The 57,671-nt window shown below is 38.5% G+C and carries 53 protein-coding genes and 1 riboswitch (1 of these 54 running past the window's edge); of the genes, 31 read left to right on the top strand and 22 right to left on the bottom strand.

Annotation, left to right across the window (positions count from 1 at the left end):
• The 3 genes in view from AW17_RS04495 to AW17_RS04485 are tightly spaced (at most 43 nt apart) and all read left to right on the top strand, a layout consistent with a single transcriptional unit that may run on beyond the window.
• Positions 1 to 295, top strand: the end of a protein-coding gene (locus tag AW17_RS04495; RefSeq protein ID WP_029274926.1) for a CPBP family intramembrane glutamic endopeptidase. The gene continues 632 nt to the left of window position 1, outside the view; 295 of the gene's 927 nt are visible here — the last part of the coding sequence; its start codon lies off the left edge, out of view; its stop codon occupies positions 293 to 295.
• Positions 276 to 482, top strand: coding sequence for a putative signal transducing protein (locus AW17_RS04490; protein ID WP_029274925.1), 207 nt, complete (start codon positions 276 to 278; stop codon positions 480 to 482). Before AW17_RS04495 ends, AW17_RS04490 begins: the two co-directional genes overlap by 20 nt.
• A gap of 43 nt (positions 483 to 525) precedes the next feature.
• On the top strand, positions 526 to 1,335 hold the full coding sequence (locus AW17_RS04485; protein ID WP_029274924.1) for a phosphatidate cytidylyltransferase: 810 nt from the start codon (positions 526 to 528) through the stop codon (positions 1,333 to 1,335).
• A gap of 98 nt (positions 1,336 to 1,433) precedes the next feature.
• On the opposite strand, the gene AW17_RS04480 is transcribed toward AW17_RS04485, so the two are convergent.
• The 3 genes from AW17_RS04480 to metE all read right to left on the bottom strand — a co-directional run bounded on the left by AW17_RS04480 (position 1,434) and on the right by metE (position 5,021).
• Positions 1,434 to 2,099, bottom strand: coding sequence for a class I SAM-dependent methyltransferase (locus AW17_RS04480; protein ID WP_029274923.1), 666 nt, complete (start codon positions 2,097 to 2,099; stop codon positions 1,434 to 1,436).
• Positions 2,100 to 2,160: 61 nt separating this feature from the next.
• Positions 2,161 to 2,550, bottom strand: a complete 390-nt coding sequence (locus tag AW17_RS04475; protein ID WP_029274922.1) for an acyl-CoA thioesterase — start codon at positions 2,548 to 2,550, stop codon at positions 2,161 to 2,163.
• A 137-nt stretch (positions 2,551 to 2,687) separates the two neighbouring features.
• Positions 2,688 to 5,021, bottom strand: coding sequence for a 5-methyltetrahydropteroyltriglutamate--homocysteine S-methyltransferase (gene metE, locus AW17_RS04470; RefSeq protein ID WP_029274921.1), 2,334 nt, complete (start codon positions 5,019 to 5,021; stop codon positions 2,688 to 2,690).
• 198 nt (positions 5,022 to 5,219) lie between these two features.
• Positions 5,220 to 5,427, bottom strand: a riboswitch (cobalamin riboswitch).
• A gap of 125 nt (positions 5,428 to 5,552) precedes the next feature.
• Between metE and AW17_RS04465 the strand changes: the two genes are divergently transcribed.
• Positions 5,553 to 8,249: a M14 family metallopeptidase gene (locus AW17_RS04465; protein ID WP_029274920.1), complete on the top strand. Its 2,697-nt coding sequence runs from the start codon at positions 5,553 to 5,555 to the stop codon at positions 8,247 to 8,249.
• Between the two features lie 243 nt (positions 8,250 to 8,492).
• Positions 8,493 to 9,209 (top strand): DsbA family oxidoreductase, encoded by a 717-nt coding sequence (locus tag AW17_RS04460; RefSeq protein ID WP_029274919.1) that lies wholly within the window; start codon positions 8,493 to 8,495, stop codon positions 9,207 to 9,209.
• Between the two features lie 780 nt (positions 9,210 to 9,989).
• On the opposite strand, the gene AW17_RS04450 is transcribed toward AW17_RS04460, so the two are convergent.
• From AW17_RS04450 to mfd, 3 genes are all read right to left on the bottom strand, one after another.
• Entirely contained in the window at positions 9,990 to 10,211 is a 222-nt protein-coding gene (locus tag AW17_RS04450) for a DUF3820 family protein (protein WP_029274918.1), read from the bottom strand.
• The gene (locus AW17_RS04445) at positions 10,212 to 11,348 is read right to left on the bottom strand and encodes an ATP-binding protein (RefSeq protein WP_029274917.1); all 1,137 of its coding nucleotides are present in this window, start codon (positions 11,346 to 11,348) and stop codon (positions 10,212 to 10,214) included.
• A 91-nt stretch (positions 11,349 to 11,439) separates the two neighbouring features.
• Positions 11,440 to 14,778: a transcription-repair coupling factor gene (mfd, locus tag AW17_RS04440; RefSeq protein WP_029274916.1), complete on the bottom strand. Its 3,339-nt coding sequence runs from the start codon at positions 14,776 to 14,778 to the stop codon at positions 11,440 to 11,442.
• Positions 14,779 to 15,008: 230 nt separating this feature from the next.
• Here mfd and AW17_RS04435 point away from each other — a divergent pair, with 230 nt between their 5' ends.
• From AW17_RS04435 to AW17_RS04415, 5 genes are all read left to right on the top strand, one after another.
• Entirely contained in the window at positions 15,009 to 15,311 is a 303-nt protein-coding gene (locus tag AW17_RS04435; protein ID WP_029274915.1) for a DUF2752 domain-containing protein, read from the top strand.
• Positions 15,312 to 15,316: 5 nt separating this feature from the next.
• Complete coding sequence (locus AW17_RS04430) at positions 15,317 to 15,685, top strand: TM2 domain-containing protein (protein WP_029274914.1); 369 nt, start codon at positions 15,317 to 15,319, stop codon at positions 15,683 to 15,685.
• 202 nt (positions 15,686 to 15,887) lie between these two features.
• Entirely contained in the window at positions 15,888 to 16,985 is a 1,098-nt protein-coding gene (locus AW17_RS04425; RefSeq protein ID WP_029274913.1) for a Nif3-like dinuclear metal center hexameric protein, read from the top strand.
• Positions 16,985 to 17,728: a zinc ribbon domain-containing protein gene (locus AW17_RS04420; RefSeq protein ID WP_029274912.1), complete on the top strand. Its 744-nt coding sequence runs from the start codon at positions 16,985 to 16,987 to the stop codon at positions 17,726 to 17,728. The genes AW17_RS04425 and AW17_RS04420 overlap by 1 nt, the downstream gene beginning before the upstream one ends.
• A gap of 309 nt (positions 17,729 to 18,037) precedes the next feature.
• Positions 18,038 to 19,525 (top strand): tetratricopeptide repeat protein, encoded by a 1,488-nt coding sequence (locus tag AW17_RS04415; RefSeq protein ID WP_029274911.1) that lies wholly within the window; start codon positions 18,038 to 18,040, stop codon positions 19,523 to 19,525.
• Here AW17_RS04415 and AW17_RS04410 read toward each other — a convergent pair.
• Positions 19,522 to 20,598, bottom strand: a complete 1,077-nt coding sequence (locus AW17_RS04410; RefSeq protein ID WP_029274910.1) for a 3-oxoacyl-ACP synthase III family protein — start codon at positions 20,596 to 20,598, stop codon at positions 19,522 to 19,524. The two genes, AW17_RS04415 and AW17_RS04410, sit on opposite strands and share 4 nt — an antisense overlap.
• Positions 20,599 to 20,864: 266 nt before the next feature.
• On the opposite strand from AW17_RS04410, the gene AW17_RS04405 reads away from it, so the two are divergent.
• The gene (locus AW17_RS04405; protein ID WP_029274909.1) at positions 20,865 to 21,857 is read left to right on the top strand and encodes a hypothetical protein; all 993 of its coding nucleotides are present in this window, start codon (positions 20,865 to 20,867) and stop codon (positions 21,855 to 21,857) included.
• A 127-nt stretch (positions 21,858 to 21,984) separates the two neighbouring features.
• Here the strand turns inward: AW17_RS04405 and AW17_RS04400 are convergent, their stop codons facing one another.
• The 3 genes from AW17_RS04400 to rsfS all read right to left on the bottom strand — a co-directional run bounded on the left by AW17_RS04400 (position 21,985) and on the right by rsfS (position 25,114).
• Positions 21,985 to 22,629: a LutC/YkgG family protein gene (locus AW17_RS04400; protein WP_029274908.1), complete on the bottom strand. Its 645-nt coding sequence runs from the start codon at positions 22,627 to 22,629 to the stop codon at positions 21,985 to 21,987.
• A gap of 64 nt (positions 22,630 to 22,693) precedes the next feature.
• Complete coding sequence (ftsH, locus tag AW17_RS04395) at positions 22,694 to 24,712, bottom strand: ATP-dependent zinc metalloprotease FtsH (RefSeq protein WP_051691634.1); 2,019 nt, start codon at positions 24,710 to 24,712, stop codon at positions 22,694 to 22,696.
• A 27-nt stretch (positions 24,713 to 24,739) separates the two neighbouring features.
• Positions 24,740 to 25,114, bottom strand: a complete 375-nt coding sequence (rsfS, locus tag AW17_RS04390) for a ribosome silencing factor (RefSeq protein ID WP_029274906.1) — start codon at positions 25,112 to 25,114, stop codon at positions 24,740 to 24,742.
• A gap of 44 nt (positions 25,115 to 25,158) precedes the next feature.
• Between rsfS and AW17_RS04385 the strand changes: the two genes are divergently transcribed.
• Entirely contained in the window at positions 25,159 to 25,935 is a 777-nt protein-coding gene (locus AW17_RS04385) for a biotin--[acetyl-CoA-carboxylase] ligase (protein WP_029274905.1), read from the top strand.
• A 7-nt stretch (positions 25,936 to 25,942) separates the two neighbouring features.
• Positions 25,943 to 26,407: a protein-disulfide reductase DsbD domain-containing protein gene (locus tag AW17_RS04380; protein ID WP_029274904.1), complete on the top strand. Its 465-nt coding sequence runs from the start codon at positions 25,943 to 25,945 to the stop codon at positions 26,405 to 26,407.
• 151 nt (positions 26,408 to 26,558) lie between these two features.
• On the opposite strand, the gene AW17_RS04375 is transcribed toward AW17_RS04380, so the two are convergent.
• Positions 26,559 to 26,798, bottom strand: coding sequence for a hypothetical protein (locus AW17_RS04375; RefSeq protein WP_029274903.1), 240 nt, complete (start codon positions 26,796 to 26,798; stop codon positions 26,559 to 26,561).
• Between the two features lie 157 nt (positions 26,799 to 26,955).
• On the opposite strand from AW17_RS04375, the gene AW17_RS04370 reads away from it, so the two are divergent.
• The 3 genes from AW17_RS04370 to pfkA all read left to right on the top strand — a co-directional run bounded on the left by AW17_RS04370 (position 26,956) and on the right by pfkA (position 30,206).
• Positions 26,956 to 27,378 (top strand): helix-turn-helix domain-containing protein, encoded by a 423-nt coding sequence (locus AW17_RS04370; RefSeq protein ID WP_051691633.1) that lies wholly within the window; start codon positions 26,956 to 26,958, stop codon positions 27,376 to 27,378.
• Positions 27,379 to 27,535: 157 nt separating this feature from the next.
• A complete protein-coding gene (locus tag AW17_RS04365; protein WP_029274901.1) occupies positions 27,536 to 29,230 on the top strand; it encodes a protein-disulfide reductase DsbD family protein in 1,695 nt (564 codons plus the stop codon).
• Positions 29,223 to 30,206, top strand: coding sequence for a 6-phosphofructokinase (gene pfkA / locus AW17_RS04360; protein ID WP_029274900.1), 984 nt, complete (start codon positions 29,223 to 29,225; stop codon positions 30,204 to 30,206). The genes AW17_RS04365 and pfkA overlap by 8 nt, the downstream gene beginning before the upstream one ends.
• An 85-nt stretch (positions 30,207 to 30,291) precedes the next feature.
• On the opposite strand, the gene AW17_RS04355 is transcribed toward pfkA, so the two are convergent.
• Positions 30,292 to 30,615: a heavy metal-binding domain-containing protein gene (locus tag AW17_RS04355; RefSeq protein WP_029274899.1), complete on the bottom strand. Its 324-nt coding sequence runs from the start codon at positions 30,613 to 30,615 to the stop codon at positions 30,292 to 30,294.
• 176 nt (positions 30,616 to 30,791) lie between these two features.
• Here AW17_RS04355 and AW17_RS04350 point away from each other — a divergent pair, with 176 nt between their 5' ends.
• On the top strand, positions 30,792 to 33,890 hold the full coding sequence (locus AW17_RS04350) for a VIT domain-containing protein (protein ID WP_083488627.1): 3,099 nt from the start codon (positions 30,792 to 30,794) through the stop codon (positions 33,888 to 33,890).
• Between the two features lie 59 nt (positions 33,891 to 33,949).
• Here AW17_RS04350 and AW17_RS04345 read toward each other — a convergent pair whose 3' ends face one another.
• Positions 33,950 to 34,471 (bottom strand): 5' nucleotidase, NT5C type, encoded by a 522-nt coding sequence (locus AW17_RS04345; protein ID WP_029274897.1) that lies wholly within the window; start codon positions 34,469 to 34,471, stop codon positions 33,950 to 33,952.
• Between the two features lie 143 nt (positions 34,472 to 34,614).
• Between AW17_RS04345 and AW17_RS04340 the strand changes: the two genes are divergently transcribed.
• The 9 genes from AW17_RS04340 to AW17_RS04305 all read left to right on the top strand — a co-directional run bounded on the left by AW17_RS04340 (position 34,615) and on the right by AW17_RS04305 (position 41,515).
• On the top strand, positions 34,615 to 35,187 hold the full coding sequence (locus AW17_RS04340) for a 30S ribosomal protein S16 (protein ID WP_029274896.1): 573 nt from the start codon (positions 34,615 to 34,617) through the stop codon (positions 35,185 to 35,187).
• A 141-nt stretch (positions 35,188 to 35,328) separates the two neighbouring features.
• Positions 35,329 to 35,856, top strand: a complete 528-nt coding sequence (rimM, locus tag AW17_RS04335) for a ribosome maturation factor RimM (protein ID WP_029274895.1) — start codon at positions 35,329 to 35,331, stop codon at positions 35,854 to 35,856.
• 104 nt (positions 35,857 to 35,960) lie between these two features.
• Positions 35,961 to 36,095: a helix-turn-helix transcriptional regulator gene (locus AW17_RS25340; RefSeq protein WP_083488629.1), complete on the top strand. Its 135-nt coding sequence runs from the start codon at positions 35,961 to 35,963 to the stop codon at positions 36,093 to 36,095.
• A 64-nt stretch (positions 36,096 to 36,159) separates the two neighbouring features.
• On the top strand, positions 36,160 to 36,834 hold the full coding sequence (trmD, locus tag AW17_RS04330; protein ID WP_029274894.1) for a tRNA (guanosine(37)-N1)-methyltransferase TrmD: 675 nt from the start codon (positions 36,160 to 36,162) through the stop codon (positions 36,832 to 36,834).
• A gap of 64 nt (positions 36,835 to 36,898) precedes the next feature.
• Positions 36,899 to 37,534, top strand: coding sequence for a response regulator (locus AW17_RS04325; RefSeq protein ID WP_029274893.1), 636 nt, complete (start codon positions 36,899 to 36,901; stop codon positions 37,532 to 37,534).
• Complete coding sequence (locus AW17_RS04320) at positions 37,512 to 39,293, top strand: sensor histidine kinase (RefSeq protein ID WP_029274892.1); 1,782 nt, start codon at positions 37,512 to 37,514, stop codon at positions 39,291 to 39,293. The genes AW17_RS04325 and AW17_RS04320 overlap by 23 nt, the downstream gene beginning before the upstream one ends.
• Positions 39,294 to 39,330: 37 nt before the next feature.
• On the top strand, positions 39,331 to 39,636 hold the full coding sequence (locus AW17_RS04315; protein WP_055726082.1) for a hypothetical protein: 306 nt from the start codon (positions 39,331 to 39,333) through the stop codon (positions 39,634 to 39,636).
• 285 nt (positions 39,637 to 39,921) lie between these two features.
• Positions 39,922 to 40,269, top strand: a complete 348-nt coding sequence (rplS, locus tag AW17_RS04310) for a 50S ribosomal protein L19 (protein ID WP_029274890.1) — start codon at positions 39,922 to 39,924, stop codon at positions 40,267 to 40,269.
• Between the two features lie 70 nt (positions 40,270 to 40,339).
• Positions 40,340 to 41,515: a mechanosensitive ion channel family protein gene (locus AW17_RS04305; protein ID WP_029274889.1), complete on the top strand. Its 1,176-nt coding sequence runs from the start codon at positions 40,340 to 40,342 to the stop codon at positions 41,513 to 41,515.
• Positions 41,516 to 41,840: 325 nt separating this feature from the next.
• Here AW17_RS04305 and AW17_RS04300 read toward each other — a convergent pair whose 3' ends face one another.
• From AW17_RS04300 to AW17_RS04290, 3 genes are all read right to left on the bottom strand, one after another.
• On the bottom strand, positions 41,841 to 42,500 hold the full coding sequence (locus tag AW17_RS04300) for a phosphatidylserine decarboxylase family protein (RefSeq protein ID WP_029274888.1): 660 nt from the start codon (positions 42,498 to 42,500) through the stop codon (positions 41,841 to 41,843).
• 55 nt (positions 42,501 to 42,555) lie between these two features.
• Complete coding sequence (gene hpt, locus AW17_RS04295) at positions 42,556 to 43,098, bottom strand: hypoxanthine phosphoribosyltransferase (protein WP_029274887.1); 543 nt, start codon at positions 43,096 to 43,098, stop codon at positions 42,556 to 42,558.
• Between the two features lie 222 nt (positions 43,099 to 43,320).
• Positions 43,321 to 45,477, bottom strand: a complete 2,157-nt coding sequence (locus AW17_RS04290; RefSeq protein WP_029274886.1) for a transglycosylase domain-containing protein — start codon at positions 45,475 to 45,477, stop codon at positions 43,321 to 43,323.
• A gap of 131 nt (positions 45,478 to 45,608) precedes the next feature.
• Here AW17_RS04290 and AW17_RS04285 point away from each other — a divergent pair, with 131 nt between their 5' ends.
• Genes AW17_RS04285 through AW17_RS04275 form a run of 3 tightly spaced genes read left to right on the top strand, consistent with a single transcriptional unit; the run spans position 45,609 to position 47,654 of the window.
• Positions 45,609 to 46,685 carry an Mrp/NBP35 family ATP-binding protein gene (locus AW17_RS04285; protein ID WP_029274885.1) on the top strand — a complete coding sequence of 359 codons (1,077 nt, stop codon included), beginning with the start codon at positions 45,609 to 45,611 and terminating at the stop codon, positions 46,683 to 46,685.
• A gap of 34 nt (positions 46,686 to 46,719) precedes the next feature.
• A complete protein-coding gene (locus AW17_RS04280) occupies positions 46,720 to 46,965 on the top strand; it encodes a NifU family protein (RefSeq protein WP_029274884.1) in 246 nt (81 codons plus the stop codon).
• 53 nt (positions 46,966 to 47,018) lie between these two features.
• Positions 47,019 to 47,654: a peptidase associated/transthyretin-like domain-containing protein gene (locus AW17_RS04275; protein WP_029274883.1), complete on the top strand. Its 636-nt coding sequence runs from the start codon at positions 47,019 to 47,021 to the stop codon at positions 47,652 to 47,654.
• Positions 47,655 to 47,894: 240 nt separating this feature from the next.
• Here AW17_RS04275 and def read toward each other — a convergent pair whose 3' ends face one another.
• The 4 genes from def to AW17_RS04255 all read right to left on the bottom strand — a co-directional run bounded on the left by def (position 47,895) and on the right by AW17_RS04255 (position 52,709).
• Positions 47,895 to 48,455, bottom strand: coding sequence for a peptide deformylase (def, locus tag AW17_RS04270; protein ID WP_029274882.1), 561 nt, complete (start codon positions 48,453 to 48,455; stop codon positions 47,895 to 47,897).
• A 191-nt stretch (positions 48,456 to 48,646) separates the two neighbouring features.
• Positions 48,647 to 49,879, bottom strand: a complete 1,233-nt coding sequence (locus AW17_RS04265; RefSeq protein ID WP_029274881.1) for a M16 family metallopeptidase — start codon at positions 49,877 to 49,879, stop codon at positions 48,647 to 48,649.
• A gap of 26 nt (positions 49,880 to 49,905) precedes the next feature.
• Positions 49,906 to 50,358 carry a hypothetical protein gene (locus AW17_RS04260; RefSeq protein WP_029274880.1) on the bottom strand — a complete coding sequence of 151 codons (453 nt, stop codon included), beginning with the start codon at positions 50,356 to 50,358 and terminating at the stop codon, positions 49,906 to 49,908.
• A 200-nt stretch (positions 50,359 to 50,558) separates the two neighbouring features.
• Positions 50,559 to 52,709, bottom strand: coding sequence for a S9 family peptidase (locus AW17_RS04255; protein WP_029274879.1), 2,151 nt, complete (start codon positions 52,707 to 52,709; stop codon positions 50,559 to 50,561).
• Positions 52,710 to 53,083: 374 nt separating this feature from the next.
• On the opposite strand from AW17_RS04255, the gene proB reads away from it, so the two are divergent.
• Both proB and AW17_RS04245 read left to right on the top strand, forming a co-directional pair.
• Complete coding sequence (gene proB, locus AW17_RS04250) at positions 53,084 to 54,163, top strand: glutamate 5-kinase (RefSeq protein WP_029274878.1); 1,080 nt, start codon at positions 53,084 to 53,086, stop codon at positions 54,161 to 54,163.
• A gap of 115 nt (positions 54,164 to 54,278) precedes the next feature.
• On the top strand, positions 54,279 to 55,526 hold the full coding sequence (locus tag AW17_RS04245; protein WP_029274877.1) for a glutamate-5-semialdehyde dehydrogenase: 1,248 nt from the start codon (positions 54,279 to 54,281) through the stop codon (positions 55,524 to 55,526).
• A gap of 132 nt (positions 55,527 to 55,658) precedes the next feature.
• Here the strand turns inward: AW17_RS04245 and AW17_RS04240 are convergent, their stop codons facing one another.
• Together AW17_RS04240 and AW17_RS04235 are read right to left on the bottom strand one after the other, a co-directional pair.
• On the bottom strand, positions 55,659 to 57,041 hold the full coding sequence (locus AW17_RS04240; RefSeq protein WP_029274876.1) for an MBL fold metallo-hydrolase RNA specificity domain-containing protein: 1,383 nt from the start codon (positions 57,039 to 57,041) through the stop codon (positions 55,659 to 55,661).
• A gap of 194 nt (positions 57,042 to 57,235) precedes the next feature.
• Positions 57,236 to 57,671 (bottom strand): hypothetical protein (locus AW17_RS04235; RefSeq protein ID WP_036669026.1); only part of this gene is annotated, 436 nt, incomplete at its 5' end.

Here is a 57,671-nt window from a genome sequence, read left to right as displayed (position 1 = left end):
CAGTGCCATCCATGTGCAGTTCTATGGTTTTGTACCACGCATGTTGTTGGGTGCAGGTTTTGGTTACCTGTATTATTACAGTGGAAGCATCTGGTATGCTATGCTGGCGCACTTCATAAACAATGCCTATGCGGTTTGTGCAGCTTTTTATATGCAAAAACACCATATGCCACTTGATAAAGCGGATGAACCGATCGGTTTTCCATGGTATGGCTATTTAATTAGTGCAATAATTACCATAGCTTTGTTCAAAATTTTTAAAGATAGCGCAACACGTGAGCGAAAATTGGGTTAAAGTATATACCACCAGCGATGCCTTTGCGGCCGAGGTATTAAAACAGGGATTAACAGAAGCCGGAATTCCGGCAGTAACGATAAATAAACAGCTCTCGGCATATAATATTGGCGAAATAAATGTTTTGGTGAATAAGGTAGATTTCGATAAAGCCATAGAATACATCGTTGAAAACGAAATTGAATAGTGATAATGACCTTAAACCTTACACCCTTTACCGCTTACCTTAAATGAAAACCAGGGCAATAACCGCTTTCTTTTTTACCATTGTAATGCTTGGCTCTATCCTTCTGGGGAGCTATACTTTTACCATCTTTTATCTTGTTTTAAGTGTTTTGGCTTTGTTCGAATTTTACAAGCTGATTAAAAATTCTGGCATCAGGCCACACCGAAATATCGGTTTGGCAGCTGGCTCATTAGTGTTTTTAATGGCCGCAGGCTTACACTACCTCAAATACGATGTGAAGTACCTGTTGCTTTGTATCCCGCTAATTTTCTCGGTTTTTATTACGGAGTTATACAAAAAGAACAAAATTCCATTCGCCAACATATCGTACACTTTTGTTGGCTTTGTTTATGTAACCATCCCTTTCTGTTTTTTTCATGCCCTGGGCTTTTTGAAAAACTGGAACGAATATAACTTTCATCTTCCGCTGGCATTTTTACTGATGCTTTGGGCAAATGATACAGGCGCTTACCTTTTTGGTGTAAAATACGGTAAACGTAAGTTGTTCGAGCGCCACTCGCCAAAGAAAAGCTGGGAAGGATTTTTCGGAGGGATGCTTACCAGCGTTTTGGTTGCTTTTGGCTTATCATTTCTGTTTACCGAAAGTCCAGCTTGGGTTTGGATCGGTATGGCCATATTAATTGCAAGCTTTGGTACACTGGGCGATTTAGTAGAATCGATGCTTAAGCGCAGTTTGGATACGAAAGATAGTGGTGGTTTATTACCAGGGCATGGTGGTTTGTTAGATCGTTTTGATGGCTTGTTGCTTTCTGCCCCAGTGGTTTATGCCTATCTGTATCTGATTTTGTATTAAGATTTTACTAGAAAGACACAAATGTGGTTATGCTACTAGCGATACAATCGCTAGCCTCGTCAATCCTCGTTTGCAAACGAGGATTATGATGTTGTTTCTTAAGCAGTAGCCGTTACAACGTAATATTCTCTTTCTACCTGCTCACCTGTTTTACTTTGAATTCGCTCTAATTTTTTAATGGAATCTTTAATTGTAAAACCGGTTTCTTCTAGTAATCGCATTGCATTTTCTATTTCATAAAGTGTAAAACCATAGGGCGTAAACGGGAGATTTTTCATGAAATTTTTATCAGCAAAACATACAGCCAAAGTGCCGTCAGGTTTTAGTGTTCGCTTAATTTCGTTAAGGTATCCGCTTGGATTTGTCCAAAAATAAATCGTATTTACCGTAAAAATTTTATCGAACTGATCATCATCAAAAGGCAATGTAAGGCCATCTGTTAGTTGAAAGTGAACCTTTCCTTTTGTTATGAAATCCTGATTGATCTTTTCAGCCTCGGCAATAATGGTTGCAGAAATATCGGCACCAAAATAATGGAGGTTTTCGGCTTGTGATAAGAGTTGAGCAATATGCCCCCCGTTTCCATGGCCGATTTCTAAAATAGTTTCATCGCTTTGAAGGTTTAATGCCTCAATTGCAGAAGTAGTCATGCCGATATTATTGGCATGCATCATTTCACCTGTTTTAATGCCGTGTTCGCCTTCAGGACAACCCAATTGCCTGGCAATATTTTTTAAGTCTTCCTCAGAAAGTTGCTGTTCCATAATCAAATTTAAAGATTTAGGCATTATGATTTTTACATCTTTTTGGCGAAAGCTTATAAGATTATTTAATCACCTGAACCGGCTTTTTATTTTCATCGATCGCCACAAAAGTAAAATCGCCATGAACGGCCAATTCCCTTCCTTCGGCATACATCTGCTCGATATAAATTTCAACATTAACCTTTAAACTGGTATTACCCACATGGTTCACTTTGCCGATAAGCTCTACGATTGTACCTGCTGGGATTGGTTTTTTAAAATCTATCCTGTCGCTGCTTACGGTAACCATAATCTGACGACTAAAGCGGGTTGCAGTAATAAAAGCAACCTCGTCCATTAAATGCATGGCTGTTCCGCCGAAAAGGGTATCGTAATGGTTTGTTGTATTTGGGAAAACGGCTTTAAAAATGCTGGTTTTAGAGTTTTCTATTCTTTCTTCTAGGGTCGTCATGGGTTAAATATAGGTTCTGTAAAAAACTTTGGCAACTTTCCAGCTGTTTTAGTAGAAAATTGCCAAAGTAAAAAGTTGGCCAGGATGACAGGGTTTAGCAAAAAATCTGTGCTCTCCTATCCCCTGGCAAAATTGAATTAATTCACCTGAAGATCTGCAGCAAGTACCTCTTCGGCTTTACGCATTTCTTTAGCGGCTTCTACCATTTCTATTAAAGCTTTTTTGGTTTCGTCCCAGCCGCGGGTTTTTAAACCACAATCGGGGTTTACCCAGAGTTGTTCGGAGGGAATAACGGCCTTTGCTTTTTTGAGTAGCTGAACCATTTCTTCCCTCTTCGGAACCCTTGGAGAGTGAATATCGTATACCCCCGGACCAATTTCGTTTGGATATTTAAAATCGGCAAATGCGTCTAATAACTCCATCTGCGAACGTGAAGTTTCGATCGTGATTACATCGGCATCCATATCGGCAATGTTTTGGATGATATCGTTAAACTCCGAGTAACACATGTGCGTGTGGATCTGCGTATCGTCTTTCACGCCACTTGCCGAAATTTTAAAGGCTTTAACCGCCCAGTTCAGGTAAGTTTGCCAATCAGCTTTGCGTAATGGTAAACCTTCTCTAATGGCTGGCTCATCAATCTGAATGATTTTTATTCCTGCATTTTCCAGGTCACAAACCTCATCGCGGATAGCCAGGGCAATTTGAGTGCAGGTTTCTGATCGCGGTTGATCATTACGTACAAACGACCATTGTAAAATGGTTACCGGCCCTGTTAACATACCTTTCATGTATTTCGAGGTAAGCGACTGCGCATAGGCAGTCCACTTTACGGTCATGGGTTTTGGGCGTGAAACATCACCAAAAATAATAGGCGGTTTTACGCAGCGCGAGCCATAACTCTGAACCCAGCCATTTTTAGAGAAAGCGAAACCATCTAACTGCTCACCAAAGTATTCAACCATATCATTACGCTCAAATTCGCCATGAACCAGAACATCCAGATCGATTTCTTCTTGCCAGTTTACGGCTTTTGCAGTTTCTTTCGCAATGAGATCATCATATTCTTCAACGGTAAAAGTTCCATTTTTAAGCTTGGCCCTCCAGCTTCTTACCTCTGCCGTTTGCGGAAACGATCCGATGGTTGTAGTGGTGTAACTTGGCAGATTGAGTTCCTGTTGTTTAATTTTTCGGCTCGAAAATGGACTTAAACGTTCTGCATCCTGCTCTTTTAATCCTAAAACTCGTTGTTTAACTTCAGGATTGTGGATGATTTTAGAAATTTTACGGTTAGCAATTGCGATCTTATTTTCCTCAAGTTTTTGCAGGGTAGATGCAGGGCTTTCGTTGGTGATCAGTTTTTTTAAGGTAGCTACCTCTGCAATTTTTTGTTTCGCGTAAGCCAGCCACTGTTTAATTTCGGCTGAAAGGTTTTGTGCATTGGTTTCATTGTCTAAATCAACCGGTGAGTGGATCAGGGAACAAGACGGGGCGACCCACACTTTATCCAAGCCTCTTTTTTCTACAGCTTGATTAATGATTGAAACAGATTTCTCGAAATCATTTTTCCAGATGTTTCTTCCGTCTACCAAACCTAACGAAAGAATGGTATCTTCATTTAATGAAGCTAAAACATCTGCTAATTGACCCTCAGCACGTACCAGATCGATATGTAGAACATTTACCGGCAATGAAGTAGTTAGTGCTAAATTATTACCCAAGCCTTCGAAATAGGTGGCCAAAACAATTTTTAACCTTGGAAAAGCCTTTCTGATCTCTTTATAAACATATTCGTAAGCCTTCTTGTCTTTTTCGGTAAGGTCTAAAGTCAGAAAGGGCTCATCAAACTGAACATATTCTACATCCAAAGCATCTAATCGGGATAAAATCTCGATGTAAACCGGAAGGAGATTTTTGATCAGATCGATTTTTTCGAAACCAGCTTCTTTTTCTTTTCCTAATAAAAGGTAAGATGCAGGGCCGATTAAAACAGGTTTTGTAGTAATGCCCAATTGTTTTGCCTCGTAAAACTCATCGATAATTTTGGTAGAAAAAAGTTTAAAAGGCTGGTCTTTGTAAAACTCGGGAACGATATAATGGTAATTGGTATCGAACCATTTAGTCATTTCCATCGCTACCACATCCAATCCCTCTTTTTGATAACCTCTTGCCATGGCAAAATAGAGATCAAGCTCTGAATTTCCTTTTTTCAGGATCACTTCGTTGTACCTTTTCGGGATGGCCCCAAAAGTTAAAGAATGATCGAGCACATGATCGTAAAAAGAAAAGTCGTTCGAAGGAATGATATCAATTCCAGCTTCTTTTTGAAGGTTCCAGTTTTCGTGGCGAATGTTTTTTCCCACCTGAAGTACATTTTTGTACCCAGTTTTATCTGCCCAGTAATTTTCGCAGATTTTCTTTAATTCCCTTTGGCTACCTATTCGCGGATAGCCCAGATTTTGCGTTAGCATCTCTTTTAAAGATTAAGTAAATAAATCGTTTAAAAGCCCTTAAAGCAATATTTTATAATGTTTTTTGTTAGAAATAAAAAAGGAAAGGTTAGCGCACAAACAGCCTACTCATCAGCAAAAAGCTTAAAGCAAGCATATAAAATGGTTAATTTTATGGTGTACAATCATACCTGACCAATTACTTTATAACGCGAAAGCACCGTCAATTCAATATAGGCAGGTCTCCTGACTTATTCCCGATCTTATCGCCTTCCCATCCCGGTAAACGGCACAGTGGCATGAATGATATGACCGTTGTCTTTTTTAACAAAAGACAGAATTTACAGTTGCGCGACAGCTCGTGATTTGCACACGATTCCCTATTAATCCCGGTTGTATTCCGGGAACCTGTATCGGTTGATGAAAAATAAAGTTAAGAACTTACATCAGGACAAATGTATGGATTAGGATTTAAAACTTGTAACAAATTTACAGCAAGCCGTTTTTGGAGCCTATTCTCTATTATATTTGATTACCTAACTAAACTTTATTATGATAAAAATCTACTTTAAATGGCTTTGCTTTGCTTTTTTAATGGTAAATAGCTGTGCGGTGCTGGCGCAGGAAGTGCCAACGCCAAAATCGCATTTCGGTTTTGATATCGGCGACGATTACCAATTGGCCAATTATACCCAAACAGAAGCTTATTTTAAGAAACTCGCGACAAGTTCTGACCGCATTAAATTGGTTGATATCGGCAAAACCGAAGAAGGTAGAAGTCAATATATGTTGATTGTTTCTTCACCAGAAAACCTGAAGAAATTAGCGCGTTACAAGGAAATTTCGCAACAGTTGGCACATGCAGAAATTACACCTGAGCAGGCGAAAGCATTAGCCCAGGAAGGTAAAGCAGTAGTTTGGATAGATGGTGGCTTGCACGCAAACGAGGTAGTGGGTGCACATCAGCTGATCGAAACCGCTTATGAGTTTGCCTCCAGAAAAGACCCTGAAACCTTACGTATTTTGGATAACGTGATCATTTTGTTTACCCATGCGAATCCTGATGGGCAAGAACTGGTGAGCAATTGGTACATGAGAGAGAAAGACCCCAAGAAAAGAACAACCTCGGGCTTGCCTGTTTTGTATGAAAAATATGCAGGACATGATAACAACCGCGATTTTTTTATGTTAAACCTTAAAGAAACGCAGAATATCGGGCGACAGCTTTTTGTGGAATGGATTCCGCAGATTATGTACAACCATCATCAGGCCGGTCCGGCAGGAACCGTTGTTGCTGGCCCACCTTATCGCGATCCTTTCAATTATGTTTTCGACCCAACGCTGTTAACCAGTTTAGATGCCGTTGGCGCGGCCATGCACAACCGTATGAATGTAGAAAACAAACCTGGTTATACCCAACGTGGAGGATCGGTTTACTCCACCTGGTACAATGGCGGTTTAAGAACCACCACTTATTTTCATAATATGATTGGGCTCTTGACCGAAATCATCGGGAACCCTACGCCTTCTGAAATTCCGTTAGTTCCTTCGAGATTATTGCCGAACGGCGATTCGCCAAACCCGATTACCCCGAGGAAATGGTACTTTAAAAACTCTATCGATTATTCAGTATCGTTAAACTATGCCGTTTTAAACTATGCACAACGTTACCGCGACGAATTGTTGTACAACATTTACCAGATGGGTAGAAATTCGATAGAACGTGGTAAAAAAGACACCTGGTCTTTTTCTCCTAAAAAAATAGAAGCCATTAATAATGCGGCAAAAGGCGAAAAAAGTACGACTGTAGCAGGCGGAGATGCCGATTTTGGCTCCCGGCGTCAGCTTAGCATGAAAGCCTTTGATACGGTGATGAAGGCTCCGATAAACAGAGATCCTCGCGGATACATTTTAAGTGCCGATCAGCCGGATTTTAATTCTGCCGTTAAATTTTTAAACGCTTTGATCAGAACGGGTATTGTGGTTCAAAAAGCAACCACTTCATTTGCCGTTGCAGGGAAAAATTATCCTGCCGGAAGTTATGTCGTAAAAACCGATCAGTCTTTTCGTCCGCATGTTTTAGATATGTTCGAACCCCAAGATCACCCAAATGATTTTAAATATGAAGGAGGTGCGCCAATTCCACCATATGATGCTGCAGGATGGACCTTAGCTTATTTAATGGATGTGAAATTCGATCAGATTCTGGATGATTTTTCAGGGCCGTTTGAGAAAAATCCGTACGGTGCTTTATTAAAGTCAGATAATAAATTACCTAACGGATCTAGCTATATGTTAAGCGCAGCACAAAATGATTCCTATACCGCAGTAAATGACTTATTGAAAAACAAGGTTGAAGTTTACCGGTCGACTGAAAATGGCGATTTTTATGTTTCGTCAGCGGGGAAATCAATATTGGAAAAAGCAAACATCAAACTGAAAAGTGCTGCTGCACCAAAAGATAAAATTAAAATCTCTGCCGGAAGAATTGCCCTTTGGGATACCTATGGAGGTTCTATGGCCTCAGGGTGGGTGCGATTTTTAATGGAGCAATACCATTATAACGCAACAGTAATTTATCCACAGGATATAGATGCCGGAAACTTAAAATCTAAATACGATGTAATTGTTTTTGTGGGTGGCGCAATACCATCGGTACAAGGAGGGGGGGGTGGAAACAGGTCTTTCGGACCAAAGGCAGAAGAAGTTCCTCAAGAGTTTAGAAACCGTTTGGGAAGGATCACTGCAGACAAATCGATCCCTGAATTAAAGAAATTTTTGGAAGTCGGGGGCAATATTGTAGCCATTGGCAGTAGCACCAATTTAGCTTATCACTTAAATCTTCCAGTTCGGAATGCAATGGTTGAAATCGTAAACGGAGAGGAAAAGAGATTACCTGCTGAAAAATATTATGTTCCGGGAAGTGTTTTAAATGTTGGTGTTGATACAACTTTGCCAACAACCTGGGGCATGAAAAAGGAAGCTGACATATATTTTGACAACAGCCCCGTTTTTAAGCTCACAGGCGACGCCATTGTTTCTGGAAAGATTAAACCTTTAATGTGGTTCGAAAATGCGACACCATTGCGTAGCGGCTGGGCCTGGGGGCAGGCTTACCTGCAAGATGGTGTAACGGCCTTCGAAGCGAAGGTTGGTAAAGGCAAACTGCTTGCTTTTGGGCCAGAAATTGCATTTAGAGCGCAAACGCACGGTACTTTTAAACTGATATTTAACCAGTTGTACAAGTAATTATAATTGATTGACAAATCTAATATAAAGGTCGTCATTTCGACTGAAACGTAGCGAAATGGAGAAATCTTTTAACATAGTCCAAAGATTTCTCCTCCAAAGGAATTCCTTTGGAACACTGCGGTCGAAATGACGATATCTAGATATAATCTTTATTGAGACATGAGAGCCGCTATCCTAAACGATAGCGGCTTTTTACTTTAGCCTTACTTTACTCAACTTTAATCACCTTAATTTTGTGTTATGAAAGTAGAAATCTGGTCGGACGTAATGTGTCCGTTTTGCTATATCGGGAAAAGACATTTTGAACAGGCAATAGAAAAATTACCTTTCAAAAATGAAATTGAGGTGGATTGGAAGAGCTATCAGCTCAATCCAGAGTATCACAATACCAATAACGAATCGGTGTACGATTACCTTTCGCGGAGTAAGGGAATGCCAATCGAGCAAGCTAAGCAAATGACCAAACAGGTTGTTGATATGGCTGCAAATGCTGGTTTGAAGATAGATTTTGATACGAATATCCCTGCCAATACCTTCAATGCTCATCGTTTGATCCATTTGGCGGCAAAACATAACCTTCAGGATTTAGCCGAAGAAAAACTGTTTGAAGCACATTTCGTAAACAGTAAAAATATCGGTGAAACGAGTGTTTTGGTTGATCTTGCCGTAGAAATTGGCTTGGATAAAGATGAGGCCGAATCAGTTCTGAATGGGAATGAGTTTGCTGAAGCTGTTCGTTATGATATTTATGAAAGCCAGAATTTAGGAATCCGTGGTGTGCCTTATTTTGTAATGGACCGCAAGTACGGTGTTTCAGGTGCTCAACCCGTGCAGGCTTTTACCGATGCGCTTACCCAAAGTTTTACGGAGTGGAAAGAAACTCAACCCAAAACAACGCTAACTTCATTAAATAAAAATGATGGTGCGGTTTGCGATGAAAATGGTTGTGAGATATAGATTTGTTTCCCGCAGATTAAGCTGATCAACGCAGGTTTTTTCTGCTATAAATTTTGATCTGCGGTTTTTACAGATTAGTCGTCATCTCCTGGAGCGCAGTGCAATGGAGAGATCTATTCAAAACGGTCGTCTTTCCAGCGCAGGCCTATCGTGTGGACACATCTTTTTTAATCTAGATTTGTTTCTAGTTCCTTTGCCTAAGGCGATCGTCATGCTGAATTTATTTCAGCATCTTTCCTGCTATTAACTGCCTTGATTCCTTAAGAAAACACAAATGTCATTTTTTTTCGCTCTTTGCCGCGGGGCATGGTACTTTGGCGCTCCAAAGTACCCAAAGCGCTTTGTCAATCCAGCAAGGCGGCTCAGCACAATCCAAGCACATCAAAAAAACAGCGGCACTTCGTTTTGTGTTCAATTTTCGTAACATTTTGAAGCAGCGTTTATGAACACAAAACCACTGCGTTTAAGGTTTGGTAGTGCTATTTTTTCTTTTGTGCAACTGTTTTTTTGATTTCTCCGCCACTTGGGATTGACGGCGATCTTCTGTAAAACCTTTGCTTTATTAAAATTGGTTAGCAAAACGCATAAAAACCCAAACTAAAAGATGTGTCCACACGATAGGCGCAGGCGGGAATCTTAATGCAACCTGCGACCCTACTACGGCATTACGATTCCCAATCAAGTTGGGAATGACGATTCCTCTATACCTGCCGCCATCACTTTTTGGTTCGGGAAGACAATCGCTGGTAATAAATGTTCGCATTAACCTATCATTCATAACTACCGATTTTGATTCTTCAATGGCGTCAACAGGTATTCCAATCCATTCACCCGTATCTCGAACATCGTAGCCATTAAATCGCCCAATTTCCCTTTTGGGAAACCTTTATCCTTATACCAAAGCAAATAACTTTCGGGGATATTGCAGATCAGGTAACCTTTGTATTTTCCGTAAGGCATTTGCATTTTCACTAAATCGAGCAATAAGGTTGGGTCTAACATTTATAATATAAAATCTAAATAATTTTCTTTGTTAATTACAGAAAAGGTGGCCTGAGGATAGTTTTTAGCAAAAAAACCAGGTATCTTCTTCTTTTGGTTTCCCCATTTGAAATCGGCAGCTAAAATTTCTCCGTTATTAATTTCAATAAGGTCTATTTCCTGCTGGTCATAAGTTCTCCAAAAGTAGTGACTGGCATTTTGCTGTTCGTACTCCATTTTTTTGATGCGCTCACTAAAACAGTAATTTTCCCATAAAATACCCTGATCATTACGTAAGGCTAATAACCTGAAATCATTAACGATTGCATTCCGGATCCCATTGTCGTAAAAATACCATTTGGATGATTTTGTAACCTCTTTCCTTAAATTGTTACTATATCCACCAACTTTATAGATGATGAAAACCTTTGAAAGCAAATCGAGATAACGGTCTACCGTGTTTTTACTGATACCCAAGGTGCGCGAAATTTCATCAATTGAAACTTCCGAACCTACCTGGTAGGCGATAAGTTTTAGTAACTCCAGTAATTTTGCGCTATTTTGGATGTTCTCATACATCAAAATGTCTTTTAATAGATATGATTTAACTAATTCAGTCAAATATTGCGCTTTATCTGCCAATGAGCTCAAATGAAACAACTCCGGATAAGAGCCGAAAATTAATCTTTCTTCAAGATTTTGGGTGGTTTGCAAAGCATTTTCCTGTTCATCCAATTCAACCTGTGCTATAGGATAAAGATAATAGGTTAAACTTCTTCCCGTTAGTGGCTCTCCTGTTTGGTTCGAAAGATCAAAAGTAGACGATCCGCTTGCTATTATTGTCAGTTCTTTGAAAGTATCAATAAGTAACTTTAATATTTTTCCGATTTCAGGGATAACCTGTGCTTCGTCAATAATGAGTAGTTTGGCATTTCCCAATACTCTTTTGTAATTGGCCGCAGTTCGTGTTGATAATAGTATCTGTACATCCTGATCTTCTCCATTTAAAGAGAGATAATCGATATTGGTATCTTTGACGATATTTTCTACCAGCCAGGTTTTCCCTACCCTCCTAGTACCAAAAATTAGGATTACTTTATTCTTCCCAATCTTGTTGAGGATAATTGGCTGTAAAGATCTAATAATTTGACTTTCCATTTAGTCAAATATAAGAAAAAACGTTAATTCAGTCAATAGACTGACTCAATTAACGTTAATTCAGTCAACGAACTGACTGAATTAACGTTTTTTAATCGATAAGTTCTAAAGTTTCAATTGCTTCTTCAACAGTACTTATGTTATCAAAAGCAATTCTTAAGGTATTTTTTACCTCTTTTAAATTGCACATACGTGGATGGTTTTGTGCAAAAGTTAAAATCTTGGTAAAGGTATTCGAATCGAAATAAGCCGATTGTTTATCGCTTAAGAAATATCCGCGCAAACTATTTTTCTTGAAACTAATTTTCTCGAAACCCAATCTCTTGCCCAGCCATTGCAAGCGCACCACACTCAGCATGGTTTTCACCTGTGGCGGGACCGGACCGAAACGGTCGGCCAAATGTTTTTCAAAAATGGCTAATTCCGCTTCGTTATCGAGTTTAGAAAGCTCGGTATATAAATTGTAACGCTCGGTAATATTGGTAATGTATGCGTCAGGAATATATAATTCCAAGTCGGTATCTACCTGCGTAAAGCCTACAAACGGACGGGCAGGTTCATTTTCGAACAGACCTTTAAACTCAGCTTCTTTTAATTCCTGAATAGCTTCATCCAATATCTTGTGGTACATCTCAAACCCGATTTCGGCAATAAAACCACTTTGTTCGGCGCCCAATAAATTTCCACTTCCCCGGATATCCAAATCGCGCATGGCCACGTTAAAGCCGCTTCCCAAGTCAGAAAACTCTTCAATGGCACTTAAACGCTTCCGGGCTTCAGAAGTTAAAGTAGATAATGGCGGTGAAAGTAAATAACAGAAAGCTTTTTTGTTGCTCCTACCTACCCGGCCACGCATCTGGTGGAGATCGCTCAAGCCAAACATGTGCGCATGGTTAATAATGATGGTATTGGCATTCGGAATATCTAAACCTGCTTCTATAATCGTGGTAGCCACCAGAACATCTTTTTCACCATTAATGAAATCGAGCATTACATCTTCGAGTTGATCGCCATCTAACTGCCCGTGCGCAATACCGATCCTCGCTTTTGGAACCAGTTTCTGAATCAATCCACCTAACTGCATCAGATCATTTACGCGGTTATGGATAAAGAAAACCTGTCCGCCGCGGTCTAACTCGAACTGAACGGCCTCTTGAATCAGTTTATCATTAAAAACATGCAATTCGGTGTTAACCGGTTGCCGGTTTGGTGGTGGCGTACTGATGATGGATAAATCCCTTGCGCCCATTAAAGAAAAATGCAGCGTTCTCGGGATCGGAGTCGCCGTAAGCGTTAAAGTATCAACATTTACCCTTACGGCTTTTAACCTTTCTTTTGCAGTAACGCCAAATTTCTGCTCTTCATCAATAATCATGATGCCGAGATCCTTAAACTTTACATCCTTGCTCAGCAAACGGTGTGTACCGATCAAAATATCAACTTTACCTGCTGCGGCCTCGGCCAATGTGTCCTTAATCTGTTTACTGGTTTTAAAACGGTTAATATAATCAACCGTAACCGGGAAATCTTTTAAACGCGACGAAAAGGTTTTAAAATGCTGTAAGGCCAAAATGGTTGTAGGCACCAGGATCGCCGCCTGTTTACCTTCTGCTACTGCTTTAAATGCAGCACGTACGGCAATCTCTGTTTTTCCGAAGCCAACATCACCACACACTAAACGGTCCATTGGATGTGGTGATTCCATATCCTTTTTCACGTCTTGGGTAGCCTTTAACTGATCGGGGGTGTCCTCGTAAATAAAAGAAGCCTCCAGTTCAGTTTGTAAATAGCTATCTGGCGAAAATGCCGTTCCAGCCTGGGTTTTGCGCAAAGCATAAAGCTTGATCAAATCCCGGGCGATATCTTTAACTTTTTTTTTAGTAGTTTTTTTTAGCTTATCCCATGCATCGGTACCCAGCTTATTCATCTTGGGTACTCCGCTCTCTTTGCCACTGTATTTGGCAATGCGGTTTAACGAGTTGATGTTTACATAAAGCAGATCGTTATCCGCATAGATTAAACGGATCATTTCCTGTGTTTTGCCATTTACCTCAACCTTTTCAAGCCCGGCGTATTTGCCGATCCCATGATCAATATGGGTAACATAATCGCCTGATTTTAGTTCTCGAAGATCTTTTAGAGTAATGGCCTGGCTTTTCTGATAGCCTTTTTTAAGCTTGTATTTATAGTAACGATCAAAAATCTGGTGATCGGTATAAAATGCCGTCTGGATCTGTGGATCTATAAAACCCTCGCGCAGCATGCTGTTAATTGGCGTAAACTTGGCCGTTTTATCAATATCCTCTAAAATGGCATATAACCGCTCGATCTGTTTTGGCGAGTCGGTAAAAATAAAATTAACAATGCCGGCTTTTTCATTTTCCTTAAGGTTGTGAATGAGTAGATTGAAATCTTTATTGAATGAGGGTTGTGGCTTGGTTTCAAACTCAAAACGGTTATCCGTTTTATAAAAAAACTGCTTTCCAAATTCTATCAAAGGAAAATCCTGAAGATGATCGCCTAATAACTTTTCGTCAGTAAAGGCGAACTTCGGATCAATCCATTCGGGGTTTTGGATTTTATCTGCTGCTGGCAATGCTTTCCACAGTTCAACAGCCTTTTTAAAGCCTGCTTTAACAATATCGAGGGTAAATTCTACATCTTTAAACCAGAGATGTGTGTCCTGATCGATATAATCGAGGATGCTGATATTGCTTTCGGTCAAAAATTTTGCCTGAACGTTTGGCACAATGGTTAACGATTTGACATCTTCGACCGACAATTGACTTTCAATTTCAAAACTCCTGATACTTTCTACCTCATCGCCAAAAAACTCAATGCGGTAAGGCAAATCAGATGAAAAAGAGAATATATCTACAATACCGCCACGGATAGAAAATTGGCCTGGTTCGTAAACAAAATCTCTTCTGTCGAAATCATAATCAATTAAAAATTCGTTGATAAAATCAATGCCCAATTTGGCGCCTAAACTAATTTCTAAAGTGTTTTTTTCTAAGGCTGAGCGGTCAATAACCTTTTCGGCGATGGCTTCGGGATAAGAAACCACAATTTTTCCGTATTCAGAGTCGTGATTCAGTTCGTTCAAAACCTCTGCACGGGCCAAAACGTTGGCTGTATCTACCTGTGTAAAATCAAATGATTTACGGTAAGAGGAAGGGAACAATAAAACCTGTTTATCCAAAACGCTTTCCAGGTCAGACTGAAAATAAGCAGCTTCTTCTCTATCTGGTAAAACGAATAGTATAGGTTTATGTAATATAAAGTAAGAAGACAGGGCAACAATAGCATCTGCCGAACCCACCAATCCCTTTAATTGTATCTTTGGGTTTTTGCTGCTGTTCAACGCTTTGGTAAATTGAGTTACCCTATCGTCGGTTTTGTATCTGTTTATTAAATCGCGAATGTTCAAGGCACAAAAATAAGCTTATCTTTTAATATTAACCTGCAATTTGTGTAAAGGTTTTTTTAACTATTTTTGGCCGGGTTAGGGTGTTGAAAAACAAAAAGCAAAATAAATAAGATCTATTGTTAGATTCCATTACTCGTTTTGTCGAAATATATCCCCCATTCGTCGATTAGAGGCAGATTGATGTAACAAAGGTGGTGTTATAACCTCTAAATTATATAAAAAGTGAAACAATGAAGTACATTAAAAGCTTTCCACTAGAACTTTTTTTCTGGGTAGCAGCTTTAGTATTACTGGCAACAACGAATGGCCACGAGCATCACTTCACACTTTGTCCGCTAGCCAATTTAGGTTTTGAGGATTGGTGTCCGGGATGTGGTATAGGCAGGTCGATCAGTCATATTTTACATGGTGAGTTTACCGAAAGCTTTTCTGAACACTGGTTTGGGTTTCCGGCACTTTTGATTATAGTTTATAGAATTTACACATTGATAAAAAATAAAAAAACGTTTAAAATTTCAACCACAAATACATAGCAACCATGGATATATTTCAATCACCTCTAATGTCGTTACCAGGTATAACGCCAGAAGAATTCTCATACTTACAACAAGCTACCACCGGATTAACTGAACAACAATTGCGTAACTTCTTAATGGTTTACAGCAGCAAAAGGAAAAATCCATCAGATATGCTAATTTTCTGTTTAATTGGTTTATTTGCTGTCCCAGGATTGCAAAGGTTTATCATCGGACAGATCGGAATGGGTATTTTATACCTCTTAACGGCAGGTTTATGTTTTATCGGATCGATCATCGATGTCGTAAACCACAAAACCCTAGCTTTTGAACATAACCAGAAAATGGTTTTCGAAAGCTTGCAGATGGTAAGAATGGGCGGTTTTCAGTAAACAACCTTTTAAATTATAATTTTAACATTCTTTGAGTCAAATAGATAGTCCGTCTCGGTTTTACATCGAGACGGACTTATTGTTTCTATCGAGTAAGCTGTCATGCTGAGGCACGAAGCATCTCTTTCATAGCTTGAAGATGCTTCGTGCCTCAGCATGACAAAAATTGAAAACAAAACCTCAAATTTTCTATATTTATCAAATGAAATTAGCTGAAATTACCAATTATTTAGAAAGCATAGCGCCACTTAATTATCAGGAAGATTACGATAACTCTGGTCTTATTGTAGGCGATCCAAATATGGAAATCCATGGTGCTTTGGTGGCTTTAGATTGTGTAGAAAAGATTGTAGACGAGGCGATTTCAACAGGTTGCAACCTGATTATTACCCATCACCCAATTGTTTTTAAAGGTTTAAAAAAACTTAACGGTAAAAATTATGTGGAACGGGTAGTGCTTAAGGCAATCAAAAATAATATAGCACTTTATGCCATCCATACCAATTTGGATAGTATCCATACTGGTGTAAACGCTCGAATTTGTGAACGCTTAGGTTTAACAGGAACCAAAGTACTTTCACCTAAAACAGGTCTATTGAAAAAACTGGTTACCTATTGCCCGCAGGCACAGGCAGAGCAATTGCGATCGGCATTATTTTATGCGGGTGCAGGCAATATTGGGAACTATAGCGAATGCAGTTTTAATGCTGATGGTTTTGGCACATTTAAAGGCAACGAAGATGCTGATCCTTTTGTAGGTGAGAGGGGCGTTCGCCACCGTGAGGCCGAAGTGCGGATTGAAATGGTTTACCCTACACAAGCCGAACGCAAAATTCTGGTTGCTTTGTTCGAAAATCACCCTTACGAAGAAGTGGCTTACGATATTTACAAACTCGAAAATAAACACCAATTGGTGGGTTCGGGTATGGTAGGTTGGTTGGAATATGATATGGATGCCTACGATTTTCTGCACTTGGTAAAAGATAGAATGCAGGCTAAAGTGGTTAGGCATACCGGGGTAATTGGTAAAAGGATCAAAAAAGTGGCGGTTTGTGGCGGCTCGGGAAGCTTCCTGTTAAAAGAAGCCATTGCTGCCGGAGCAGATGCTTTTATTACCGCAGATTTTAAATATCACGAGTTTTTTGATGCAGAAGAAAAATTGATCATTGCCGACATCGGACACTTTGAAACTGAACAATTTACCTCAAATTTATTGCTTGAAATTATTCAGAAAAAATTTACTAACTTTGCAATCCGTTTAACGGAGCAAAATACAAACCCCATAAATTACTTGTTTTAATGGAACAAACCGTAGAACAAAAGCTAAAAGCTTTATACGAATTACAAAATATCCACACAAAAATTGATAAGATCCGCCAGGTACGTGGTGAATTACCAATGGAAGTTGCCGATCTTGAGGATGACGTTTTAGGATTAGAAACTAGAATTGCAAAAATCAAAGGCGAACTTGATGATCTTGAGGATTCAATCGTAACCCGTAAAAATACAATTAAAGATGCGCAAGCTGCCATCAAAAGATACGATACTCAATTAAAAGAAGTTAAAAACAACCGTGAATACGATGCTTTAACGAAAGAAATTGAGATTCAAGGTTTAGATATTCAGGTTTCTGAAAAGAAAATTAAAGAGCATGGTTTCGAAATCACTTCTAAAACTGAAATCTACGAAGCTGCTAAAGCCGAGTTAGATGGCAGAAAGAAAGATTTAGAAGTTAAAAAAGGCGAGCTTGATGTAATTACTGCTGAAACTGAAAAAGAAGAGCAAGATTTACAAAAGAAAGCTGATAAAGCCGAGCCTCAAATTGACGAGCGTTTATTGGTTGCCTACAAACGTTTACGCAAAAATGCTGTAAATGGTTTAGCCGTGGTAACAATCGATCGCGATTCTTGCTCAGGTTGTTTTAACCAGATTCCACCTCAACGTCAGTTAGATATCCGTCAACGTAAAAAAATTATCGTTTGTGAACACTGCGGCCGTATTTTGGTTGATGAAGCTTTAACTCACGAAGTGGCAGAAGCTTAATTCGCATCATAAAATTATTAGAACGTCCCGATTTAATCGGGACGTTCTTTGTTTAGACCTATTTTCTGGCGTTTACACAAAACAAGAGTTGCTATTTTGCGTTAAGGTTAGTATTATTAACTCAAGTTCGATTAATATTTTTTATTGGTCGTATCGTCCTGCTGAATTTATTTCAGCATCTTTCATGTAATAAAGGCCCTGAAATAAATTCAGGGTGACGATCGCCTTAATCTAAATTTCATTGAACCTGCGTTATTAGATTAATTTATAGCCTTATTATACTTCAGGTAAAATTTAGAACACAATTTAATGTTTAAAAGATTCCGTTTTTTTTCTGCGCTCTTTCTGTTGGCTTCACCCCTTACTTTATTTGCAAATTTCGATTTTAACAGCAACTGCTTAAATGCCTATAAAAGTATATTCGAACTTAAGTTAGGCAATGCAAGGGCTTATATCTCTACTGAAAAAAAGCAGCACCCCAATAATTCCATTATTCCGCTTTTAGAAAACTATGTAGATTATTTTACGGTTTTAACTTCTGAGAGCAAAGCTGATTTTGATCGCTTAAAAGGCAATAAATCTGCAAGGTTAGATCAGATAAGTGATGATGATAAAAGTTCGCCGTACTACCTGTATGCGCAGGCAGAAATTAATTTGCAGTGGGCGCTGATCCGCGGGCGTTTTGGTGAATATTTTAATGCTGCAATGGAGGTTAAAAAGGCTAACAGCCTTTTGCAGGAGAACAATAAGAAGTTCCCAAACTTTCACCTTAACCTTAAAGGTTTGGGTTTGATTAACGCGGTTTTGGGCAATCTTCCGGATGGGGCATTAAAAACGGCATTATCTACCTTTGGAGTCAAAGGAAACCTCCAGAATGGATTGAATATGTTCGAAAAACTGGCCGATAATCTACCGAAATCTTCCTACGAGCCTTTTTACGAAGAAGTGGTGTTTTATTATGCCTATGTATTAACAGATGTGGCGCATAGCCCACAGGCCTATGCAAAAACCATAAAATATACCGAACGGATTGCTGATACCAGTTTATTAAAAAGTTATTTGCAGAGTTATGTATGCATCAAAAACGGGCATAGTGAAGAAGCTATCGCCATTTTGGCCAAACGACCTGAAGGAGGGGTTTATCAACCTTTTCCCTATTTGGATTACCTGGAAGGCATTGCACATCTAAATAAACTAGATCTTAATTCAGGAACCTATTTTAACCGCTTTTTGCAGGCAACCAAGGGCGTAAATTTTGTGAAGGACGCTTACCTTCATTTGGGCTGGATCTCTCTTCTGAAGGGAGATAAAGCGGCTTACGCGGCGTTTGCAGCCAAGGCAGTTAAAAACGGATATACTTATATGGAAAAAGACAAACAGGCGAAAGCCGAAGCTGCTTCAGGAACGCCAACAATTGATCTGTTAAAAGCCCGGTTACTGTTTGATGGTGGTTATTTGAACAGGGCCTTACAGATTCTTGATGATAAGAAAGTAACGGATTACACCAACGATAAAGACAAAACAGAACTGAATTATCGTTTGGGTAGAATTTATGATGATTTAGGAAAAGACGATCAAGCATTAACAGCTTATCAGGAGACAATTAATGAAGGCAAAAACCTAAAATATTATTTTGCTGCCAACGCTGCAGTGCAGATGGGTAAGGTTTACGAAAGACAGAAAAATAATGCGAAAGCGAAAGAGGCTTTCAATACAGCCATTGCCATGAAAAATCATGAATTTGAAAGCAGTATTGAAAGCCAGGCCAGGGCTGGATTAAAACGGTTAGCGAATTAGAAGCGGTGTATAAATGCATTAATGTGCATCCCTGCTCCTACTGAAGCAAAAATAGCTACATCGCCAGGTTTAACTTTATAACCTTTAACTTCGCCTTTTAATACCAGGTCTAATAAGGTTGGTATGGTGGCAACTGAACTGTTTCCTAACCATGAAATCGTCATCGGGACTAAGTTTTCTGGCACTGTATCTTTGCCATAAAGCTTAAATAAACGCTTCATGATGGCCGTATCCATTTTCCCGTTGGCCTGGTGAACAAATACGATATTTACATCTTCAACACTTAAGCCTGCTTTATCAATAGCCTTTTTAATCACCTGAGGCACCTGAACTACCGCAAACTCGTACAGCTTACGCCCATTCATTTTTAAATAGAGGTTTCCATTGGTTTCATCAGGATGAGCGCTCTTGCCCATGGTTAATAAATTGCCATGGTTTACGGCATGCGTTTCTGTTTTATGTGCTAGTATTCCTCTTTTTTCTTCTGATTGTTCAGCCTCGAAAATTACAGCGCCTGCACCATCCGAAAAGATCATGCTATCACGGTCGTGCGGATCGATAATGCGGCTCAAGGTTTCTGCACCAATAACCATAACACGTTTCGCATCTCCGCTTTTAATATAATAATCTGCCTGTATTGCACCTTGAACCCATCCCGGACAACCAAAAATGATGTCGTAGGCAACACAGTCTGGATTTTGAATGCCTAACTGTTGTTTTACCTTTGAAGCTAAAGAAGGCAAAATATCTATGCGGTTGCTACCTAAAGGGATATCGCCAAAATTATGACAGAATATAATATAGTCTAGAGTTTCTTTATCAATTCCTGCATTTTCAATGGCTTTTTCTGCAGCCTTTGCACCAATATGATTGCTTAACTGCTCGGGGCAGGCGTAGCGTCTTTCTACGATTTCCGTTATCTCAGAGAATTTATCAATGATCTCCGAATTCTCTTTCTCCAATAGATTCCCATTCTCAAAAAACGTAGAATTTAGGAATTCACTACCAGAAATAATATTCTGTGGGATATAACTTCCAGTACCGGTTATTACCGTATTTATTGCTTTGCTCATAATTATAATACCGCATACTAAAACGGTATGTAGTATAAAAATATCAATTATATTCGAGAAACGAAAATAAATTAAATATTAGCAGCGCTTATTTTCAAGTACGAATTTTAATAATCCTGCTTTTCCGGTCACGTTTAGCTTCTGCGGCCTATTTACCTATTTTTTCATAAGTATAGTATATAAGTCGTGTACTAAATATACCCAGTAAAGGGTATATAAATCGTTTAGTTGATCGGTTATTTTTACAACAAATTAAACGAAATAAAATGAAAAGTTTCTTGACCATTGTTTTGCTCCTGTTTATGGTACAGGTGGTAAATGCACAATCACATGTTTCGAAGAGTGAATATGCCCGTTATAACTGCAGATTTGCACCTAAAGGCTGGAATAATGCTGAGGGAAAGCTGATGTGCCCTGCATGTGACAAAGAAAATGAGGATGCCCGCAAAAAGAAGATTGCGGATGATAAAGCTGCTTCCGCTGCACATAATTTAAAAAATGAAAAACTTAAAGCAGAAAATGCAATTGCCTTTAAAAAGAAACAGGCAGAATACGCAGCTAAGAATAAAGTAACTGAAGTGCATGTTAGCATGGGCAAAACACCTGTAACCGATAGTAAAAAACCAGAGCCACCTGTAAAGAAAGGACCAGTTAAATTGGGCAAAGATATACAGCTCTATGCTGGTTGGGGAATGGGAATGTTTACCCACAATGGCCGGACTAATTGTTTTTTAAACGAGAATAAAGATACTGTGCTAAAGAGTAACGATTATTTAGAGGCTTATGCTGTAATGGGCGAAAACAAAAATAATTTTCCAAAGAACATTGGAATCGTACTTTTAAAGGAAACCAATAAAATATCAAACGGAAGAGAACTAAATGTTGCCGATATAGTAGACATTAAAGGAAAAAGATATTTCAACGATAACACCATTAGTACCATTTTTCACCTGGCTGATGATTATTTTGTGGTATGTAAAAGCCCAACCCTTCCAGAATGGCGCTCTTATGGAAATAATTATACCGGTTACGAAAATGTTGAAATTTACAATCTCAAAACCAAGAAAAGTATAAAACTGGATAAAGATGCTGGCCGCTTTGTAAGCATATCCATTTATGTTGGTGGCAGAAAAATGCCTGGTGAACCTGATCTTATCCCCTTTCTTTCACGTGTATATATCAATTATGACGAAGATGTATATTGCCTTAATGCGAATAGGGAAATGGTGGTTAAGAAAATACTAAAAGCAGATAGGTAACAACGTCCAACAGTCAATCATTATTGGGCAATTTAAGTGTGCAGTACAGAAACTATGATTATGGCAGTAGCAAAGTAGTTGCTGCCATTTTTAGTTCTGAGCAGTATTTGTCAAAATTAATAAAGTCTTAACTAAAATCATCAATCAGAAACACAAAAAGCTCTTTAGGTCCGTGCGCACCTAAAACCAAAGTTTTTTCGATATCGGCAGTTCTGCTTGGGCCTGTAATGTTGCTGATCATTGATGGGATTTGATTGCCATATTTATTCTTCAATAACAGAAAAGCATCTTTAAGATCTAAAACCAACTGACTGGTTTTGGCGATCACGATGTGATGATGTGGAAAGATACTAAGCCTTCTTCCTGCAGCACCCTGGTTCGTTACCATTACACTTCCATTACGGGCAATTAAGGCTTCGCAAAGGGTAATGCCTACCTCGGCCTGTTCAAAATCTTTATCAGTTTGGTAAAAGGGAAATTCGTATTTGCTTAAAAACTGTTGAAGTTCTGGTTCCCAGCAGTATATTTTTCGCCATTTAAACTTGTCGGCCAACTGTAGCATGTTTTCAAAAAAATCGATCCCGTCTTCGCAGAAGATAAAGTTGCCAGATATAGCGGTGAGCTGTTCGGCAAATAATACCTCTAGCTCATCTGTATTTTTTTTATACAATTGACTTTCTTCTAAATTAGGATAAGGGTTTTCGCGCTTCTCTAATAGTGCTTTCCTTATCTTTTTTAGTATTTGTTCTTTCGCTGTCGTATTATCCTTCATTATAAAAAAAAGCTACCCTAATAATTAAACTAGGGTAGCAAATGTAATAATAGAAATTATTTATTTATGCTTCTACCGGAGTAATATGTCCGGGAGTTCCGCTTTCTCCTTGGTTTTCGAATAATCGTTTACCAAAAATCACTTCTAAATCGTCTTTAAATAAAACTTCTTTTTCGATCAGGATATCGGCCAATTGGATCAATTTATCTTTATTTTCTTCTAATAAACTAATTGCTCTTTGGTACTGGCCTTCAATTAATGCCGAAATTTCTTTGTCGATAGTTAAAGCGGTATCCTCTGAATATGGTTTAGAGAAATTATACTCATTCTGACCAGATGAATCATAATAAGTAATGTTTCCTAATTTATCGTTCAAACCATAAATGGTAACCATTGCTCTGGCTTGTTTGTTCACTTTCTCTAAATCGCTAAGTGCACCGGTAGAAATGGTATCGAACATCACTTTTTCAGCTGCCCTACCACCCATAGTTGCACACATTTCATCAAGCATTTGGTGAGGACGAACAATTAAGCGCTCTTCTGGTAAATACCAGGCCGCACCTAAGCTCTGTCCACGTGGAACAATGGTAACCTTAACTAAAGGCGCCGCATGTTCTAACAACCAGCTTACTGTGGCGTGACCAGCCTCGTGGATCGCAATAGCGCGTTTTTCGGCTGGTGTAATGATTTTGTTTTTCTTTTCTAAACCACCTACAATTCTATCAACTGCATCTAAGAAATCTTGTTTATCAACTGCCGATTTATTTTTACGGGCAGCAATTAATGCCGCTTCGTTACAAACATTTGCAATGTCTGCTCCTGAGAACCCAGGCGTTTGTTTTGCTAAAAATTCCGTATCAAGCTCTTCTGATTTTTTAAGTGGAGTGATGTGAACTTCGAAAATTTGTTTACGCTCGATAACATCCGGTAAATCAACATAAATCTGTCTGTCGAACCTACCCGCCCTTAATAAGGCCTTATCTAAAACATCAGCACGGTTAGTAGCGGCTAAAATAATAACATGTGTATTTGTGCCAAAACCATCCATTTCAACTAAAAGTTGATTTAAGGTGTTTTCTCGTTCATCATTTCCACCCATTACACCGTTTTTACCACGCGCACGACCAATAGCATCAATCTCATCAATAAAAATGATACATGGCGATTTATCTTTTGCTTGTTTAAATAAGTCGCGGACACGAGATGCACCTACCCCTACAAACATCTCCACAAAATCTGATCCTGACAGCGAGAAGAAAGGAACCTGAGCCTCGCCTGCAACAGCTTTGGCCAATAAGGTTTTACCGGTGCCTGGCGAACCTACAAGTAAAGCACCTTTAGGGATCTTTCCACCTAAATCGGTATATTTTTTAGGGTTTTTTAGGAAATCTACAATTTCCATTACCTCTGTTTTTGCTTCTTCTAAACCTGCAACATCGTTGAACGTAATGTTTACCTGGCTTTCTTTATCAAATAAAGTTGCTTTTGATTTTCCGATACTGAAAATCTGACCGCCACCGCCGGCACCTCCGCCCATTCTGCGCATCATAAAAATCCAGAAACCGATTAAAAGCAACACGGGTAAAATGATACTTAAGAACCAGCTTGCTAACGGATTGCTGCGACTGGTTTTTTCTGCCAATACCCTTGGTTGGTTAGCAGGAAGGTCTTTTTGCGAATCGGCAAGTTGTTTATCAAGGCCATCCATTGTGCCGGCATTGAAATATACAACAGGGCTAGCGGTGTTATTTACACTAAAGGTACTATTGCTTTTATAGGCATCGTATAGTTTCTTTTTTTCTAAACTATCTTTTTTGATGTAAACCTCTACACGAACCAAATCGTCTGATTTATAGGCAACAACTTTTTGCACGTCGCCTTTAAGTAACATCTGTTGTTCAAACTTTTGGTAGGTAACTTCTTTACCGCCATCGGTAGTAAATAAAAACTGTGCTGCTATAATCGCAATGATAATGGCTGCATAAACCCAGAAAATATTAAATTTTGATCCTTTTTGTGGTTTTTTAGGAATATTTGGAATTCTTTTTCCTTGTTTTTCGTTGGTATTTTGATTGTCGTTCATTTGTCTTTGTCAAAATGGTTCTATAGGTTATGCGCTTTGATAATTTGTGCTTTCTGCATCCCCCCAAAGTTCTTCTATGCCATAAAAGTGGCGCTTTTCGGTTTTAAAAATGTGCACAACCACATCGAAATAATCAAGAATAATCCAATCTGCTGATTCAAAACCTTCTTTATGTCTTGGATCGGTCTGAGTGGCTTTGTATATTTCTTTTTCTACACTATCAGCAATAGCTTTTACCTGAGTACTGGAGTTGGCGCTCGCAATAATAAAGTAATCAGCCACTGAGGTATGAATATTTCTAAGATCTAACCGCACTATATCTTCTCCTTTTTTCTCCTGTATGCCGTGAACGGCTAACTCAGAAAGGTATGTAGAAAGGGCTACTATTTTCTTTTTTACCATTAAAATGCTTTAATTTTGGAATTACAATATTATAAATTCAACACTTGCAAAATAACACTTTTTCGACACTATTTGTTGGTCAAAATTTAATCAAATTAAAAGAAGTTGATTCTACTAATAACTTTTTAAAAGATTTGGTGTCAAAATCCGAGCCATTAGCCGAAGGGACTGTAATTATGGCAGATAATCAGTTTGCCGGAAGAGGACAGCAGGAAAGCGTTTGGGAAACGCAGGCAGGGAAAAATATAAGTACAAGCATTTATTTAAAACCTTCTTTTTTGCCACTTAATAAACAGTTTTATTTAAATATGGCCGTTAGTTTAGCCGTTAGTGATGCTTTATCTTGCTTTGTACCAGAAGGGGTAAAAGTAAAATGGCCTAATGATATGTATTACCAAAATAAGAAATTAGGCGGAATATTAATCGAAAATACACTGACAGGCAATTCTATTAAATCATCAGTAATTGGCATTGGTTTAAATATTAATCAATCCGAATTTTCGGATAGTATTAGCCAACGTGCTACTTCAGTCATTCAAATTTTACAAAGAGATGTGTTTTTAATGGATATTATGGATAAATTATTCATATTTATGGAAAAATACTACTTAATTTTGAGGACTGGAAAATATAGTATTTTACAAAATGATTACCTTTCAAGGCTTTACAACTTTAACATTCCAGCGTTGTATATGCAAAATGGAGCGGTTTTTGAAGGTACTATAACAGGAGTTGAAGATGATGGTAGGCTAACGGTTGATACAAAGAATGGCTTAAAAGTCTTTAATTTTAAAGAAATTGAATTTACACACACAAAATAAACACATAATGAAAAAAATCACACTAGTGCTTTCGATGGTACTTTTTACCATCGCCGGTGCATTTGCCCAAATCGAAAAACCGGTTACCTGGGCTTATTATGCAGAGAAAATTAGCAAAGATGAAGCAATTGTATATTTAAAGGCGACAATCGAGGATAGATGGCATATCTATTCGCAAAATGTGAAAGACGGTGGCCCGGTAAAAACTACATTTACTTTTGCACCTTCCAAAGATTTTAGCCTTGTTGGCAAAACAATCGAGCCAAAAGCAATTGTTAAATACGAAAGCACTTTTAAAATGAACGTAAGTTATTTCGAAAAAGCGGTAATTTTTACGCAAAAAGTAAAATTAAATAAAGGTATAACAGCTGTTAAAGGCAAGGTAGAGTTTATGGTTTGTAACGATAAACAGTGTCTTCCACCAGAAGAGGTAGAGTTTAGTATTCCAGTTAAAGATAAGAAAAAGCAATAATGATTTGAAAGCTCTCGATTCGAGAGCTTTCTTTTTTAACTAATGATTGTGTAAAACTTGTCCCTATTTTGATATAAAGCCATCATTTTGGAACGCATTAGACTAACACTAATATAAAGTCTTCAATAGTAATCATGCATATATTGAAGGACTATCCAAATGGAATAAAACACATACCGAAGCCTCCGCCAGGGCAATTTGCGTCTGATACCCAGCCACATGTGCCTGGATTTTCAGCTGTTCCACAGTGACTACCAATAGCGAGGCACTGTGAAGAGCAAGCGTCATCACTTCCTCCACTACCTACCCCACCCATTACTTTTTTCAATTGTGCTCTAGTTAGCACTTCGCCTTTCTGAAAGGCTGGTGATGTTAAAGTTAACTTTTTCATTGTTATTTTTTAAGATTTAAACTGTTATAAAGGTAAACAGACAGAGATAAATCAGCTATTTTTATGAGAATAGCTTTATGCTAAACATGAATCAATTTATTATTAATTGGAATAAATTTATTCCAATTAATAAACAAAAACAGATTAATTTTAAGTCATGAGTTTAAAATCAGAAAATCTGCGCAATGCTTTTAAAAACGAGCAAATTCTAACCCGAAACGAGTTAAAATTTATATCTGGTGAAGATATTCGCAAGTATAGAGACGAGAAGTGTTATACCCAAGCTTATGTCGCAAATGAACTAGGTATTGGGCAAAGTGCTTATCAAAAAATAGAGGCTGGCGAGGTTAAAATTTCTATCGAACGTTTAATTAAAATAGCTAACATTTTAGATAAACCCATTGAGGTTTTTATTAATGATGGAGATAAAAGTAAAAAACTGGATAATAATGATGTAAATGCAGATAAGATAACTATTTCGGCAAGAGAATTTGATTTAATGAATAAGATAATTCTTCAGCAAGAAAGACACATTATTGAATTAGAGGAGAAATTAAGAAATATAGCAGTTGAAAAGTAAACAAAATATATAAAGTCAAGCAAAAGAAACAGTTCCGAATTTTCGGGAGTGTTTCTTTTTAAAGTAAAATCTACGTGGTGTGGTGGTTTAAAAAAAATCGTTTCTAAAATTATTCTTAATTTCACGGTTTCAAAAAATACACACACAAAACACACAAATGAAAAAGGTTTTATTATTGTTGTTAATGGCTACAATGTTTATCACATTGCCAGCTGTTAAGAGTTATGCTATTGTAACACAAGATACCACAGCAACTGCTCCTCCCGATGATATTGTTTTTACCGAAGTAGGTTCTGCACAGGATAGTGCAGCCAATAGCCAGGTAAAAACGGGAAAAGATACCCTAAAAAAGGATACAGACAAAGTAGAAAAAGCTGCGGTAGCTGGTAAGGATGCCCCGAAACAATCGCTTTGGGTAACCCTTGGTTTAGGCCTTTTGGCCGGTATTGCCGCTTTTTTTCTTCCATGTATTTTTCCCATGGTTCCGCTTACTGTTGGTTTTTTTACCAAAAGAGCCGAAAGCAGAGCAAAAGGAATCAGAAGTGCCATTATTTACGGCTTATCGATCATTGTAATTTATGTTGGTTTAGGCGTAATTATTACCTTGATCTGGGGCGCCAGTGCATTAAATGAAATATCTACCGATGGATTTTTTAATATTTTCATCTTTCTTATATTGATTGTTTTTGGCGTATCATTTTTAGGAGCTTTCGAAATTACCTTACCAAGTTCCTTTGTAAATAAACTTGACGCAAAATCGGATGCTAAAGGTTTAAGCGGGATCTTTTTCATGGCAGCAACCTTAGCGGTTGTTTCCTTCTCTTGCACGGGTCCACTGATCGGAACCTCTTTAGTCGCCATTAATACCGATTTGCTAACACCTGTTGTGGTAATGTTTGGTTTCTCATTATCGCTAGCGGTAATTTTTACCATGTTTGCCATTTTCCCTAGTTTAATGACGGGATTGCCAAAATCTGGCGGATGGTTAAACTCAATTAAAGTTTTTCTTGGCTTTTTAGAGCTGGGCTTATCTTTAAAATTCCTTTCAACAGCCGATTTGGCATATCACTGGGGAATATTAGACCGTGAGATTTTCCTGGCAATCTGGATTGTACTTGCCTTCATCCTGGGCGTTTATTTACTAGGAAAAATTAAGTTCTCTCACGACAGTGACCTTCCCTATGTTTCTGTGACGAGATTATTTATTGCAACAGCAACTTTCGTATTTGCATTATATTTAGTGCCAGGACTATTCGGAGCACCTTTAAAAGGGGTAAGCGCATTGGTGCCTCCTTTGTCAACCCAGGATTTTGTAATCGGACAAGATAATGGTGGTGGCGCCAGTCAAGCCAATACTCCTAGCCACCCAAAGCGGAAATATTCAGAATTCCTGCACATTCCGCACAATATTGATGGGTTCTTCGATTACCAGGAAGCACTTGCTTATGCTAAAGAGGTGAAAAAACCGTTATTCCTTGATTTTACAGGCCATGGCTGTGTAAATTGTAGAGAAATGGAAGCCAGGGTTTGGTCTGACCCGAGAGTGCTTAAAAAATTGAAAGAAGACTATATTGTTGTGTCGCTTTATACGGATGATAAAACTGATTTACCAGTTGCTGAACAATTTGATTCTAAAATTTTAGGCACAAAAGTGAATACGGTCGGTAAAAAATTTAAACATTTGCAGGCCGAAAGATTTAATACCATTTCGCAACCATATTATGTACTTTTGGGTACTGATGAAAAAGAATTAGTTTCGCCTCCTATCGGAGTAGAATTTAATATAGATAAATATTTGCAATATCTGGACAATGGATTATCAGAATTTGCTAAGAAACAAACAAATGAATAAGATTAAGAATATTGGTGTTTTAACCTCTGGCGGAGATTCGCCAGGCATGAATGCCGCAATCAGGGCCGTAGTAAGAGCCTCAATTTATTATGATATCGAAGTAACCGGGTTTATCCGTGGGTACGAAGGGCTGATCAACAATGATTTTATCCCTATGGACCGCAAATCTGTAGCGAATATTATTCAGCGCGGAGGAACCATTTTAAAAACCGCACGCAGCGAAGCTTTCAAAACCGTTGAGGGCAGAAAAACAGCTTACGAAAATCTAAAAGCCAATGGAATTGATGCCTTGGTTGTAATTGGTGGTGATGGAACATTTACAGGCGCAAATATTTTTTCAAAAGAATTCGATTTCCCAATTGTTGGTTTGCCTGGCACTATTGATAACGATTTAGCGGGAACAGATTTTACCATTGGTTACGACTCTGCCATTAATACTGTTATCGACGCGGTGGATAGGATCAGAGATACGGCCGAATCGCACGATAGGCTTTTTATAGTGGAGGTAATGGGCCGCGACTCTGGGTTAATTGCTTTAAGAAGTGGAATTGGTGTGGGTGCCGAAGCCATTATGATTCCGGAAGCAAACATGAATGCAAACGACATTTTGCATAAACTGGAGCATAGCCGTAAAGATAAAGCCTCGAAAATTATTATCGTTGCCGAAGGTGACGATACCGGTGGCGCATTTAAGGTTGGCGAAATTCTGCAGGAAAAATACCCGCATTACGATACTAAAGTTTCAGTTTTAGGGCACATTCAGCGTGGTGGAAAACCGACCTGTATGGATCGTGTGCTGGCCAGTAGATTAGGTGTTGCTGCTGTAGAAGGTTTAATTAATGGCGAAAGCGGTGTGATGGCTGGCCAGATTAACCGTGAAATTGTTTTTACGCCCTTTGATCATGCCATTAAACACATTAATGCTGAAAAAGTGAGTTCTAAATGGCTTAAATTAATCGATATACTTTCGTTTTAATCAAAAACAGGATATAAAAAGAAAAGTCTTTCCCGCACCGGAAAGACTTTCTTGTTTTTGCTTAGTTTTCGCAATAAGCAATTTCTTAATCTTCTAAAATAACAGCAGTACCATTGGCACTCACCATTAACATGCTGCCCCCGCTGCCTACAGTTTCATAATCTAAATCTACACCAACAATTGCGTTTGCACCTAATGCGGCTGCGTATTGTTGCATTTCATTAACTGCTGTATCTTTTCCCTCTCTTAAAACGCGTTCGTAAGAACTCGATCTGCCCCCTACTATATCTGTTATGCCAGCAAATAAATCTTTAAAAATATTTGCACCAATAATGGTTTCTCCGGTAACAAGACCTATATATTTTACAATTTTTCTGCCCTCAACTGAAGGCGTTGTGGTTACTAACATAGTTTCAGTTTTAATAATTAGAACAAATTTTTTTAGAAATGTTACATTTTTTTAGAAAAGCCCATTTTAGATTTTCTAAAAAGGGCTTTTACTCCCAAAACCAAAAAAAGATGAGGCTCCGAAAATAAATTTATGTAATCGCTAATGCTTTTGCATCACTATTTAAAATTACCATTATGAGACCATCTAAAATCTTACTCACCCTTCCCCTATTATTGGCCATGTTTTTTGTTCAGGCGCAAATGCCAGTCTTAAAAGTACAGCAGGCCGAAACCAATGAGCAAAAAGAGGCAGTTAAACTTAAAAAGTTAAATATTGATGTGCAGATTACGGGAAATGTGGCCACAACGGTAATGACAATGACCTTCCACAATAACAGTAACCGCATTTTAGAAGGCGAACTAACATTCCCTATGCCTGAAGGGGTAAGCATTAGCCGTTATGCTTTAGATATAAACGGAAAGATGCGCGAAGCCGTTCCAGTAGAAAAAGCAAAAGCAACGGAGGTTTTCGAAAGTATTGAGCGCCGTAGGATAGATCCGGGATTGTTGGAAAAAGTTGAAGGAAATAATTTCCGTACCAGGATTTATCCCCTACCTGCAAATGGCAGCAGAACCATAATTGTAGGTTATGAAGAAGAGTTAAGTTTTAATAATAAGAATGTTTTAAAGTATCATTTGCCATTAGATTATAACCAGGCCATTGAAAAATTTTCGTTAAAAACTACCGTTTTCGAAAGCATCATAAAACCAGAACTTGGTGAACAGCCAGACGGCAGTTTTGATTTAAAAGCCAATGGAAATACCTATGTTGGACAGATCGATAAAACCAACTATCAGCCTAAAAACGGTTTGACTATTAATCTTCCAAAACGAAATGATCTGACTGAAGTGCAAATGCAAAAAGCATCAACAGGTTATTATTTTCTGGTTAATGTTTTTCCTAAAACTGAAAGCCGTCAAAAGCAATGGGCGAACCAAATTGGTTTAATCTGGGATACATCTTTAAGTGGTCTGCAGCGCAATAACGAGAAGGAAATAGAACTGTTGGATTTAATCATCAGGCAAAAACAAAATTTAACCATACAGTTGGGCTTAGTTAATAATGGTTTTAAAAACGCAGGAACTTTTGTCATCTCAAATGGTAACTGGACACAGTTAAAAGATAAACTGAAGAATCTGGTGTATGATGGGGGAACAAATTTCAGCGCCATAAACACTAAAAGCCTGCAGGCCGACGAATATATTTTATTTACTGATGGACTTTCGACATTCGGAAAAAATACGGTCAGCTTAAATAAACCGGTTCATTGTATCAACACAGCGTTTAAAGCTGATTATAGCACCTTGAAATTTATCAGTATGAAAACTGGCGGACAATTTGTAAACCTCAATTCCACTTCGGTTGCCGAGGCTTTTAAACAATTGAACCAGCACAACCTTCAGTTTTTAGGGATTAAAAATGGAACAGATGTAAGGCAGACTTATCCTTCAATGAAAGTAAATGTAAACGGACATTTCTCTTTAGCCGGTATTATGAATGCGTTTAATACGGAATTTACGTTGCAGTTTGGTTTTGGAAATACTGTTATTTCAGAACAAATTGTTCGGTTAAATGCTACGGAGCATACTTTGAGCAGCATTGATGTTAGCCGTGTTTGGGCACAGAAGAAAATTGCTGAAATGGACATTCAGTATGAAGATAATAAGGATGATATTAGTGTTTTGAGCAAACAGTTTGGCATTGTTACCCGTAATACCAGCCTCATCGTGTTAGAAAATCTTGATGATTACCTGCGTTATGATATTGTACCTCCTGTTGAATTGCAACAGGCCTACAATGCGGTTTTAAAGCAGCGCAGAACTGCAATTCTGGAACGTAAGCAGGATTTAATCAATGCTGCGATAGCCATGACCAAAGAACTGAAAACCTGGTGGAATACCGATTTCTACTATAAAGAACCAGGGAAAAAGAAAGAGAGATATCCTGATCCAGGGCAAAGGGATGTACATGGAGATCCTGCAGGTAATATTGCAATTTCTGATCCAGTTGGGGAAGGAAGAAGAAGCGCACTTGTTGCTGAGCAAATACGCGAGAGAAGAAGAGCAGAATCGGCAAGTCAGATGAGAATGCCCGCTGCGGCTGCGAAGCAGGAATTGGCCGCTAGCGAAAACAACGCCCTTAATGAAGTTGTGGTCGTGGGATACGGTACTCAGCGAAAATCATCCGTTATAGGCTCAGCAGTAACCATTAGTGGAAAAGTTTTACAACGAGGTTCATCAAATGAAATAATGAGTCCGTCGCAGGGAAAATTAGCGGGGCTTAATGTTACACGATCCACAGGAACGGTAGAAACCCAGCCCGCCATCGTTATCCCCGAATTTAAAAGTGATAAAGATTATATGAAAAACCTGGTTGGAAAACCAGACAGTGCTTATCAGGCTTATTTGAAAATGCGCTCGAAATACGTTTCAACACCAATGTTTTATTTTGATGTGGCCAATTGGTTTTATCAGCAGAAAGATAGTGTTAAGGCACTCACCATTTTAAGTAATATTGCCGATCTGGACCTCGAAAATGCCGATTTATATAAAACATTGGCCTATAAATTAAAGCAGACCGGAAATTATAAAGATGAACTTTTTATTACGCAGAAGGTTTTGCAATGGAGGCCTATGGATGCGCAGAGTTACCGCGATTATGCTTTGGCACTAGCAGATAACGGGCAATACCAGGCTGCACTTGATCATTTATATAAGGTACTCACCCAAAGTTATAATAGTCAGATTGCCGATCGAGATCAAGGAATCGAGGAGATTGTGATATCCGAAATCAATAACCTGATTGCAAAACATAACAATAGCTTAAGTACCAAAGGGATTGATAAAAGGTTAATCCAGCCTTTGCCAGTAGATGTGCGCGTGGTGCTCAACTGGAATAAAAATGATACGGATATCGATCTGTGGCTAACCGACCCAACTGGTGAAAAAGGGTTTTATGGAAATTCAAGAACAAAAATAGGCGGCAGGATCAGCAACGATTTTACTTCAGGTTATGGTCCCGAACAATTTATGATTAAAAAAGCAATAAAGGGAAAATATAAAATCGAAGTCAATTATTACGGAGATCGGCAGATTAACATTAGCGGACCAACAACCGTAACTGCCGAGATTTATACCCGATATGCCACAGGTAAACAACAAAGAAAAGTAATTGTATTGCCTATGGCGGCTGGAAGTAGTGGCGGAAACCTGGTAGGCGAATTTAATTTTTAGGATTATATTGATTAATTGCATTCATGGGCGTCGACTTAAGTCGACCCCTATGAATAATATTATAGCAACAAATCAGCTACTTCTTCCCATGTATCTACGCGCTCATATTCTGTTAGAAGCAAATTATGTGGCGATGTAAATAATAAAGGGCGGCCAGCAAAATTGACAAAGTTTTTAGTGCGGTCGTCGATTATAATATCAACATTCACAATTTTATTTCCGCAGAACATAATGTGCTGCCAATCGATGAAAGGAAAATGTTCGGCCATCCAGTCGTACTTATCAACTAATGAATTTCGGAACTCCATCGCCGCCGAAACAATATAAACATCATATTTCTCCTGTAAGGCCTTAATTACGCGTTGACTATCTTCGATAACTTCAAGATCTCGGAAAAAACCAGGTTCATTGATGTATTCGAACCATTTCTGGTTAATCTCTTGCGGGACATGGTGATAGATTTCGTTTCCGGCATCAATTTTTAAATCTAAAGGAATGTTAAAATCCCGGTTATATAGTTTAATAAATTTTCCAAGGGCATCGGCAATTACCTCGTCCATATCAATCGCAATTCTTTCCATTTGTACCTGCAAATATTTCGGCGCAAATATCCTGAAAACAAAGAAATTAAACTATGTTTTTAATTTACAGTATTTTAGTTATCTTTGCAGCCCCGCAGCATGAAGCTCCGGGAACTATGTTGAATACATAAATACAAAAAGAAATGGCAACTAAAATCAGATTGCAAAGATTCGGTAAAAAAGGAAAACCTTTTTTCCACGTTGTGGTAGCAGATTCTCGCTCTCCACGTGATGGTAAATTTATTGAGCGTTTAGGTTCTTACAACCCAAACACCAATCCTGCAACCATCGAAATTAACTTCGAAAAAACTTTAGCGTGGGTAAACAGTGGTGCACAACCAACTGATACTGCTCGTGCTATCCTTTCTTACAAAGGTGTTTTGTACAAAAAACACTTAGAAGGTGGTGTTAAAAAAGGAGCTTTAACTCAAGAACAGGCAGATGAAAAATTTGCAGCTTGGTTAGATGCTAAAGCAGGTAAAATTTCTGGTAAATCAGAAGGTTTAGCTACTTCTAAAGCGGATGCGCGTAAAGCGGCATTAGCAGCAGAAGCTAAGAAAAAAGAAGATAAAGCAGCAGCTATCGCAGCTAAAAATGCACCAGTTGCAGAAGAAGTTGTTGAAGAAGAGGTTACTGAAGAAGCACCAGCTGTTGAAGCTGAAGCAACTGAAGAGGCTCCTGCAGCAGAAGCTACTAAAGAAGAAGGAGCAGAATAATTTTAATTATTTTGTCTCATAAAATAGCGTTCCGGATATTCGGAACGCTATTTTTTTAACTAAAAATGTCATCCTGAGGCACGAAGGATCTGTCTCATCATTAGCAGATCCTTCGTGCCTCAGGATGACAAATACAATTATATGAAACACGAAGAAGCATTTTATATTGGTTACGTTACCAAAACGAGGGGTTTAAAGGGAGAAGTTCAGGTATTTTTCGAATTTGATGAATACGAACAACTCGAATTTGATGTGGTATTTGCCGATATGAATGGAAAGCTTGTTCCATATTTCGTGGCTTCGGCAAAACTACAGGCCAATAAAACCGGCTATTTTAACTTTGATGATGCAGATCATATTGATAAAGTGCAGCCGCTATTAAAAAAGAAGCTATACCTGCCCCTATCACAAATGCCCGAACGCGAAGAAGGAGAATTTTTCTATACCGATTTTAAAGGCTATTTAGCAATAGATGAAACCTTGGGCGAATTGGGCGAAATTTTGGAAGTAAACGAATATCCGCAGCAATTTGTGGCTACAGTGATGTATAAAGAAACCGAAATCCTGTTCCCGCTAAATGAAGATTTTATTGTAGAATACGATGAGGATGAAAAAACATTAACCCTCGATTTACCTGAAGGTTTGCTGGATGTTTATCTGGGAGGTTAAAATAATCAAAAATATTTTCTTGTTTTTGCTATTGCTAAGTGTGTTTTTGTAAAAAAAACAATCTTTTAGTAAAAAATACTTGACATTAATATCAAAAATACTTAATTCAGGTTTCCAGGCGGACAATCAGTACGATTGAATCAGGAAAGTATGTCCCATCAACAGTATTGGCCTTAAAAATGGCGAAGGTTTTTGATAAACCGGTTGAGGAAATATTCGATTTAGAAGAAGGAGACTAATGATTCGCCTTCAAAAATTCTACTTCGGACTAAAGACTTCGGACTAAAGGCTTACCTTTGCACCATGCGTTTCGATATTATAACAGTTTTGCCCGCTTTATTAGAAAGTCCGTTTGCTCATTCTATTTTGCAACGTGCGCAAAAAAAAGGCATAGCCGAAATTGTTGTGCATAACCTGAGGGATTATGCAACCAACAAACAAAAAAGTGTTGACGATTACCAATATGGCGGCGGGAGCGGTATGGTAATGAGTATTGAGCCTTTTGCGGCCTGTATCGAAAAACTTCAGGCAGAAAGAGCATACGATGAGGTTATTTTCATGAGCCCCGATGGTGTTACTTTAAACCAGAGCACGGCCAACGAATTATCTATTAAAAGGAATATCATTATTTTGTGTGGCCACTACAAAGGCATAGATCAGCGTATACGGGATATCTTTGTTACGAGGGAGATATCGGTTGGTGATTATGTTTTAAGCGGTGGGGAGCTTCCTGCTGCAATTGTGGTAGATGCTGTTGTGCGTTTAATCCCTGGTGTTTTAAATGATGAAACTTCTGCCCTGTCTGATAGTTTTCAGGGAGAACTGCTTGATGCTCCTGTTTATACCCGCCCGGCAGATTGGCGTGGACATAAAGTGCCCGATGTTTTATTAAGTGGTCATGAAGCTAAGGTGAACGAATGGAGGCATGAACAAGCATTGGAGCGGACTAAAACCCGCCGTCCTGATCTTTTAGAGTAAAATTTCCTTGTAAATTATAAAGGTAAATTCTATTTTAGGAGAAACGCTTCTAGTTCCCGATAATATGCCCAAACAGATCGTTATTTGTGATGACCATTTACTTTTTTTAAACGGCATTTCTGAATTGCTTAAAAATACCGGGAACAACTATGGAATTTTTAAATTTAGCGATGCGCATTCTTGCAGAAACCATTTAATGCAAAACGTTGCTGATGTTTTCATCTGTGATTTAAATATTAACCACTTTGATGGGTTTGTATTGATCGAAGAACTCAAATCTCAATTAAAAAACACCAAAATAATTGTTCTCACTGCTTATTACGAAGATTTTCTGATTCAAAAAGCAAAGAAACTAGGTGTGAATGCTTTCCTGAAAAAGGAAACACCTGCCGAAGAGCTTATCAGTATTATCGAATCAAATAAAAACACAGCGTTTTATACCAATAAGAGTTATAAAAAAGGCGAGAGTGTGTATAGCGCCATTGATGGTTCAATTGTCAATAAATTCCGGATATCTAGACAGGAAAAAGAGATCATTAAATTAATCATCAAAGGATTAACCAGTAAGGAAATCGCTGAAGCACTCTTTATCAGCATCACAACCGTAACTACCCATCGGAAGAACATCCACCGAAAGCTGGAAATCAATAATAGCAGTTCGCTCATTAAATTTGCTCATGAGAATAATCTATTTGATTAGCTTTCTGCTATTCCCGCTACTCTCCTGGCCACAAAGCACAAACAAATCAATATCGGTAGTATCCGGCTATGCTGTAGATCAAAACTCATCGTGGACGAGCGGGATACTCCAACAACAAAAATTTCAGCCGTTTAAGCAGAATAGCAAGGTTAATATCGGCTACAACAAAGATGCGGCGGTATGGTGCAGATTTATTGTAAAAAATATAAACACTTCACAAAGTGCTAAAACATGGTTGTGTTTTAACAACAACCATATCGATAGCCTTAGCCTTTATGAAGATAGATTAATTAAAACCATTGGCGATAGAACTGTCGGTCGGAGCCCATTTATTGAAACCCTGGCATTTGAGCTTAATCTGCAGCCAGGTGAAGAAAAATTACTTTGGGTACGGGTTAAAAAAGAGACTTCCTTTTTAGATTTTTCTTATAGTTTGGAAGATCAAGCTTATTTAGAAAGCAAATCATCTCAAAAAACAGCATTGACATCTTTTTTTATCGGTATGGTATTTTTGCTGCTCATGATCAATGGGATATTGTTTTTCATGACTAAAAACAAGTTATACGGATATTACATTGGCTATTCTATACTAACCGCGTTTTACACGGCAATTACAACCAATTTCGCCAAGCACGTTTTATTTCCCGAGTTTAGGTTTTTTAGCGAGGGCCGGGTTTACACTGGAGCACTTTGGTATATTGCCCTGAGTATTTTTCTTGGATATTTTTTAAAGTTAAAAGAAAACCAGCCCGTTAAGCATAAGTTAATCATAGTGCTTGGTGGCATAAACTTTTTGTTGATTTTAATCTCTATTTCCTTATTGGTGTTTTATAAGGGTTTTGAATTTCGTTACTTTTTTGTGTTGGGCTACATCATATTCCTGGCTTCTATCGTCGTACTTTTCTGGGCGGCATTAACGCATCTAAAAATTGAAAAAACCCAGGCTATTTATGCGCTTCTTGCCTTTGCTCCGCAGTTTGTATGGGGCGCTTGCTTAATTTTAAAGACCTTTGAAATTATTCCAAAATCACTGGGCGATAATTGGATGTTGTTTATCGGTCTTTATGAAGTGTTTTTGTTCGGCTACGTTTTATCAAGAAATTACATCGATATTTTTTTGAAGAACAACGAGCTGATGCAACAGGTTATTTTCGAAAAAGAAAGCTCATTGAGGGCCATTAGTGAGGTTCAGCTACGTGAGCGGAGAAACATCGCTAACATTATTCACGATAATGTAGGGAGCAAGATTGCCCATATTATTCATCTTTTTGACATGAAGAATGCCGAGCTTGCCAGGCAAACAATAAACGAACTGGCCGAAGATATCAGAGAAATATCTCATAAAATACTGCCGAAAGCACTTGATGAAGGTGCTTTGATATCTAGTTTACAAAGCCAGATCTCAAGCCTGAACGCCGGTTTAACGGATGCAAAAATTGAACTTTTCTGTTATGATTTTCCTGATAAAATTGATGAAAAATGGATTTACGATTTATATCTTATCGCACTGGAAGTTATAAATAATGCCATTAAACATGGGGGCGCTGAGTTAATCACCATTGAACTTTATAAATATCCCAAAAATTACCATTTTCAATTTACAGATGATGGGCTCGGCTTCGATCTGCAGAAAACAAGCAAGGGCTTTGGGCTAGAAAATATCGAAAAGAGAGTAAATTACTACAAAGGTAATTTCGAAATCAGTAGTGTTAAAAACGGAGGCGCTATTATTCAGATTAATATCCCGTCCAATTGTTAGTCTGCAGCTGTTTTCGTATATTCTGTATCCGTTAGCCATGCTTTTTGCAAAAGTTTCAGTTATGGGGAGTATTTATTTAAAAGAAACGAGGGTGACCGATGAGGGGGTGAAATTGATCAGCAATGTTAAGCAGCTTAAGCATTTAACACTGATGAAGCATGAAGATATTACCAAAGCGTGTTTGCCTTATCTGAACAACCTGACCGATCTGGAATACCTCGATATCTGGAGGACGAAAATCCGCTTAGAAGATATAACGGTTTTAAAAGATTTAAAAAACCTTAAAGAACTGCATATATCGCCTCACGACGAAGGGGTGGAAGAAAGCCGGGATGCGATTTAGAAAAGATAATAAAAGCGGAAGAAACCTTGCCTAATTGTATTATTCACACTTGATATCACCAATAGGTAAATATTTTACCTCAGGATATTAAACACTAAATTTCGCCATATATTAGGGAATAAGTGCTCTCCTGATCTTTTGGAATAGAAGCATTTAACGCAATCGAATGTGGAATTCATAAAGAATGTGGAAAAAATTAAAATAGGTTTTTTTTTCTCAAAAAAAATCCCTAATATTGCAATCCGATTTTCACGGGATGAAATATCGATTTAATAGCTTAAAATCATGGATTTAGTAAAATTTGTTGAAGAGCAGGCCATCGCGAAAAAAGATTTTCCTGCGTTCAAGTCTGGCGATACAGTGAGCGTACACTATAAAATTCGCGAAGGTAATAAGGAACGTATCCAAATTTACCAAGGTGTTGTAATACAACGTAACAGTGCTGGTGCTAACGAAACTTTCACAGTTCGTAAAATGAGCAACGGTGTTGGTGTTGAGCGTATTTTCCCTTTTAGTTCTCCAAACATTGAGAAAGTAGAAGTGAATAGCTATGGTAAAGTTCGTAGAGCGAAATTGTTCTATTTACGTGCTTTAACTGGTAAAGCTGCTCGTATCAAATCTTTGAGAAAATAATACTCCTTATTATAAGATATAGCCTTCACGATTAATTTCGTGGAGGTTTTTTTGTTTGTACCTTTGTTAAATGTTAGATTCTGCTTTTTTCGACCAAGTTTTTTGGGGCAATACCGTAAAAGCCTATTTCCTTTTCGGAGGTATACTTTTTTTAGGCTTAGTTTTTAAGAACATTGTTTCTAAGCTGTTAAGCAGGTTGCTGTTTAAACTTTTCAGAAACTTTTCAAATCAATCGCATAACGATGCTTTTGTTGCTTTATTGGTAAAACCCATTGAGGTTTTTATCCTTTTAACCACACTTTACCTTTCCATCAACCAGTTAAAACACCCGCTGGAGGTAGCCGTATTCCATTACAGCAAATTAATAGGTAAAGTTAAAGAATTAATACCTGTAACAATTGGCGATTGTATTGACCGGATATTTTTGTTTGGGATCATCCTGTCGATTTTTTGGATTATTTTAAGGATAATCGACTTCATTAGTCACGTTTTGCTCTATAAAGCTTCGCTTACCGACAATAAGGCCGACGATCAACTGGTTCCTTTCTTAAAGGAGCTTTTTAAAACCATTGTAATCTTTATTGGTTTTTTCACCCTTTTGGGTTTTGTTTTCGAGGTTAATGTGTTAACACTGATTACCGGATTAGGTATCGGTGGTATCGCCATTGCTTTGGCCGCTAAAGAGAGCTTAGAGAACCTAATAGGCTCATTCACCATTTTTTTAGATAAACCTTTTACTGTTGGCGACCTGGTAAAGGTTGACGGTGTAGAAGGAACGGTAGAAAAGGTTGGTTTCAGGAGTACCAGGATCAGAACTTCTGAGAAAACGATGGCTACCATACCCAATAGAGGAATGATTGATGGGGTTTTAGAAAATCTCTCGCTGAGGAATTCGCGGAAAGTATCCTTTATTATTGGGCTTACTTACGAAACCAATTCGGCATCGCTCAGAAAAATCATTAGCGAAATAGAAAGTGATATCAACGATCATCAGGGTACAAGTGATGATGGCAATGCTTCTTTTAAAAGCTTTGGCGATTCGGGTTTGAATGTTGAAGTTAACTATTTTGTAACTGTACTGGATTATGCCGAATTCCTTAAAATAAGACAGGAAATCAATCTCCAAATTATGGATATTGTTATCCGTAATAAATCGGATTTTGCCTACCCTACACAACGCTTAATCAGCGATAGGCCAGCTCCGGTAGGTAATAATGACGAGGTAGGTAATGATGCTATGGATTAGATGGAGTCTGTCTGTTGCTGACTTCCGTGGTCTGTGTCTCACAGATCGCAAAAGTGTAGTAACCGAGACAATTTGCTGTTCTTTTTTGGAAAGCAAGGGCATAGCTACTATTGAGGTTTGTTCCTGCTATTCACTTCAAGTCTCCACTGCGTTTCGAGCTTTCCGTTACTATCAGGTTTATTTGGCAGCCTTCGTGTTTCAAATCTTTTCAAATGCCCTGGTCTGAGTACCCACAGACCATCGGGCTAATTCTTATTTGTGATATAAAAAAAAGCCGCCCCGATTTTATATCGGGACGGCTTGTCTATATTTATAATATACGACCTTAGCTTAAGGTAGCTAATGTAGTGATGCCGCCTTTTACAACCTGGTTAAGTTCTACGTTAACTTTTGTGCCTATGGGTAAAAACACATCAACCCTCGAGCCGAATTTGATGAAACCAAATTGTTCAGCCTGTACTACCTGATCGCCTTCTTTTACATACCATACAATTCTGCGGGCCAAAGCACCGGCAATTTGACGGAACAATACAGGAGTACCGTTTTTATGCTCCACAACAGTTGTAGTACGTTCATTTTCTGTTGATGATTTTGGATTCCACGCAGCAAGATATTTTCCTGGGTGATATTTGAAGAACTTCACTACTCCCGAAATGGGGTTACGGTTAATGTGAACATTTATTGGCGACATAAAAATCGAAACCTGTAAACGTTTATCTTTAAAATATTCTCCTTCTTCTGTTTCTTCGATTACGACTACTTTGCCATCTGCCGGGCAGATAACCAGGTTTTCGCCCGAAGAAAAGCTGCGGCTCGGGTTACGGAAAAACTGTAGTACAATAATAAATAATGCAGCTGAAAAGATATAAATGAACCAGCGCAACCAGGTTATGTCGTGATATTTATAATCAACTATCGCGTTGATTACGAAGATAAACAATATGCTTAAGGCAATGGTGGTGTAGCCTTCTTTATGTATGGTCATTGTTTTAGAAATTATTGGGCAAAGGTGCGAAAAATAAATTAATCCAATCTAAAAATTATGCCTCGGTTGCTCTATAAATATCAGTCAGGTTTCTGCCAAGGCCATTATAATCTAATCCGTAACCCACAACAAATTCGTTAGGTATTTCAAAACCAACGTATTCCAATTCTTCAATTTCATATTTTAAAGCACTTGGTTTAAGCAAAAGAGAAGCTACTTTAATTGAAGCAGGATTTTTTTCTTTTATCGTTTTTAAAATATGCGTTAAGGTTAAGCCTGTATCAACAATATCTTCCACAATGATAATATCTCTGTCTTCGATGTTATCAGGCAATCCGATTAATTCTTTTACATTTCCCGAACTTGCTGTTCCTTCGTATGAGGCCACACGCATAAAAGCAACTTCGCAGGGTACGTTTATTTCCTTGATTAGATCGGCCATAAACAAAAAACTACCATTTAATACACCAATAAATAGCGGGCATTTACCCTCATAATCAACATTGATCTGGATGCCCAGTAAACGGATCCGTTTGTTTAAGGTATCGTTCTCTAAAAATATCTCGAACGCTTTATCCTCTACTTTTATTTTGTGCATGCTGCTGTTGAAAGTTTATTGTTGTTTAATTGTATAAATCGGTTAACTGGTTAATCGTTGGGTTTTAACTAAGAACTGGAAACTACCAATTGCAAACTTGGTCATGGTTAATTGTTTAAATCTGCTAATCATCTCTAAACGCCCAACGCTAAACCCCAAACTAATTTTGGTTAATTGTTTAATCATTTGGCTCAACTGTAACTGCCAATTGGAAACTGGTTACTACTTAGTCTTTTCCAATTCCTTTTGTCGTCTTCGTTCCTCTCTACGCTCCTGCCTCAATTGTTTTTTGGTTTTAGTGGTATCGGCTGGCGTGGTTATCTGTTTGCTTGTGGTATCTTTTTTAGATCCACCACCAAAAAGGCGTTCGAAGAAACTTTTATTTTTATCGTGTACAATTACAACTGGTAAGCCGTCTCCGTCATCATCAAATGCTGTAGTATCAATAACAGCCGTATCAGGTGCTAAATACTGGCGGAGGCCCTCTCTTAAACGTACATTATAGAAGCCATAGCCAGAAGTATCGCTCGCCACTAATCCTCTTCTTGCCATAATATTTCCCATAAACCTAAAATAGTTGAACATGTAAGGCTTCAAACTGCCATCAGCCATGAATTTATACATCGATGCCTTTGGTTTAGGAACAATACTCGCCAGGAACAATCCATCACCGATGGTTAAATCAGCAGGTTGTTTTCCAAAATAATAGCGCGAAGCCTCACCTATTCCATAAATATTCTGGCCTAGTTCCATAATGTTGAAATACACTTCGAGCATCCGTTGTTTGCTTACCAGGTGGTTATGCTCAATAAGCCAAACAATTAATATCTCCTCGGCTTTACGGGCCAAGGTTTTTTGACGGCTTAAATAAACGTTTTTAACCAGCTGCATACTGATGGTACTGCCACCGCGTTTAAATTTCTTTTCTTTAAAGTTTACGGCGATTGATTTACGGATCGATTCTTCAACAAAGCCGTTGTGCGTAAAAAATGACGGATCTTCTGCTGTTAAAACCGCATTGATAAAGTTTTTCGAAATTGACGATAAAGGTGTAAAATTTGGGTTTGATGGGCCTATGGTAATATCGCGCATCGGTTTGCCATACTCGTAAGGGGTATAAACAAATGAGCTGTTTATTTTTTGCAAATTGGTTTTACCCCATTGTACAATTTTGAAATCAACCGGTGTTAAGGTAGAGCTAAAGCGCACACTGTCTGGCACTTTGGTATCTAAATAAAAATTTAGGTTATATTTCACCTTTCCCTGTACTTTTAATCCTTCCAGCGATTCGAACAGGCCTTGCGGAAAAGCATCTAAAACCCCTTGTGCATCCTGTTCTTCGGCATTTAGCTTTAACTCATATATTTTGTTCTTTCCTAAAGTATATTTAACAAAAGGATGGATCTGTGCATTTTTTAGGTATGCTGTTGAGGTGCTGTCTAAAGCAATGAAATTAGGCCCAACTAAAATATCGGCATCCAGTTTTGCACTTTGTACAATGATATCGTTCGAAGCGATGCGCGGCTGATTAATTAGCATGTTTTTTACCGACCAGGAGCCAGAAATTTTATAATCGTCGCCGCTGTATTTCGCATTTTTAAGTTCGGTTTGTAAGGTGTCAAAATTGATTTTTGCGTGGAGCTTATTGTTTAAATAAGGTAATTCCAGTTTTTTTCCATCAGCATAAGCGGTAAAGCTTAATTCTTTGCTGCCTGGATTTACATATCCATCTACATGCCAGGTAGATTCGTTATTGTTTACATCAATGGTTGATTTTAAATCGCCGCCATCAATTGTAGCCGTTGTTGCAAAAGTCAACTTGGCTGTATCGTGGTCATTTAATTTAAATACCATGTTCTTCACATCCATATCGTCAGGGATTTTGTATAAAACCTGATTTAAGATGTTGCTGGCTATTTCTGGTAAGTTGGCTTTTCCATTGGCTTGGGTGCTGTCTTTTTTCTTACGCTTTAAGATGAAATCGATATTTGTGGTCGAATCTTTAAGTACAACACTTACAAAGCCATTGTTAAGTTTTACTTCTGAGAGTTTTACTTTGCCAAAAATAAGCGGGAAAAGCTTTACACCAACACTGAGTTCGCCAATATTAGAAAGCGTATCCCTATCTTTAGGAACAACAGAAATATTGGTCATTTTTACGGTGCTAAGCCCTGTAAAACCGGCCGATCCGATTTTAACCTCCAAACCATAATCCTTGTCGGCCTTGGCAATCGCTTTGGCCACCATTTTTTTAAGAAGTGCTTCCCTTTTGCTATAGGCTACCGCACCCAATGCAATACAAACAACTAAAAAAACACCTAAAATCCAGGCTCCGATTTTTAAATATTTTTTGGGGATCTTAATTTTTGGTATTCGCATATAGTCGTTAAAATGGTTAATTGCTTAAACGTAACAATTAAATGTTTATTTCGTGTTAAAATTACAGTTAAAAAGCCTAAATAAAAGTATTTGTGGCTATGTTTTGTTAATTTTGAATTTAAATTAATACCATGCAGATTAGCCCGCAACAAGTTTTAGATGCGCTTAAAAATGTTGAAGATCCCGATCTTAAAAAAGATCTGGTTACTTTAAACATGATTAAAGATTTACAGATAACAGATAACCAGGTCAATTTTACATTGGAGCTTACTACGCCGGCATGCCCGATGAAAGAAATGCTGAAAAACGCCTGTACAAATGCCATCAAGCATTTTGTATCGCCAACGGCAGAGGTAATCATCAATGTAACTTCGAGGGTTACCCAACCAAGCAATTCATCATCGTTAGATAACATCAAAAACATCATTTTGGTTTCATCTGGAAAAGGAGGAGTTGGTAAATCTACCGTAGCAAGTAACCTTGCAGTTGTATTGGCTAAAGATGGTGCCAAAGTTGGCCTTATCGATGCCGATATTTATGGGCCATCGGTACCCACCATGTTCGATCTCGTTGATGCGAAGCCAGGCGCTGAAGAAACAGCTGATGGTAAAACCAAAATTTTACCGATCGAAAAATACGGGATTAAATTATTATCGTTGGGCTTTTTTGCAGATCCGGGGCAACCAGTGCCATGGCGCGGACCAATGGCATCGAATGCAGTAAAACAATTGTTTAACGATACCAACTGGGGAGAGCTTGATTATCTGATCGTAGATCTTCCGCCGGGAACGGGCGATATCCACATCACCATTACGCAGAGTTTCCCAATTTCGGGAGCTGTTGTGGTTACGACACCTCAACAGGTTGCTTTGGCCGATACGCACAAAGGTTTGGCTATGTTCAGAATGCCGGGGATTAATATCCCAATTTTAGGCGTTATTGAAAACATGTCGTATTTTACACCAGCAGAATTGCCGGAGAATAAATATTATATCTTCGGAAAAGGTGGCGGTACCGAACTTGCCGCACGTTTTGATGTGCCATTTTTAGGCGAAATCCCGATCATACAAAGCATTTCGGAAGCTGGAGATAAAGGGAAACCGGTAGCACTAAACCAGAACCCTCTGCTTGATGTTATATTTGGAGATATTGCAAGTAAAATTGCTCAACAGATATCCATCAACAATGCGCAAATGGTGAATTGCTAAAAAATTACTATTTTTATAAATTAAAATATATATAATGAATTTAACAGAACAAGTAGAACAGGCATTGGAAACTATCAGGCCGTATTTAAAGGCTGATGGAGGTGATGTTTCTGTTGAAGAAATTACATCTGAAGGAACAGTAAAGCTTAAGCTTTTAGGCAACTGCGGTTCTTGCCCGATGAGTTTCATGACTATGAAATCTGGTATCGAACAAGCCATTATGAAAGCTGTTCCTCAGATCACTTCGGTAGTTGCCGTTAACATGGCCGAGCAAGATTAAGCTTTAACACTATTTAACAAGGAAGTTTTATTAATAAAATTACTTTTGTCTTAATGAGATATTGTGTTGCCCTAATTTGCCTTATTTTTTCTGTTACCGCTTTTGCACAACAAAAGCCGGCACAGGATAAACTTATCCAATTTTCAGGGATTATTACCGATATTGATAGCTCAAATGTGATTCCTTACGTTACCATTACCAATCTTTCAGCCAAGAGCAAAAGGGTTGGTGCTGATTACAGAGGATATTTTACCTTCATTGTAAATCCTGGCGATACCATCTTGTTCACCGCTATTGGTTACAAGAAATTTTCTACAGTAATTCCAGAAAGTACACCGGATAGCAAGTACACCATTATGGTGAAACTTAAGGCAAACGTGATCGATTTGCCATCAGTGCGTGTTTTTCCATGGGCAACAACAGAAGAATTTACCCGCGAGTTTTTGTCGATGAAACTGGCGGATGATGATATGGCCATAGCCAAAAAGAACCTTTCGCGCTCCTCAATTGATGGTTTAATTCAAACTTTACCGCGTGATGGACAGGAAATCGGAAGCCAAAACTATCGGTATAATTTCGATAGGATGATCAATAAAAACATGGTACAAACCAATCCCCTACTTAATCCTTTCGCCTGGGGTAAGCTGATGCAGCAGATTTTTGATGGGGATAAGAGTAGGACGAATTAGTCTGGAGTCTTAAGTTCGGAATCCCTAGTCTTGGATGCAGAAGACCAAACGCTATTTAATCATTATCTTAATTTATTTTAGTTAGCAGTCATCCTGAATTTATTTCAGGATTTATGCGGCTATAAAGATCCTGAAATAAATTCAGGATGACGACCGAGAGTAATTAATGCTGGTAGACCTTAAAACAAAAAAGGGAAAATGTTTCCATTTTCCCTCTGATATTTTACATCAAAACTTATCTTATCTTTTCTTACTCTTATTCGGAAACTTCATTTTGTAATCTGTTTTGATATTTCCTTTCGAAATCGCATCCAGTTTGCTTTTTAGCATGGTTTTGCGAAGAACACTTACTTTGTCTGTAAATAATTTTCCTTCAATATGATCATATTCATGTTGGATTACGCGTGCAGGCATTCCGTCTACATCTTCAGTATGTTCTACCCAGTTTTCATCAAAATAGGTAATTTTGACATTCGGCTTGCGCATAATGTTTTCACGGATGTCAGGAATACTTAAGCAGCCTTCGTTAAAACTCCAGGCCTCTCCCGTTTCTTCCAAAATTTCGGCATTGATAAATACCTTTTTGTAGCCCGGTGTGCCATCTTCATCTTCACCTGTATCAACAATAAACAAACGGATAGGCAAACCAATTTGAGGGGCAGCTAAGCCTACACCATTTGCATAATACATGGTGTCGAACATGTCGCTGATTAATTGTTTTAATCCAGGATAATCTTTATCGATATCGGTTCCTACCTTTTTTAAAACAGGATCGCCGTAAGCTACTATTGGTAATTTCATTGTATTATATTTTTTTCAGATCTCGATCTGAGCTTGTTAATTGTATGCAAGGTTGTCATTCTGAATGCAATGAAGAATCTCTAACATGGCAATTCTGGCTAAACAAGTTGCTGCTATATTTGCTTGAACTGCTGATCGGGTGAGATACTTCGTGCCTCAGTATGACAGCAAATTCTTCACAAAAATAAGAATTATTCCTCTATTGGGCAGAAAGTAAAGATATTCAGTTGCTCGATATTTAAAATCTCATCCGTAACTTCTGCCATTTGCTTGGTGGTAACTGCATTTATTTTCTCAAAAACAGTTTCCAGAGAATCGATTTTGTTATGGTCGATCAGGCTTTTAGCCATCGAAATGATTAAACCGATCCTGTTTTCCTCTCCCAAAGCAATCTGACCGATAAATTTGTTTTTGGCTTTTTGTAACTGCAATTCATTTAAAGGATGTTCTCTGAGCTTTTTGATCTCCTTAAAGATTAAAGAGAGTGCTTTGGCCTGCTTTTCTTTATCTGTTCCAAAATAAATGGAAAAAATACCTGTATCGCTCAGTGGTGAGAAATTAGATTCGATGGTATAGGCTATTCCGTATTTCTCTCTGATCTGCAGGTTTAACACCGAACTCATTCCGTTACCGCCGAAGTAATTGTTCAATAGCATTAAAGGTACTTTTTGCGATTGGTGTGTAGAATAGGCCTGCCTGCCTAAAATACAGTGTGCCTGCATAATCGGCTTGTAGATAGTCGTATTGTTTTGTGCGATTATACCTGGTTTAACCCTTTCTTTGTTTGGATTATTCTCTTCAACATCAGCAAAATGTTTACTCCCTTTATTTACAACACTATTTAGGGTGTAATTGCCTAAAACGGCTACCACAATTTCGTTTGTGCGGTAATTGGCCTTTATGAAATTGATTACATCCTCCCTGGTAAAATGCTGAACGGATTCGGTTGTGCCCAAAATGTTATTGCCCAGGGCATGGCCAGCGAAAAGCATATCCTCAAAGTCATCATTAATGGCTTCTTCCGGTTGATCGAGGTAAGAAGAGATTTCATCCAGGATTACACTTTTTTCTTTATCCATTTCCTCTTCGGGAAATGTTGAGTGGAACAGAATATCGTTGAAAAGATCTAATGTTCTATCTAAATATGGATTTAAAAAGGAGGCGTGCACGCAGGTGTATTCTTTTGTAGTATAGGCATTTAGATCTGCCCCAACACTCTCCAAACGATTTAATATCTGGTTGGTGCTCCGTTTTTCGGTACGCTTAAAAATCAAATGCTCAATAAAGTGTGCTAAACCCGCTTTGTTTTCAGGCTCATCGCGCGATCCTGTGTTGACGATGATGCATGCGTGAGATATGGCAGAGGCCGAGGGCACATGCAGTAAGCGTATGCCGTTTGGCAAAGTGTGAACATTGTATTCCATTGGGGGGCAAAGATAAGGCTAATTGCTTACAAAGCCTCTGTATCTGGGTATTGCAATTGTAAAGCGGAAATCAATTTATCTTTAGTTGGCCTTTTGAGTACCAAAAAAATAAAATTAGCAACACCAAATATTAAAAAGAAAGAGTTATGTGTTATAAAAAAACCAACAATATTGAAAAGAGCACCCCCTTCCAGCATTGCCGAACTAATGATAAACGCACTTTGATACATGTTAATCTTTGTATCGGCAGGAGCTTTTTTGTCGATTTTTGCCATTAAGTTTCTGTGAAAAAAGATGCTCGCCGAGATGGTGATCAATCCCATAATTGGAAATATTGGGTTAAAAGGCGAAGTGGTTTTAGGGTTGGCATCAAAAAACATGATTTCGCGGTTGAGAAAAATGGTTACTAATGCAAAGAGGAAAACGCCAGCGCATAAAGCAAGGTGGATGGTTTGGAGTGTTTTTAGTTTAGTGTTCATTGTGGGATGCTATAAGTTTTGATTGATTATTTTAAAAGTCCGTCCTCTCGACCGCAGTGGAGAGATCTGCATATAGATTTAAATAAAAGTATCGTCATTGCGAGGTACAAAGCAATCTTACAACGATCGTTACCGGCGTGCGCATTAAGATTGCTTCGTCGGCTGAAAAAGCCTTCTTGCAATGACGAATTTGTTGAAAATTATTTCGTTATTCCCTCCAATGAGAATAAAAACGCCCAGCGCAACGAAACATCTTTTAAATAATCGAAACGGCCTGACGCGCCGCCATGACCAAATTCCATATTGGTTTTAAGCAATAATACATTCTTATCAGTTTTGGTCGCCCTTAATTTGGCTACCCATTTAGCAGGTTCGAAATACTGTACCTGGCTATCGTGTAAACCCGTAGTAACCAACATGTTAGGATAGGCCTTTTTCTCTACATTTTCATAAGGAGAGTAGCTTTTCATATAATCGTAAGCTGCTTTTTGTTTCGGATTTCCCCACTCGTCGAACTCGTTGGTCGTTAATGGAATGCTTTCATCCAACATGGTGTTAATTACATCAACAAAAGGAACATCAGCAATAATACCGTTCCATAAATCGGGGGCCATATTAGCCACAGCGCCCATTAATAAACCACCTGCGCTACCGCCATGTGCATACAAATGGCCTTTTGAAGTATATTTCTGATCAACAAGATACTCACCTGCTGAAATAAAATCGGTAAAGGTATTTTTCTTTTTCATCAATTTACCGTCTTCATACCATTGGCGTCCCATTTCTTGTCCACCGCGGATGTTGGCAATGGCGAAAACAAAGCCACGGTTTAACAAGCTTAATCTTGGTGAAGAGAAGTTTGCGTCTGTACTCGATCCATAAGATCCATAAGCGTAAAGCAGCAATGGTGCATGGCCGTTCTTTTCAAACCCCTTTTTGTAAACCAAAGCAATTGGGATTTTTGTGCCATCTTTTGCTGTCGCGAAAACGCGTTCCGTTGCATAATCTTTAGGATCGTAACCACCAACAACTTCCTGCTGTTTCATTAGTTTTTTATCCTTTTTCTCGAGGTCGTAATCGTAAACTGAGTTTGGTGTGGTTAGAGAGGTGTACGAATAACGCAGTGTTTTGCTGTTATATTCTGGATTTGCGCCAACACCGGCAGCGTAAACAGGTTCATCAAACTTGATATAATAATCGCTACCATCTTTCTTCAGTACGCGTAGCTCGGTTAAGCCATTTTTACGTTCTGATAATACCAGATGGTCTTTAAATTCTTCTCCATATTCGAGTAAAACATCTTTGCGGTTTGGAATAACCTCTTTCCAGTTTTCTTTTTCTGTTTTATCCAGCGGGCATTGCATCAAACGGAAGTTTTTGGCATTCCAGTTGGTTATGATGTAAAACTTATCATCTACGGTTAAAATATCATATAAAACATCTTTTGAGCGGGGCGAAAATACTTTAAACGCTGCCTCTGGATGATCGGCATCAATCATTCTGTATTCAGCAGTCAATGTCCCTTGCGAGCCAATAAAAATATAACGTCCGTTTTTCGATTTCATCACGCCAATATAGTTGCTGTTGTCTTTTTCATTGTAAACAACTGCATCTGTCTTAGCATCGGTGCCAAGTGTGTGTCTTTTAATTTTTTCACTTAATAGTGTAATGGGGTTTTTCGAAGTATAGAAAAGTGTTTTATTGTCATTCGCCCATGCTACCCCACCTTCGCTGTTGGTAATGGCATCTTTCAGCATTTCGCCGGTTTCTAAATTTTTAACATTGATGGTGTATTGGCGGCGCGAAACCTGATCTACTCCAAAAGCTAAAAGTTTATTGTCGGGACTAACACTAAATCCGGTTGCGCTGTAATAGGCATGGCCTTTTGCCAGTTTATCTACATCTAACAGTATTTCCTCCGTGGCTGACAAGCTCCCTTTTTTACGACAATACTTAAAATACTGTTGCCCATCTTCGGTCCTCGTGTAATAGAAATAGCCATTTTTGAAAACAGGAACAGATTCGTCTTTTTCTTTAATCCTACCTTTCATTTCTTTAAACAGATCGGCCTGAAACTGATCTGTACTTTTCATCATCGTGTTCAGATAGGTGTTTTCGGCCTTTAAATAATCGACAACCTTTGTACTATCAGGACCTTTTTTAAAGTAATCAATCATCCAATAGTAGTTATCTACCACGGTATCGCCATGTATTGTTCTTTTATGCGGAATAATCTCTGCTATAGGAGCCTTGGCATCGGGCCATTTAATTGCTTTCATTTCTTGCTTTTGAGGATGGTTACAAGCCGTAATTGCACTGAGCAATATTATGCCTGGTAAGATACGTTTCATAGTGGTTTGAGTTAGGGTGAATGCAATTTAGTGAATTAGTTCAATAATTCATTAGCGATTGGTTCAGTAGTTCACTTGTCATTTGTTCATTGGTAACGTTGCGGTTAACTGGTTAAATCGGTTAATTGGCTCCAAACTAATTGGTTCAATAGTTCATTTGTCATTGGTTCATTTGTAGATATAATGCAGAAAGAAAATCGCATATGCTTGAAGATTGATTATTATTCATTGATATGTGGATTCAAGACTGAGGGCTTCCGACTCGGGACTTCTCCTCATTACTATTTTTGTAAAAATCCATTATGCCCATAGATAATCATCTGAATTAGAAAAATTGATGGTAAATTGCCACATCAAATTGCTTGAAAATAATAATGAAATTAGGGTACAAAAAAATAGTTGTTAAAGTTGGTTCGAATGTAATTACACAGGCGAATGGGTTACCTGATGAAGCAAGGATTAAACACCTTGTGAATCAACTGGCCGATATAAAAAAACTTGGTATTGAGGTTATTTTGGTTTCTTCGGGTGCGGTAGCATCAGGCAGAAGTTTGATCAAGGTATCTGAAAAACAAGATGCTGTAACTACCCGACAATTATTAGCAGCCATTGGTCAGGTTAAACTGATTAATACCTACGCTAATTTTTTTGCAGCACATGAAATTCAATGTGCACAGGTTTTGGTTACCAAAGAAGATTTCCGTGACCGGGCACATTATTTAAACATGAAAAACTGCTTACAGATTTTGCTTCAAAATGAGGTAATTCCTGTGGTGAATGAAAACGATGTAGTTTCGGTTACTGAACTGATGTTTACCGATAATGATGAACTGGCTGGATTAATTGCTTCGATGTTAAATGCTGACGCCTTGATTATCCTATCGAATGTAAACGGGATTTACAATGGTGATCCGAAAATTGAAGGATCGGCTGTTATTGAGGAAATTAATGGCTCGGTTGCTAACCTAGCGTCCTTTATCCAAACGGGTAAATCGCAATTTGGCCGTGGCGGTATGATCACTAAATCGACCATGGCACAAAAAGTAGCAAAACTGGGCATCACAGTCCATATTGCCAACGGAACGCAAGATGATGTGCTCACTTCTTTGCTAAACAATGAACTGGTGCATACGCGCTTTGTTCCCGAAAAAAGTAAATCGGGCAAGAAAAAATGGATTGCCCACTCTGAAACTGCCGCAACAGGCATTGTGAAATTAAACGATGGCGCAAAAACGGTATTAACCTCCGGTAAAGCCACCAGTTTATTGCCCGTAGGGATTGTCGAAATACAAACAGACTTTTTAAAAGGCGATATTATTAAAATTATTGACGAAGAAAATAACCTTATAGGATTGGGAATAGCGGAATACGGATCAGATAAAGCGAGAGAACGCATCGGACAGAAGAAACAGAAAGCGCTGGTACATTACGATTATTTTTACTCGGCTATTTAAAGGTTTAACCACAGCGCACACAGAGAAAAAATCACAGAGGGACACAGAGTTAATCAAATTCTCTCTCTTTCCTCTGTGTAATGCTTGGCGGCCTCTGTGGTAGAAAAAGGACAAAATGGATTATAAACAATACTTCGAAAAGGCAAAACAAGCAAGTCGTACCCTGGTTAGCCTTGGTAAAGAAACGACAGATGCAGTTCTAAGAGATCTGGCTGAGGCTTTGGTCGCCAATACAGCATTAATTCTTGCTGAAAATGTAAAAGATTTAGCCAAAATGCCTATCGAAGATCCCAAATACGACAGGCTAAAGTTGAGTGCAACGCGCATTGCTGATGTTGCGAACGATCTTCGAAATGTTGCAGGTTTAAGTAGCCCATTGGGTAAAATTCTCTCAGATAAAACGCTGGAAAACCAACTTCATATACAAAAAGTTAGTGTGCCTTTAGGTGTTGTAGGTGTGATTTACGAAGCGCGTCCAAATGTTACTGCTGATGTATTTTCGCTCTGTTTTAAAACTGGAAACGTTGCTGTGCTTAAAGGAGGCAGTGATGCTGAATTTTCGAATCTGGCTATCGCAAAGGTGATACACGAGGTTTTGGATAAGCATAAAATCAATCGCAATGTTTTAACCCTATTGCCAGCCGAAAGAGCCGCAACCGAAGCTCTATTGAACGCAAGAGGTTTTGTAGATGTTTTGATCCCGAGGGGAAGTCAATCGTTAATTAATTACGTTCGCGAAAACAGTAAAATCCCTGTTATTGAAACCGGAGCTGGGATTGTACATACTTATTTTGACGAGACGGGCGATCTAGAGAAAGGCAAAGCAATTATTTTTAATGCAAAAACCAGAAGGGTAAGTGTTTGTAATTCGCTTGACTGTGTACTAATTAATCAAAATCGGCTTAATGATCTGGCTGCTCTTTTATCTCCCCTAGCTGATGGTGATGTTGAGTTATATGCTGATGAAAAAAGTTTTGAGCTATTAAAAGCTTCTTATCCTGAACAATTGTTAAATCAGGCTAGGCCAGAACATTTTGGCACGGAGTTTTTATCGTTAAAGCTAGCTGTTAAAGTAGTGGCTGATTTAGCTGAAGCTTTGAACCACATTGCCGATTATAGCTCTAAACATAGCGAAGCCATTATTTCTGAAGATGCCGCTAATATTGCCCAATTTTTAAACGAAGTAGATGCTGCTGCGGTTTATGCCAATGCTTCTACCGGATTTACGGATGGTGCACAGTTTGGCCTTGGTGCTGAAATTGGTATCAGCACACAAAAACTCCATGCCCGCGGACCAATGGGGCTGGAAGAATTAACCAGTTATAAATGGGTGGTAAGAGGTGACGGGCAAGTACGTGGATGATAGATTTATTGTCATTCTGAGCGTAGCGAAGAATCTCTTTTTTGGTTGATGGTTAATGGATCATAGTTTATTAGCCGTGATGGCCATCAACTATGATCCAAAAGACCATGGACTATTGACCCAATGAACAACCTATAACTCAAAAACCTCTCCTCTTTCTGGCACGGCAACATTAAAGCCATCTTCTTGTAAAGCCAATGATAAACTTTTGAGGCTTTTATCTTCACCATGAACCAAGAAAACTTTTTTGGGCTGCCCTGTCTGTTTAATTGTTTTCACTAAATCGTTATGATCGCCATGGCCACTGAGCAGATCAGTTTGGTGTATCGTGGCGTAAACCATCATTTCCCGGTCTTTAATGCGGACAATAGGTGCCCCGCTTAATAGCTTGTAACCGAGTGTTCCTTTGGCGCAGTAGCCAATAAAAAGAATGGTGCAATAATAGTTCTGAATGTTGTAGTACAAGTGATCCTGGATCCGCCCACCTTCTAACATGCCTGCAGAAGAAATAATGATACAAGGATCGAAATAATTGGAAACATCTTTACTTTCTTTCATTGTTTGAACGTAAGCCAGATGCTCAAATTCAAATTCATCGCCCATGGTCTGGTAAAAATCTTTCGCTTCCTGATTTACCAGGTTATGGTGTTTGCGGTAAACCTCGGTAGCTTGGATGGCCATGGGACTATCTACAAAAATCTGAATAGGTGGCAACAGTTTTTTGGTGAAAATCTGGTTTAAGGCAAATACCAACGATTGCGTACGGCCAATGCTAAATGCAGGAATAATCAATCGCCCAGGGCTTTTAATGCAGGCTTCGGTAATTTCCTGAACCAATCTTTCCTCTAAGGTCTGGTCTTTGGTGTGCATCCTCCCGCCATAGGTTGCTTCACTTACCAGGTAGTCAACCTGTGGCAGCGGCTCAGGGTTAACCAATACGGGGTAGTTCTCTCTGCCAATGTCGCCTGTAAAAGCAATTTTCTTCTCTACGCCATCGTCATTGATGGTTAAAATAGCTGCCGCGGCACCAAGTAGGTGGCCAACAGGCACAAATGTTAGACTAATATCACCGTTGATCTTGAAAGGATTGTTAAATGCAATGGTTACAAAACGATCGATCGTATCCATTACATGTTTGTGCAGGTACAAAGGTTTTGGTCCGCTAAAATTGCCGCGTTTAGTTCTGGGTTTTCGGCCGGCCTTCCTTAAGAAAAGTTCTACAGAATCGAATAATAGTATCGATGTAAGATCGGCTGTTGGTGGTGTACAGAGCACCTGACCTTCAAAACCCAATCGAACCAATGTAGGTAAATTACCAGAGTGATCGACATGGGCATGAGTTAAAATTACCAGGTTTATGCTTGCCGGATCGAAAGGGAATTGCTGGTTTTCTTCCTGGTAGGTTTCCTTCTCATAATCTAATCCACAATCTATCAGTATTTTATAATGTCCAACTTCTAGCAGGTGCATACTCCCTGTTACCTGTTGTGCTGCGCCCCAAAACGTTAACTTCATCTTCTTATCTATCGCGTAAGTTCTTTAGCCGTAAAGTAATATAAATGATGGGATTTTTAAACAATCAAGCGTAATTTTTTAATTATTGTTTAACCACAGCGTTCACCGAGAAAGCTCACAGAGCGACACAGAATTAATGGCAATTCTTTTATCATGTAAACTCAGAACTCTATCTCTCCTGAATTTGGACTTATTTATAGTTCATTTTCTTCCCTAAATTTGAGTCCCCTCGATATTTCACTTTTTGCCTCTTCCGAAAAATCTTCTAAATCAGCTGGTGTAATGATTTTATCTACAAGCATAGCAATTACAGTATCTAAAAACCATGAATTTCTAAGCCCGTCGTATCTTCTGGCGATGTGTTTATCGAAATCTGTTACAGCGGTAAAAATTTTATAATAATCGTCCCTATTATCTTCAGGCTGTTGTTTTTTCCATTGGTCTAAAATTTCGGAGAATACCTGCATTTCTTTTTTTAGTTCCCGTTGTAAAGCTACCTCGAATAACTTTCTGGCAACTTTGTTGTCTGCTTTAGAAAAACTCATGTTCATAATTAAATTATAATGTAAAGATAAGAATGTCTTATATATTCCAGGGAAATCGCTTTTAACTTTTCTCTGATAATTCTTC

It is taken from the genome of Pedobacter borealis DSM 19626 (genome assembly GCF_000708285.2).
Taxonomy (GTDB): Bacteria; Bacteroidota; Bacteroidia; order Sphingobacteriales; family Sphingobacteriaceae; genus Pedobacter; species Pedobacter borealis.
Note: the sequence above shows the minus strand (reverse complement) of the source record. Positions and strands in the feature narration are given on the sequence as shown.

Excerpts from the sequence above, each read along its gene's own strand:
- AW17_RS04485 (WP_029274924.1), top strand. The coding sequence starts at position 526 with ATGAAAACCAGGGCAATAACCGCTTTCTTTTTTACCATTGTAATGCTT.
- AW17_RS04480 (WP_029274923.1), bottom strand. The coding sequence starts at position 2,099 with ATGGAACAGCAACTTTCTGAGGAAGACTTAAAAAATATTGCCAGGCAA.
- AW17_RS04475 (WP_029274922.1), bottom strand. The coding sequence starts at position 2,550 with ATGACGACCCTAGAAGAAAGAATAGAAAACTCTAAAACCAGCATTTTT.
- metE (WP_029274921.1), bottom strand. The coding sequence starts at position 5,021 with ATGCTAACGCAAAATCTGGGCTATCCGCGAATAGGTAGCCAAAGGGAA.
- AW17_RS04465 (WP_029274920.1), top strand. The coding sequence starts at position 5,553 with ATGATAAAAATCTACTTTAAATGGCTTTGCTTTGCTTTTTTAATGGTA.
- AW17_RS04460 (WP_029274919.1), top strand. The coding sequence starts at position 8,493 with ATGAAAGTAGAAATCTGGTCGGACGTAATGTGTCCGTTTTGCTATATC.
- AW17_RS04450 (WP_029274918.1), bottom strand. The coding sequence starts at position 10,211 with ATGTTAGACCCAACCTTATTGCTCGATTTAGTGAAAATGCAAATGCCT.
- AW17_RS04445 (WP_029274917.1), bottom strand. The coding sequence starts at position 11,348 with ATGGAAAGTCAAATTATTAGATCTTTACAGCCAATTATCCTCAACAAG.
- AW17_RS04435 (WP_029274915.1), top strand. The coding sequence starts at position 15,009 with ATGAAGTACATTAAAAGCTTTCCACTAGAACTTTTTTTCTGGGTAGCA.
- AW17_RS04430 (WP_029274914.1), top strand. The coding sequence starts at position 15,317 with ATGGATATATTTCAATCACCTCTAATGTCGTTACCAGGTATAACGCCA.
- AW17_RS04425 (WP_029274913.1), top strand. The coding sequence starts at position 15,888 with ATGAAATTAGCTGAAATTACCAATTATTTAGAAAGCATAGCGCCACTT.
- AW17_RS04420 (WP_029274912.1), top strand. The coding sequence starts at position 16,985 with ATGGAACAAACCGTAGAACAAAAGCTAAAAGCTTTATACGAATTACAA.
- AW17_RS04415 (WP_029274911.1), top strand. The coding sequence starts at position 18,038 with ATGTTTAAAAGATTCCGTTTTTTTTCTGCGCTCTTTCTGTTGGCTTCA.
- AW17_RS04410 (WP_029274910.1), bottom strand. The coding sequence starts at position 20,598 with ATGAGCAAAGCAATAAATACGGTAATAACCGGTACTGGAAGTTATATC.
- AW17_RS04405 (WP_029274909.1), top strand. The coding sequence starts at position 20,865 with ATGAAAAGTTTCTTGACCATTGTTTTGCTCCTGTTTATGGTACAGGTG.
- AW17_RS04400 (WP_029274908.1), bottom strand. The coding sequence starts at position 22,629 with ATGAAGGATAATACGACAGCGAAAGAACAAATACTAAAAAAGATAAGG.
- ftsH (WP_051691634.1), bottom strand. The coding sequence starts at position 24,712 with ATGAACGACAATCAAAATACCAACGAAAAACAAGGAAAAAGAATTCCA.
- rsfS (WP_029274906.1), bottom strand. The coding sequence starts at position 25,114 with ATGGTAAAAAAGAAAATAGTAGCCCTTTCTACATACCTTTCTGAGTTA.
- AW17_RS04380 (WP_029274904.1), top strand. The coding sequence starts at position 25,943 with ATGAAAAAAATCACACTAGTGCTTTCGATGGTACTTTTTACCATCGCC.
- AW17_RS04375 (WP_029274903.1), bottom strand. The coding sequence starts at position 26,798 with ATGAAAAAGTTAACTTTAACATCACCAGCCTTTCAGAAAGGCGAAGTG.
- AW17_RS04370 (WP_051691633.1), top strand. The coding sequence starts at position 26,956 with ATGAGTTTAAAATCAGAAAATCTGCGCAATGCTTTTAAAAACGAGCAA.
- AW17_RS04365 (WP_029274901.1), top strand. The coding sequence starts at position 27,536 with ATGAAAAAGGTTTTATTATTGTTGTTAATGGCTACAATGTTTATCACA.
- pfkA (WP_029274900.1), top strand. The coding sequence starts at position 29,223 with ATGAATAAGATTAAGAATATTGGTGTTTTAACCTCTGGCGGAGATTCG.
- AW17_RS04355 (WP_029274899.1), bottom strand. The coding sequence starts at position 30,615 with ATGTTAGTAACCACAACGCCTTCAGTTGAGGGCAGAAAAATTGTAAAA.
- AW17_RS04350 (WP_083488627.1), top strand. The coding sequence starts at position 30,792 with ATGAGACCATCTAAAATCTTACTCACCCTTCCCCTATTATTGGCCATG.
- AW17_RS04345 (WP_029274897.1), bottom strand. The coding sequence starts at position 34,471 with ATGGAAAGAATTGCGATTGATATGGACGAGGTAATTGCCGATGCCCTT.
- AW17_RS04340 (WP_029274896.1), top strand. The coding sequence starts at position 34,615 with ATGGCAACTAAAATCAGATTGCAAAGATTCGGTAAAAAAGGAAAACCT.
- rimM (WP_029274895.1), top strand. The coding sequence starts at position 35,329 with ATGAAACACGAAGAAGCATTTTATATTGGTTACGTTACCAAAACGAGG.
- trmD (WP_029274894.1), top strand. The coding sequence starts at position 36,160 with ATGCGTTTCGATATTATAACAGTTTTGCCCGCTTTATTAGAAAGTCCG.
- AW17_RS04325 (WP_029274893.1), top strand. The coding sequence starts at position 36,899 with ATGCCCAAACAGATCGTTATTTGTGATGACCATTTACTTTTTTTAAAC.
- AW17_RS04320 (WP_029274892.1), top strand. The coding sequence starts at position 37,512 with ATGAGAATAATCTATTTGATTAGCTTTCTGCTATTCCCGCTACTCTCC.
- AW17_RS04315 (WP_055726082.1), top strand. The coding sequence starts at position 39,331 with ATGCTTTTTGCAAAAGTTTCAGTTATGGGGAGTATTTATTTAAAAGAA.
- rplS (WP_029274890.1), top strand. The coding sequence starts at position 39,922 with ATGGATTTAGTAAAATTTGTTGAAGAGCAGGCCATCGCGAAAAAAGAT.
- AW17_RS04305 (WP_029274889.1), top strand. The coding sequence starts at position 40,340 with ATGTTAGATTCTGCTTTTTTCGACCAAGTTTTTTGGGGCAATACCGTA.
- AW17_RS04300 (WP_029274888.1), bottom strand. The coding sequence starts at position 42,500 with ATGACCATACATAAAGAAGGCTACACCACCATTGCCTTAAGCATATTG.
- hpt (WP_029274887.1), bottom strand. The coding sequence starts at position 43,098 with ATGCACAAAATAAAAGTAGAGGATAAAGCGTTCGAGATATTTTTAGAG.
- AW17_RS04290 (WP_029274886.1), bottom strand. The coding sequence starts at position 45,477 with ATGCGAATACCAAAAATTAAGATCCCCAAAAAATATTTAAAAATCGGA.
- AW17_RS04285 (WP_029274885.1), top strand. The coding sequence starts at position 45,609 with ATGCAGATTAGCCCGCAACAAGTTTTAGATGCGCTTAAAAATGTTGAA.
- AW17_RS04280 (WP_029274884.1), top strand. The coding sequence starts at position 46,720 with ATGAATTTAACAGAACAAGTAGAACAGGCATTGGAAACTATCAGGCCG.
- AW17_RS04275 (WP_029274883.1), top strand. The coding sequence starts at position 47,019 with ATGAGATATTGTGTTGCCCTAATTTGCCTTATTTTTTCTGTTACCGCT.
- def (WP_029274882.1), bottom strand. The coding sequence starts at position 48,455 with ATGAAATTACCAATAGTAGCTTACGGCGATCCTGTTTTAAAAAAGGTA.
- AW17_RS04265 (WP_029274881.1), bottom strand. The coding sequence starts at position 49,879 with ATGGAATACAATGTTCACACTTTGCCAAACGGCATACGCTTACTGCAT.
- AW17_RS04260 (WP_029274880.1), bottom strand. The coding sequence starts at position 50,358 with ATGAACACTAAACTAAAAACACTCCAAACCATCCACCTTGCTTTATGC.
- AW17_RS04255 (WP_029274879.1), bottom strand. The coding sequence starts at position 52,709 with ATGAAACGTATCTTACCAGGCATAATATTGCTCAGTGCAATTACGGCT.
- proB (WP_029274878.1), top strand. The coding sequence starts at position 53,084 with ATGAAATTAGGGTACAAAAAAATAGTTGTTAAAGTTGGTTCGAATGTA.
- AW17_RS04245 (WP_029274877.1), top strand. The coding sequence starts at position 54,279 with ATGGATTATAAACAATACTTCGAAAAGGCAAAACAAGCAAGTCGTACC.
- AW17_RS04240 (WP_029274876.1), bottom strand. The coding sequence starts at position 57,041 with ATGAAGTTAACGTTTTGGGGCGCAGCACAACAGGTAACAGGGAGTATG.